Annotated in this window: 44 protein-coding genes (2 of these 44 cut by a window edge); 25 read left to right on the forward strand and 19 right to left on the reverse strand. The window is 55.9% G+C overall.

From position 1 onward, the window contains the following. Positions 1 to 540, reverse strand: the 5' portion of a protein-coding gene (locus tag WJU22_RS17945; RefSeq protein ID WP_341839546.1) for a DUF2306 domain-containing protein. Its footprint begins 108 nt before the window's first position; 540 of the gene's 648 nt are visible here — the first part of the coding sequence; its start codon is at positions 538 to 540; its stop codon lies beyond the left edge, outside the window. Between the two features lie 120 nt (positions 541 to 660). Here WJU22_RS17945 and WJU22_RS17950 point away from each other — a divergent pair, with 120 nt between their 5' ends. Beyond that, positions 661 to 1,026, forward strand: coding sequence for a helix-turn-helix domain-containing protein (locus WJU22_RS17950; RefSeq protein ID WP_341839547.1), 366 nt, complete (start codon positions 661 to 663; stop codon positions 1,024 to 1,026). 104 nt (positions 1,027 to 1,130) lie between these two features. On the opposite strand, the gene WJU22_RS17955 is transcribed toward WJU22_RS17950, so the two are convergent. From WJU22_RS17955 to WJU22_RS17970, 4 genes are all read right to left on the reverse strand, one after another. Beyond that, entirely contained in the window at positions 1,131 to 1,958 is an 828-nt protein-coding gene (locus tag WJU22_RS17955) for a hypothetical protein (protein WP_341839548.1), read from the reverse strand. Between the two features lie 117 nt (positions 1,959 to 2,075). After that, positions 2,076 to 2,867 carry a hypothetical protein gene (locus tag WJU22_RS17960; protein ID WP_341839549.1) on the reverse strand — a complete coding sequence of 264 codons (792 nt, stop codon included), beginning with the start codon at positions 2,865 to 2,867 and terminating at the stop codon, positions 2,076 to 2,078. Positions 2,868 to 3,056: 189 nt separating this feature from the next. Continuing rightward, on the reverse strand, positions 3,057 to 4,316 hold the full coding sequence (locus tag WJU22_RS17965) for a YeiH family protein (protein WP_341839550.1): 1,260 nt from the start codon (positions 4,314 to 4,316) through the stop codon (positions 3,057 to 3,059). Between the two features lie 29 nt (positions 4,317 to 4,345). Continuing rightward, positions 4,346 to 5,578, reverse strand: coding sequence for a nucleoside recognition domain-containing protein (locus WJU22_RS17970; RefSeq protein ID WP_341839551.1), 1,233 nt, complete (start codon positions 5,576 to 5,578; stop codon positions 4,346 to 4,348). Positions 5,579 to 5,736: 158 nt separating this feature from the next. On the opposite strand from WJU22_RS17970, the gene ychF reads away from it, so the two are divergent. Continuing rightward, a complete protein-coding gene (gene ychF / locus WJU22_RS17975) occupies positions 5,737 to 6,840 on the forward strand; it encodes a redox-regulated ATPase YchF (protein ID WP_423735354.1) in 1,104 nt (367 codons plus the stop codon). A gap of 90 nt (positions 6,841 to 6,930) precedes the next feature. Here ychF and WJU22_RS17980 read toward each other — a convergent pair whose 3' ends face one another. After that, on the reverse strand, positions 6,931 to 9,810 hold the full coding sequence (locus WJU22_RS17980) for a TonB-dependent receptor (protein WP_341839553.1): 2,880 nt from the start codon (positions 9,808 to 9,810) through the stop codon (positions 6,931 to 6,933). Positions 9,811 to 10,029: 219 nt separating this feature from the next. Then, on the reverse strand, positions 10,030 to 11,052 hold the full coding sequence (gene metX, locus WJU22_RS17985; RefSeq protein ID WP_341839554.1) for a homoserine O-acetyltransferase MetX: 1,023 nt from the start codon (positions 11,050 to 11,052) through the stop codon (positions 10,030 to 10,032). Positions 11,053 to 11,212: 160 nt separating this feature from the next. Between metX and WJU22_RS17990 the strand changes: the two genes are divergently transcribed. From WJU22_RS17990 to WJU22_RS18010, 5 genes are all read left to right on the forward strand, one after another. Continuing rightward, a complete protein-coding gene (locus WJU22_RS17990; RefSeq protein ID WP_341839555.1) occupies positions 11,213 to 11,632 on the forward strand; it encodes an OsmC family protein in 420 nt (139 codons plus the stop codon). Positions 11,633 to 11,645: 13 nt separating this feature from the next. Beyond that, positions 11,646 to 12,839 (forward strand): trans-sulfuration enzyme family protein, encoded by a 1,194-nt coding sequence (locus WJU22_RS17995; RefSeq protein ID WP_341839556.1) that lies wholly within the window; start codon positions 11,646 to 11,648, stop codon positions 12,837 to 12,839. A gap of 131 nt (positions 12,840 to 12,970) precedes the next feature. Then, complete coding sequence (locus WJU22_RS18000) at positions 12,971 to 13,327, forward strand: hypothetical protein (RefSeq protein ID WP_341839557.1); 357 nt, start codon at positions 12,971 to 12,973, stop codon at positions 13,325 to 13,327. A 79-nt stretch (positions 13,328 to 13,406) separates the two neighbouring features. After that, positions 13,407 to 15,902 carry a DUF5686 and carboxypeptidase regulatory-like domain-containing protein gene (locus WJU22_RS18005; RefSeq protein ID WP_341839558.1) on the forward strand — a complete coding sequence of 832 codons (2,496 nt, stop codon included), beginning with the start codon at positions 13,407 to 13,409 and terminating at the stop codon, positions 15,900 to 15,902. A gap of 546 nt (positions 15,903 to 16,448) precedes the next feature. Then, positions 16,449 to 17,489: a rhodanese-related sulfurtransferase gene (locus WJU22_RS18010; protein ID WP_341839559.1), complete on the forward strand. Its 1,041-nt coding sequence runs from the start codon at positions 16,449 to 16,451 to the stop codon at positions 17,487 to 17,489. On the opposite strand, the gene WJU22_RS18015 is transcribed toward WJU22_RS18010, so the two are convergent. The 9 genes from WJU22_RS18015 to WJU22_RS18055 form a co-directional block, all read right to left on the reverse strand. Next, positions 17,478 to 18,170 (reverse strand): LytTR family DNA-binding domain-containing protein, encoded by a 693-nt coding sequence (locus tag WJU22_RS18015; RefSeq protein ID WP_341839560.1) that lies wholly within the window; start codon positions 18,168 to 18,170, stop codon positions 17,478 to 17,480. The two genes, WJU22_RS18010 and WJU22_RS18015, sit on opposite strands and share 12 nt — an antisense overlap. After that, a complete protein-coding gene (locus WJU22_RS18020; protein ID WP_341839561.1) occupies positions 18,167 to 19,189 on the reverse strand; it encodes a sensor histidine kinase in 1,023 nt (340 codons plus the stop codon). The genes WJU22_RS18015 and WJU22_RS18020 overlap by 4 nt, the downstream gene beginning before the upstream one ends. A gap of 151 nt (positions 19,190 to 19,340) precedes the next feature. Continuing rightward, entirely contained in the window at positions 19,341 to 20,183 is an 843-nt protein-coding gene (locus tag WJU22_RS18025; protein ID WP_341839562.1) for a hypothetical protein, read from the reverse strand. A 78-nt stretch (positions 20,184 to 20,261) separates the two neighbouring features. Further along, the gene (locus WJU22_RS18030) at positions 20,262 to 21,662 is read right to left on the reverse strand and encodes a hypothetical protein (protein ID WP_341839563.1); all 1,401 of its coding nucleotides are present in this window, start codon (positions 21,660 to 21,662) and stop codon (positions 20,262 to 20,264) included. Positions 21,663 to 21,718: 56 nt separating this feature from the next. After that, positions 21,719 to 24,955 (reverse strand): TonB-dependent receptor, encoded by a 3,237-nt coding sequence (locus tag WJU22_RS18035; RefSeq protein WP_341839564.1) that lies wholly within the window; start codon positions 24,953 to 24,955, stop codon positions 21,719 to 21,721. A gap of 20 nt (positions 24,956 to 24,975) precedes the next feature. After that, positions 24,976 to 25,977 carry a FecR family protein gene (locus WJU22_RS18040; protein ID WP_341839565.1) on the reverse strand — a complete coding sequence of 334 codons (1,002 nt, stop codon included), beginning with the start codon at positions 25,975 to 25,977 and terminating at the stop codon, positions 24,976 to 24,978. Positions 25,978 to 26,021: 44 nt separating this feature from the next. Then, positions 26,022 to 26,576 carry an RNA polymerase sigma factor gene (locus tag WJU22_RS18045; RefSeq protein ID WP_341839566.1) on the reverse strand — a complete coding sequence of 185 codons (555 nt, stop codon included), beginning with the start codon at positions 26,574 to 26,576 and terminating at the stop codon, positions 26,022 to 26,024. 5 nt (positions 26,577 to 26,581) lie between these two features. Next, the gene (locus WJU22_RS18050) at positions 26,582 to 27,943 is read right to left on the reverse strand and encodes a S41 family peptidase (RefSeq protein ID WP_341839567.1); all 1,362 of its coding nucleotides are present in this window, start codon (positions 27,941 to 27,943) and stop codon (positions 26,582 to 26,584) included. Between the two features lie 174 nt (positions 27,944 to 28,117). Further along, positions 28,118 to 30,055, reverse strand: coding sequence for an ABC-F family ATP-binding cassette domain-containing protein (locus WJU22_RS18055; protein ID WP_341839568.1), 1,938 nt, complete (start codon positions 30,053 to 30,055; stop codon positions 28,118 to 28,120). 71 nt (positions 30,056 to 30,126) lie between these two features. On the opposite strand from WJU22_RS18055, the gene WJU22_RS18060 reads away from it, so the two are divergent. Beyond that, the gene (locus tag WJU22_RS18060) at positions 30,127 to 30,711 is read left to right on the forward strand and encodes a hypothetical protein (protein ID WP_341839569.1); all 585 of its coding nucleotides are present in this window, start codon (positions 30,127 to 30,129) and stop codon (positions 30,709 to 30,711) included. Between the two features lie 3 nt (positions 30,712 to 30,714). On the opposite strand, the gene WJU22_RS18065 is transcribed toward WJU22_RS18060, so the two are convergent. After that, positions 30,715 to 31,404 carry an SMUG2 DNA glycosylase family protein gene (locus tag WJU22_RS18065; RefSeq protein WP_341839570.1) on the reverse strand — a complete coding sequence of 230 codons (690 nt, stop codon included), beginning with the start codon at positions 31,402 to 31,404 and terminating at the stop codon, positions 30,715 to 30,717. 201 nt (positions 31,405 to 31,605) lie between these two features. Here WJU22_RS18065 and thrS point away from each other — a divergent pair, with 201 nt between their 5' ends. After that, the gene (gene thrS / locus WJU22_RS18070; protein WP_341839571.1) at positions 31,606 to 33,549 is read left to right on the forward strand and encodes a threonine--tRNA ligase; all 1,944 of its coding nucleotides are present in this window, start codon (positions 31,606 to 31,608) and stop codon (positions 33,547 to 33,549) included. Positions 33,550 to 33,648: 99 nt separating this feature from the next. Beyond that, positions 33,649 to 34,416: a translation initiation factor IF-3 gene (gene infC / locus WJU22_RS18075; protein ID WP_341839572.1), complete on the forward strand. Its 768-nt coding sequence runs from the start codon at positions 33,649 to 33,651 to the stop codon at positions 34,414 to 34,416. 51 nt (positions 34,417 to 34,467) lie between these two features. Here the strand turns inward: infC and WJU22_RS18080 are convergent, their stop codons facing one another. Continuing rightward, a complete protein-coding gene (locus tag WJU22_RS18080) occupies positions 34,468 to 35,004 on the reverse strand; it encodes a hypothetical protein (RefSeq protein WP_341839573.1) in 537 nt (178 codons plus the stop codon). A 73-nt stretch (positions 35,005 to 35,077) separates the two neighbouring features. Here WJU22_RS18080 and WJU22_RS18085 point away from each other — a divergent pair, with 73 nt between their 5' ends. From WJU22_RS18085 to WJU22_RS18150, 14 genes are all read left to right on the forward strand, one after another. Next, complete coding sequence (locus WJU22_RS18085) at positions 35,078 to 36,052, forward strand: cation diffusion facilitator family transporter (protein ID WP_341839574.1); 975 nt, start codon at positions 35,078 to 35,080, stop codon at positions 36,050 to 36,052. Positions 36,053 to 36,082: 30 nt separating this feature from the next. Then, positions 36,083 to 36,772 (forward strand): response regulator transcription factor, encoded by a 690-nt coding sequence (locus WJU22_RS18090; RefSeq protein ID WP_341839575.1) that lies wholly within the window; start codon positions 36,083 to 36,085, stop codon positions 36,770 to 36,772. Positions 36,773 to 36,778: 6 nt separating this feature from the next. Then, positions 36,779 to 38,155, forward strand: a complete 1,377-nt coding sequence (locus tag WJU22_RS18095; protein WP_341839576.1) for a HAMP domain-containing sensor histidine kinase — start codon at positions 36,779 to 36,781, stop codon at positions 38,153 to 38,155. 92 nt (positions 38,156 to 38,247) lie between these two features. Next, positions 38,248 to 39,489 carry a TolC family protein gene (locus tag WJU22_RS18100; RefSeq protein ID WP_341839577.1) on the forward strand — a complete coding sequence of 414 codons (1,242 nt, stop codon included), beginning with the start codon at positions 38,248 to 38,250 and terminating at the stop codon, positions 39,487 to 39,489. A 5-nt stretch (positions 39,490 to 39,494) separates the two neighbouring features. After that, the gene (locus WJU22_RS18105; RefSeq protein ID WP_341839578.1) at positions 39,495 to 40,580 is read left to right on the forward strand and encodes an efflux RND transporter periplasmic adaptor subunit; all 1,086 of its coding nucleotides are present in this window, start codon (positions 39,495 to 39,497) and stop codon (positions 40,578 to 40,580) included. A 4-nt stretch (positions 40,581 to 40,584) separates the two neighbouring features. Beyond that, positions 40,585 to 43,686: a CusA/CzcA family heavy metal efflux RND transporter gene (locus tag WJU22_RS18110; RefSeq protein WP_341839579.1), complete on the forward strand. Its 3,102-nt coding sequence runs from the start codon at positions 40,585 to 40,587 to the stop codon at positions 43,684 to 43,686. Positions 43,687 to 43,716: 30 nt separating this feature from the next. Continuing rightward, positions 43,717 to 43,914 carry a hypothetical protein gene (locus tag WJU22_RS18115; RefSeq protein ID WP_341839580.1) on the forward strand — a complete coding sequence of 66 codons (198 nt, stop codon included), beginning with the start codon at positions 43,717 to 43,719 and terminating at the stop codon, positions 43,912 to 43,914. Positions 43,915 to 44,124: 210 nt separating this feature from the next. Then, on the forward strand, positions 44,125 to 44,727 hold the full coding sequence (locus WJU22_RS18120) for an RNA polymerase sigma factor (protein ID WP_341839581.1): 603 nt from the start codon (positions 44,125 to 44,127) through the stop codon (positions 44,725 to 44,727). A 47-nt stretch (positions 44,728 to 44,774) separates the two neighbouring features. Beyond that, positions 44,775 to 45,917 carry a FecR family protein gene (locus WJU22_RS18125; RefSeq protein WP_341839582.1) on the forward strand — a complete coding sequence of 381 codons (1,143 nt, stop codon included), beginning with the start codon at positions 44,775 to 44,777 and terminating at the stop codon, positions 45,915 to 45,917. Positions 45,918 to 46,049: 132 nt separating this feature from the next. Beyond that, positions 46,050 to 49,463 carry a TonB-dependent receptor gene (locus WJU22_RS18130; protein ID WP_341839583.1) on the forward strand — a complete coding sequence of 1,138 codons (3,414 nt, stop codon included), beginning with the start codon at positions 46,050 to 46,052 and terminating at the stop codon, positions 49,461 to 49,463. Between the two features lie 22 nt (positions 49,464 to 49,485). Then, complete coding sequence (locus tag WJU22_RS18135) at positions 49,486 to 51,342, forward strand: RagB/SusD family nutrient uptake outer membrane protein (RefSeq protein ID WP_341839584.1); 1,857 nt, start codon at positions 49,486 to 49,488, stop codon at positions 51,340 to 51,342. Between the two features lie 20 nt (positions 51,343 to 51,362). After that, positions 51,363 to 52,523 (forward strand): DUF5000 domain-containing lipoprotein, encoded by a 1,161-nt coding sequence (locus WJU22_RS18140; protein ID WP_341839585.1) that lies wholly within the window; start codon positions 51,363 to 51,365, stop codon positions 52,521 to 52,523. A gap of 18 nt (positions 52,524 to 52,541) precedes the next feature. Next, entirely contained in the window at positions 52,542 to 53,735 is a 1,194-nt protein-coding gene (locus WJU22_RS18145) for a DUF4998 domain-containing protein (protein ID WP_341839586.1), read from the forward strand. A gap of 14 nt (positions 53,736 to 53,749) precedes the next feature. Next, positions 53,750 to 55,096 (forward strand): alpha-L-fucosidase, encoded by a 1,347-nt coding sequence (locus WJU22_RS18150; RefSeq protein ID WP_341839587.1) that lies wholly within the window; start codon positions 53,750 to 53,752, stop codon positions 55,094 to 55,096. Between the two features lie 117 nt (positions 55,097 to 55,213). Here the strand turns inward: WJU22_RS18150 and WJU22_RS18155 are convergent, their stop codons facing one another. After that, positions 55,214 to 56,398, reverse strand: a complete 1,185-nt coding sequence (locus tag WJU22_RS18155) for a serine hydrolase domain-containing protein (protein WP_341839588.1) — start codon at positions 56,396 to 56,398, stop codon at positions 55,214 to 55,216. Positions 56,399 to 56,666: 268 nt separating this feature from the next. Between WJU22_RS18155 and serA the strand changes: the two genes are divergently transcribed. Continuing rightward, a protein-coding gene (serA, locus tag WJU22_RS18160) for a phosphoglycerate dehydrogenase (RefSeq protein WP_341839589.1) crosses the window boundary here: on the forward strand, positions 56,667 to 57,671 show its 5' portion. Its footprint extends 234 nt past the window's final position; 1,005 of the gene's 1,239 nt are visible here — the first part of the coding sequence; its start codon is at positions 56,667 to 56,669; its stop codon lies off the right edge, out of view.

Consider the following 57,671-nt stretch of genomic DNA (forward strand, 5'->3'; position numbering starts at 1 on the left):
TTGCTGCACGTAAGGTATTTTCAGCGCAAACCCAGACACCAGGAACGCCACGGTCACTACGTAGCTTCTCATCATCCATTCCCTGTGCAGCTTGAATTGGCGGCGAAAGGCCGTCCACCAGGCGATGAAGGTAGCGCTGATCCATACGCTGGCCCAGATCTGGAGGGTAAATGAATATCCCCAGCTGATGCTGCGCGCCGTGGTGGAAGCCAATATGAGTGCCGACAGACTGCTGACGAGGACGGCGAGGAGATATAAATAGCCGATGACGCGGTGAAGTTTCCAGCTGAAGTTGCGCAACTTGGGCCAGAACTGGACGATCCCCGAAATGAGGGCGCCGCCGCCTGCGGTGATATGGGCGATGAGAAACCAGCGGTAATCGTAATATCTGCCCAGCGCGTCCGGCGTCATCCGGAGGTAATGTTCGGCCCCGTGCATGAAGAGCCAGGTCATAAAAAATACCCCGATCCAGATCATAAAGGGCAATACATCTTTGTAACTCACCGTAAAATGCGCACCTGCGCCGATTCCTTTTTCCATGTCGATAATTTTTCTACGGCACAAAGATCACGGGAAACAGGAGGGGAGTCAATAACCGATAAAAGATTCGGTATACCCGCGGCAACGGCGTTGCGAAGAATGGCGTAAATTTATAAGGCTATGTATACGAGAAAAATCGAAGAAGACCTCGACTGCGGCCTCTACCTGGCCATGAAAGTACTGGGCGGCAAATGGAAATGCTGCATCCTGGACGCCATCCACCGCGGCATGACCCGGCCGAGCCTCATCACCAAATACATCCGGGAAGCCTCGCAGCGCGTCATCGAAATGCAGTTGGCGGAATTGCTGCAGTTTGGTGTCGTGGAAAAAACCGTTGAAAATGAATTGGCCTATCCGAAAAAGTCTGAATACCGCCTCACCGCACTGGGCGAAAGTCTCCTGCCGATCCTCTCGCAGATCGACGGATGGGGGCTTCGCCATGCAGATATCATTAAGGAACGGTTATCTGAACCTGAAGTGAATTAACCCACTTTCCCCGGATATTACTGCAAAAAAGATGGCGCGATAGCCGAAGCGGGCCTTTTGCTCCGTTCGATATCGCGCCGGGAATTCCAATTTTCCGATCATATTTATTCGTATTCGTACACAGCCGTCGCAGAAACATCACCGGCATCTTTCTCTATGCCCGAAACCGGGTAGCCCTGCGCGTCGTATTTGTATTCATACACCGTAACGATTTCCGCATTAACCTGCTTGCTGCGCATGGCCATGGAAGTCATGTCGTTGGCGGATTGCAGGAAGAAAAGCGCGGTGGGGTGAAGTAGCGGCTGGCGCATCCCTGCAAAGGGGCTCGATTTCCTGCCGTACGTCAAACTTGTAACGCCCGCCGTATCTTTCCCGTTAGCCGCCATGGAAGCGATGTAGGTAAGGTTGTCGCCATCGTAACGGTACACCTGGTAGGAGTTTTCAGACGGGTCTTCCGTATTCGTTTTTCGGATGGAGGTCACTTTTCCGTTCTGCATGCCGATGGTCCACGTAGCGGTGCTTCCGGCTTCCGTTTCCCCTTCTTCGAAAACCTGTTCGGCCCCGGTGGCGCCGGTACCGGAATAGGTGTAGCTGATGACGTGGCGGCGGCCGTCGTGCCAGTATGTCAATTTCGTTAACCGGCCGTTGCCGTCGTACTCGAATTGCTGACCGCCTTGCTCGTCGCCCGCTTTGTTGACGGCCGTGAGGCGATGTGCGGCATCATAACTGAACGTGAGCACTTCGGGCTCATCACCGGCAAGGGTGCGGGTGTATTTCCTGAGATATTTGACGGGAGCGGAGGCAACAGGCGCTTCGGACGCGGTTTGCAGCGCGGTGGAGTCGCCATGGGAGGATGCGCCGCCGCTTTGCTGGCAGGAAAGGCAGAAAAGGCCGGATGCGGCCAGCGTTAACAGGAATGTCATGTTCTTCATTGCATGTTATTTAGATGGGATGATCACAAATTTGGTGAATTCCCGCCCCATGCACCAGCGCCTGTCAGCGAAAGGTCGGCGCCGGGCATCGGGATGCAGGATTTCCCTGTTGAATGGTCAGCGTCGATATTCGTAGTGTATGATGAGCGAATCGGTGGCACCCTCGTCTACCCGCGCTTCCCGCACAGGATAGCCTTCCTTGTCGTACAGGTAAACGTATTTCTCCCGGAAATCGTGACTGGTGGAAGGTATCCGGAATCGCATCGTCAGTGGCTCGTTCGCACTTTGGAACAGGGCCGCCGGGCCAACGGGCGTCACGTAATATTCCGTTTTGCAGCCGGTGAAGGGATTGCGCTTCGTGCCATATGTCCATTCGCTGAACACGATCGTATCCGTCATCGATGCCGGCGGCACCTGCAGCAGGGAAGTCAGGTTGCCTCCCTGGTAGCGCAGGTAAATGTCGGACGGCGAGGTTTGCCCGGCGGAATCCCGCATCCGGATGCGTACCACCCGGTCGTTTTCTACGGTATATCTGTAAAATTGTGTTTCCAGCAGACTGTTGTCGGCCCTCCGGAAATACCGTTCCACGGCCGTGTCGGGAACGCCGTTGACGTAATGGATGTAATTGCGGGAAAGCACGTCTTCCGTCCAGACTTCCGCCATTACGACGTTGCCGTTATTGTCGTACGCCAGCCGCATGCCGGTATCATCGTTGCCTTCCATGGAAATGAGCCGGTTTTGCGCATTGTAGGCGAGCGTCGAAGCCTCGCCGGCACCACCGCTGTTTTCGGTCATTTTCATGAGGTATTTGACGACGCCGGTATTTTCATCGGGCGGTTTTTCAGTGTTGTTCTTGGAACAGGCCGCCAGCAGCAAAATGCACGCGGCCCCGGAAATGAATGGCTTCATGTGTGGGGTGGATTTTGGGGTGAAGGCACCATGGTTTCTGCTGCGAAAATGCGGGAAGCCGTTACGACGATCAATAGTTACGGCATGAACGGGAGATCGGGGAGCGCGAGTGGTACGATTCCCGGTATGGAAAGAAAAAGCCCGCGCCCGGAGGGGCGCAGGCTTCCGCGAAATGTATCTTACATATCGTTAGCTGAAAAGATAACCGCCGAACACCAGGTACGCGATACCCAATGTCACCAGGACGTTGAATACCTGTGCGATGATAAACGCCATGGCAGGACGGCCGTTTTCCATCCTGAAAATATCGGTGAACTTCGTCTCCAGGCCGATGCAGGTGAACGCCAGCGCGAAGAAGCAGGTTTGCAGCTCCTTGATGGGCGCTTTGATCGACTTCACGGTTTCGGGGGAAAGGACGAACGAAAATACGAGCGACACGAGGATAAAGCCCAGCACGAACTTCGGGAAGCGGTCCCAGATCGTGCGGAGGCCGGGCCGGGGCTGATTTTCCGCTTTCTTGGAATATGCCCACCAGAAAGAAATGAGGAATGCCGCTATACCGAGGAGCACATTCTGCGAGAACTTGACGATCGTCGCGTATTTGAGGGCTTCTTCGCCGAGGAGCGTACCCGCCGCCACTACCGCGCCGGAAGTATCGATGGTGCCACCCAGCCAGGCGCCCGCCACCGCAGGCGGCATATTCATCCACTGCGCGAGGTACGGCATAAAGATCATCATCGGAATAGCGACGATCAGTACCAGCGAGATCACATGCGAAAGCTTCTTGTTGTCTCCCTCGATGGCGCCCGACGTGGCGATGGCCGCCGATACGCCGCAAATGCTCACGGCGCTGGAGATCATCATCCTGAATTCATCGTCCAAACCGAATTTCTTGCAAAGCCAGAACGTGAAATACCACACAGAGAAAACCACGACTACCGATTGCAGCACGCCCAATCCGCCGCCTTTCATCAATTCCTGAAAAATGATCCCCGAGCCGAGCAATACCAGGCCCGTTTTGATGAACAGTTCCGTTTGCAACGCCGGCTTGATCCATTCCGGCAAACCGATGACGTTGCTGATGAAAAGCCCCAGCAGCAGGCTGAACAGCACAATCTCGATCCCGAGGTCTTTGATGGCCGCGTTGCTGGTGATCACCTGCGCGAACATGGACACCGCGAAAATGGCGAGGGCGCCGGTAATCAAACCCGCCGGCACTTTCTTGCCGCCCAGGATGTAGGCGATGAGCAATGCACCGATCACCCAGGCGAACATGCCGAGCATTTTACCGTAGTTAGAAAGGTCGGTCAGCCGCGCGAGGAGGTCTTGCCCGCTGTTCCAGTCGAATTTCGGCATGGCGGGCCTGACGCCGAGGATAATGAGGAGGATGGCTGCAAAAGCCAGGATCACCGAGATCCAGTCTTCGTGAAGGGAGAATTTTTTCTGCATCAGATTGTTGTTGGTTCCGTTTTTAATGGTTAATGAAAGAAAATATAGCCGATGATAATAGATGCGATGATACCCACCGCATCCGCGATGAGCCCGCAGGTGAGGGCATAGCGTGTATTTTTGATATTGACCGATCCGAAGTAGAGTGCCAGTACGTAGAACGTCGTTTCCGTGGACCCCTGCATGATGCAGCCGAGCCTTCCTACGAAGGAATCCGGGCCGTAGGTGTCCATCAATTCGGCCATCACGCCGCGCGCGCCGCCGCCGCTGAAGATTTTCATGATGCCCACGGGCAGGGCGGGAACGAAGTCGGTGTTCAGCCCTGCGAGGGCTACCAGGTAAGAAATGCCGTTAATGATGACGTCCAGGCAGCCGGAGGCGCGGAACACGGCAATCCCCACGAGGATCGCTACGAGATAGGGGATGATCATCACCGCGGTGGTAAACCCTTCTTTGGCGCCGTCGATAAACGCATCGTAGACATTGATCTTCTTCTTCATGCCCATCAGCAAAAAGGAAACGATCACCGAAAAGATCACGATCCCCCCGATGATGGCCGTGTTGGTGGCGATCTGGTCGGAAGGCATATCGCGCATCCACCAGTAAAGCCCGCCCATCAGGCCGATGAACCCGCCGATGAAAACGAGTATGGGCAATTTGAACAGGTTGATCCGCTGGAAAATCGCCACGGCGATCATGCCGGAAATAAACGAAATGAAAGTGCCGATCATGGTCGGGATGAAGATATCCGCCGGGTTGGCGGCCTTCGCCGATAGCCGCAGGGCCATCACCGCCGTGGGGATCATGGTGATGCCGGCCGTGTTCAGGACCAGGAACATGATCTGCGCATTACTGGCGGTGTCTTTGTCGGGATTGATGTCTTGCAGTTCCTTCATGGCCTTGAGTCCCATGGGCGTGGCGGCATTGTCGAGCCCCAGTGCGTTGGCACTGAAGTTCATCACGATCGAGCCCATGGCAGGGTCGCCTTTGGGAATACCGGGGAAGAGCCTGCTGAAGAAAGGGTTCACGCCCCGCGCAAACACCGATATCATACCCGCCCGCTCACCGATCTTCATGATACCCAACCAGAATGCCATAACGCCCGTCAACCCCAACGCCAGTTCCGCACCGGTTTTACCGCTGTCGAACAGCGATTTGGTCATGGCCCCGAAGATCTCGGCGTCTCCCATGAAAATGAGGCGGAACAGTGCCACGGCGAAGGAAATCACGAAAAATGCGATCCAGACGTAGTTTAAGGCCATATAAAGTCCTGCGGTTTAGTGGTATAAGCGGCCAAAATACGCTTTTCATTCCATCCCGGCCATAATTTTGTGATATGTAACATGCAGGCTGTAACTCTTTCCCGGTTATCTCTGAAATACGGAATGGTTTTCATATCTTTGCGCAAATTTTTTGAAAAATGGCCTTGCAAGCAGGAATTGTCGGATTACCGAACGTAGGGAAGTCAACCTTGTTTAATGCTGTTTCCAACAGCGCAAAAGCTGAAGCGAGCAATTACCGCTTCTGCACCATCGAGCCCAATGTAGGATTGGTGGACGTGCCTGACGAGCGCATCGACAAGCTCGCCGAGCTCGTAAAACCGAACCGCACCGTGCCCACCACGATGGAGTTCGTGGACATCGCCGGCCTCGTAAAGGGCGCCAGCAAAGGGGACGGCCTCGGCAACAAGTTCCTCGCCAACATCCGTGAGGTAGACGCCATCGTGCACGTAATCCGCTGCTTCGAAGACGAGAATATCCTCCGCGACGAAGGGCCCATCAACCCCGTAGGCGATAAAGGCATCATCGATACCGAACTGCAGCTCAAAGACCTCGAAAGCGTGGAGAAAAAGATCGCCCGCACCGAGAAAATGGCGAAAACCGGCGGCGACGCCAAAGCCAAAGCCGAGTTCGAAATCCTCAAACGCTGCCAGGAATACCTCGAACAAGGCCGCAACATCCGCGAACTGGGCCTCAGCAAAGACGAAAAATCCGCTATCGCCGATCTTTTCCTGCTGACAGACAAGCCCGTACTCTACGTAGCTAACGTAGACGAGGCTTCCATCCTCACCGGCAACAAATTCTCCCAGGCGCTCCAGGAAGCCGTAAAGGCCGAAAACGCCGAGGTGATCATCATGAACAACTCCATCGAAGCGCAGATCAGCGAACTGGAAGACGCTACCGATAAAGAACTGTTCTTCTCCGAATACGGCCTCACCGAGCCCGGCCTCAACCGCCTCATCCGCTCCGCCTACAAACTGCTGAACCTCATCACGTACTTCACCGCCGGCGTACAGGAAGTGCGCGCCTGGACGATCCACCGCGGCTGGAAAGCCCCGCAGGCCGCCAGCGTGATCCACACCGATTTCGAGAAAGGGTTCATCAAAGCGGAAGTGATCGGTTATGAAGATTACGTGAAATTCGGCTCCGAAGCGTCTGCGCGCGACAATGGCCGCCTCCGCATCGAAGGAAAGGAATACATCGTTAGCGACGGAGATGTGATGCATTTCCGCTTTAACGTATAAAGATACTCTTGAGCAATCATGAGGGTTACAACAAAAGAAGGCCCCGGTGTAAAACCGGGGCCTTCGCTATTATGGCAATTCAGAAAATGACTACAGGTTGTAACCGATCGAAGCATACGCCTGCGTACCCACCGTGGGGTTGCCCCACGATTGGATGTATTGCTTGCCGGTGATGTTGGCACCGCCGATCTTCAGCGTAACTTTCGGTTTGGGGAACAGGTAAGACACCTGCGCGTCCAACGCCCCATAGGCGGGGATTTCGCCGAGGTTGTTCACGCGCACCAACGGCCCCACGAAGGAGGAAGACCATACGAAGGCTTCCTGCCAGCGCCACGAGATGTTAAACCCGAAATTGCTCTGGGAAACGTTGCGGTTGCCGAAATTGAGGTTGTAGCGGTAGCGCGGCGTGTTGTACATCGCCTGGAAACCGCCCAGCTCGTCTTCGTTGCGCAGTTTGTTGTAAGACACGTTGCCGCCCACGGTGAAGTTGGCGGGCAGGCGGTAATCCAGCCCCAGCGCCCAACCCCAGGATTTGAGGTCTTTTTCGTAGTTCACGGGGATGCTGTAAACTTCCTGACCGGTAGCCGTCACTTTTACAAGCACCTGGCTGCCATTGAAGTTTTTGAAAGTATTGGTATACGCGTAGGCGTCGATGAGCAGTTTACCGGAAATGAGCGCCTTGTACCCCAGTTCGAACGCTTCCACTTTTTCAGGCTTGAACTCCCGGAAAGTGTAAGGTTTGGGCGCCCCGGCCTGGATGGATTCCAGCGAGAACACGTTGGGGCCGTTCAGCCCGTACCGTTCGCGGAGGAAGGGGAGGCCGCCCAGCAGACGGGCCTGCGGCGTCAGCAGGTCGATGTATTGGTCCTGCGTATGCGGGATGCGGAAACCGGTCTGGAAAGACGCGCGGATGTTGTGCGTTTTCAGGAAAGTGTACACCGCGGAAAGCCGGGGACTGAATTGCCCCTCGAAATTCTCGTTCTTGTCGTACCGCAATGCCGCGCTCAGTTTGAGGTTCTCTTCCAGCAATCTTTTACCTACCTGCACGTAACCACCGTATTCGTGGATGCGGAATTCGTCGCCGTTATCATCTACCGCAAAAATGGTTTTTTCGGAATTGAGGGCATACACGCGGTAATTACCGCCCACCATCAGTTCCATGAAGCTGATCTGGTTCTTGAAGTTATACATGAACTCGCCCTGGTACAGGTTGGTCTTGTCCATGAACTTGGCGCCCACGCCGCTCGCGTCGCCCGGGATGGGCTTGTCCTTCACTTTGTTGGCCGCGTCTTCGAACCCTTTGGAGCCGGGCATGAGCCGTTCGCGGTCTGCATATTTGCGCGCAGCGTCGTGGAAGCCGGCGGCCCCGCCTTTAGCTGCGGCAGCCGCGGTGGCAAAGGCCTGCTGCGGATTCTGTCCCGATCCCAGCGCCTGTTGGAAAGCCGTCGAGAAAGTGGTCAACCCTTGCGTGGCATACGTCCCGAAATACTCCGGGAACCATTTTTCGCGGCTGGGGCTCCAGGCTTCGTTGATGCCCGCACCGAGCGTGCCCACGGCATAGGAATCGCCGGAGCGCTCCTGCGTGGTATAAGCGCGCACATAGAAATTATCCGCCCTCAACTCGATCTTGTACTGTCCCATCCTGAAATTCTTGATGGAATAACGGTCTGCACCGGTATACACGGTAGTGCCCGTTCCGTAGCTGCCCTGCGCAAGCAGCTCAAGGTTGGGATTGATCTTATAGTGCAGTGCCACGTTCGCTTTCAGGTTCTTGGTATCGTAATCGGCCAGGTCCCTTTCATTGTAACCCGTGCGGGACACGAAGGTTTTTGCGCTGTCGGGCATAAACGCGCCGTAGATCTGCTGCGGCGTGATCAGCCCGCCGGTAGCGGCAGACAGCGCCGCGATCCCGTTGCTCAGCGGATTGCCGGGCGTGAAAGCCGTCGGCTTCAGCGCCTGGAACATATTCACGTTGGTTTCGTCGCCATATAAATTGACGCCGTTATACCCGGGATTGGATCGGTTGCCTGTTTTGAGGTCGTACCCGTTCAGCAGGCTCTGGTCGCGGTCGTCGTACGCCTGCCAGTCGTCTGCTTTGATATATCCCAGGTTGACTTTGAAGGCAAATTTATCGTTGAAAGCTTTCGCATAGCGAACGGCCACGTCATAATAGCCCGTTGTGCCTTTGCTTCTGCCGGATTCGCTCAGGATGCCGGATTTCACGATGGCGCTGAGGCCCTGGTACTGGAAGGGGCTTTTGCTGTTCAGCAGCACGATCCCGTTCAGGGCATTTGGTCCATAGAGCGCGGATGCCGCACCGGGCAGCACTTCCACGTTGTCCATATCCAGTTCGGTAATGCCCACGATGTTGCCCACGGAGAAGTTGAGGCCGGGGGCCTGGTTGTCCATCCCGTCGATCAGCTGCAGCATACGGGTATTACCGTTGCTGTTGAAGCCGCGGGAGTTCACGGATTTGAAGGTGAGGCTCTGGGTGCTGAGCTCCACGCCTTTCATATTGGCCAATGCGTCGTAGAACGTAGGGGCCGGCATCGCCTTGATGGCGCGACTATCGATTTTTTCAATGGAAACCGGCGATTCCAGGGCGCTTTGAGTGGTCCTGTTGGCCGACACCACCACTTCCTGCCCGAGGATTTCAGTGGAACTGAGCTGCACGTTCACGGAAGTGGATGCGTCCGTCACCGTCTGTTCCTGCGGAGAATAGCCCACGAAGGAAAAAACGAGCGTCAGCGGCAGTTTATGGGTCGTGCGCACGGAGAATTCACCGTTCGCATTAGTGACAGCCCCCGCATTGGCGCCTTTGACGGACACGGTCACGCCCGGCAATGCCTGTCGGGTAGTAGCGTCCAGCACGGTACCATTGATGGTTTGCTGCTGTTGTGCGAAGGAAGTCTGGCAAAGGAAAACCAGCAAAGTGGCCAGCCAGCAAAAACTTTGTCTACATACTTTCATAAAGTCTGGATTTGGTGATCGGAAAGGGCGCAGGTTAGGAACTTGGTTAATGAAAATGAACAGGTTATTGTATTGTATCAGTTGATACAGAGAAGTTAAGCTATTTTTTGAAAACCAAAAATTTTTCTATTAGAAATATGGGTAATACAAGGATGACCGGCGCCATCAAAGTAGTTTGACGGGCCGCTGAAAACGGGGTGTTGGTTTCCGGTGGAAGGATTATCGCAGTTCGAGGAATTCGTGGAGGATCCGGCCGATTTTTTCGAATTCGATGAGGAATCCGTCGTGCCCGTACGGCGAATCGATTTCATGGTACACGCAGTTATGCATGTGACGCGCGAGGAGCATTTGTTCTTCCGGCGGACAAAGGATATCGCTGGTGATCCCGATCAGGAGGGTTTTGGATTCGATCTGGCGAAGGGTAGTGGCCACATCAGCATGCCGCCCGCGGGAAATATTGTGGCTGTCCATCGCTTTGGTCAGCAGCCAGTAGCATTGCGCGTTGAAGCGGCGGACGAGCTTATCGCCCTGGTACACGATATAGGAAGACGCTTTAAAATTATCGGTTTTCTCGTTGTCGGGGTCGGTTTGGGCCTTCATGAAGGTCTGATAGTTCCGGTAGGTGAGCATCCCGATGGCGCGGGCGGCTTTGAGCCCTTTGGCGCCCGCATCCCTGCGCGGTTCTTCCCAGCTCCCGTCTGCCTCGATGGCCAGGCGCTGGGAGGTGTGAACGGCGATGCCCCAGGCGCTTTCGGCCGCGCCGGTGCAGAGGAGGAACAGCCGCCCGATGCGCTCCGGCTCCATGAGCGCCCATTCCAGCACCTGGTAGCCGCCCATGCTGCCGCCCGCCAGCAACCCGATCCGGTCGATGCCGAGATGTTTGCGGAGGAGGATGTGCGCATGCACGATGTCGCGGATCGTTACCTGGGGGAACGTCCGGAACCAGGGCTCCCCGGTGGCCGGGTCGGTGCTCAGCGGCCCGGAACTGCCGTAGCAGGACCCTAAAATATTGGCGCACACGATGAAATGCCGCGCCGGGTCTATCACCTTGCCATCGCCCACCAGGCCCGTCCACCAGTCGGCCACATCCGAATTCGCGGTAAGGGCATGGCAGATCCAGACCACATTATCTCCCGTGGGGCTTTTGGTCCCGTAAGTATGATAGGCGATCTCGATCCCCGGCAATACCGCGCCGGATTCCAGCCTGAACGGCTGCTGGCTGTGAAAGGTCTGCAATGACAACGGTGTAAAAAATTTTGCGCAAACCTACAAAAGTCGACGCCCATTTACAAATCCGGGCTGACGAACCCCGTTTGTCATCCGTATGTTATTCATAGAGATATTTTATCTTTGAAGCGCAGCATATCTGCTAATTTTACATCAAACCGAACAAACAAGAGATATGAAGATCGCTTTACAACGCATTGACGACGGGTTTAACATGGAAGCCGTGGACGAGCAGGGCCACAAGGTATTAATGGACTCCTCCGTAGAAAACGGCGGTAAAAACAACGGCGTTCGCCCCATGCAGATGTTGCTCATGGGCCTCGGCGGCTGTTCCGCCATCGACGTGGTGATGATCCTCAAGAAACAGCGCCAGGAAATCACCGACTTCCGCATCGAGATCGATGCAGACCGGGAGAAGGGCAAAGAACCGTCTCTGTGGGAAAAAGCACATATCGTATTTCATATCGCAGGCAAGGTGGACGCCGACAAGGCCGCCCGCGCGGTGGAACTGTCCATGAACAAATACTGCTCCGTCGCCGAAACCCTCCGTCAGGGCAACACACAGCTGACCTGGGAAGTAAAACTGAATGCCTGACACCAACTGAACAATGAAAAAGAGAAAAATCAAACCGACCTACCGGCCCGAGACCCGGGCCATTCGCATACAACCCGGCAGAACGCCGAACATGGAACACAGCAGCCCGCTTTACCTGACTTCCAGCTTCTGTTATGAAGATTCGGAAGCCATGCGGGCCGCGTTCGCCGACGAAACGGACGCTTATATCTACTCCCGTTTCAGCAACCCGACCGTAGAAGAGTTTTCCCAGCGCATGAGCGCGCTGGAAGGAGCGGAGAGCGGTTTCGCCACCGCATCCGGCATGAGCGCCATTTTCGGCAGCTTCATGGCTTTCCTCAAAGCCGGCGATCACCTGCTGAGCAGCGCGTCCATCTTCGGCTCCACGCATACGGTCATCACGAAGTTCCTGCCCAAATGGAACATCCAGCATACGTATTTCGACGTCACCCGGCCCGAAACCATCGAAGCGCTCATCCAGCCCAATACGAAAATGATCTTCATCGAAACGCCCTCCAACCCGGGCCTCGACGTGATCGACCTGGAACTGGTATCGAAAATTGCGAAGAAGCACAATGTGCTCCTGAACGTCGATAACTGCTTCGCCACGCCCGCCATTCAACGGCCGCTGGAACTGGGCGCCGACCTGGTCACCCATTCGGCTACCAAGTGGCTCGACGGGCAGGGACGCGTGCTGGGCGGCATTGTGCTGGGTAAAAAGGAATTGGTGGACGAAGTGTACGCCTTTTGCAGAAGCACCGGCCCGTCGCTGAGCCCGTTCAACGCCTGGGTATTGGCCCGGAGCCTGGAAACGCTGCACGTTCGTATGGAGCGCCACGCGTCCACGGCGCTGTCGCTGGCGGAGGCGCTGGAAGGCAACGAGCATGTGGAATGGGTGAAATATCCCTTCCTGGCTTCCCACCCGCAATACGAGATCGCGAAGAAACAGATGTCTTCCGGCGGAGGGATCGTTTGCTTCGAGATCAAGGGCGGACTGGAACGCGGCCGCCGTTTCCTCGACCAGCTGGAGCTCCTGAGCCTCACGGCCAACCTGGGAGACAGCAGGAGCATCGCTTCACATCCCGCATCTACCACACACGCCAAGCTCAGTGAGGCGGAAAGGCTCAAAGTAGGCATCACGCCGGGCCTCATCCGCATTTCCTGCGGCCTGGAACATAAAGACGATATTATGGAAGACGTGCTGCAGGCGCTGGAAGCCAGCCGCTAACGCACGGAAGCATACGCTCACGTTCCCCACCTTCAGCCACAAACTCGCAGAAACCGTTTTTTTTGTGATTTTGTGGCTGAATTATGTAAATTCCTTTCCGATTACCTGAATTTTCTCATAAATCCACCCGCATGCGCTTTGTGCTCGCTATCCTTCTGACGGCCCTGCTGGGCTACATCCTCGGACTTTTCCTGCCCTGGTGGGCTATTGCCGTGGCGGCGTTCATCGTGGCGCTCGTTTGGCAACAGCGGCCCGGAAAGGCTTTCCTCAGCGGCTTTTTCGCCATTTTCCTCCTGTGGGGCGTATTGGCGCTGGTGGCGGATATCCGGAACGATCATATCCTGGGGAACCGGATGAGCGAGCTGATCGCCGGGAGCAAAATGCCCATGGTGCTCGTAGCGGTATCGGCGCTCATCGGCGGGCTGGTGGCGGGCATGGGCGCGCTTTCCGCGAGCGTGTTGCGCCCTGCGCCCAAAAAAGCGGCCTGATCTGCTCTTGTGTGTTAAAGTTTGTCTAAAAGCCCGGGAAAGGGTAGCCGCGTGTAGGGCCAACCGTTACATTTGACACATGATGAAAATTGTACTCCCGTTTTTGCTGATCCTGTTTGTGCTACCTGCCTCCGGCGTCCAGGTCCGCGGCGTCGTCACCAATCGCCAGGGCGAACCGCTCCCGTTCGCCACCGTCATGATCAAAGGCACCACCCTCGGCACCACCTCCAACGCCATGGGCGCTTATGTGCTGGATGTGCCATCCGGCAGCCATGTCATCGTGTGCCAATATATGGGCTACAAGAAGGAAGAGAAGCGCGTGGAAGCGGGCAACGAGCCCCGGGAACTGAATTTCTCGCTGGAACCGGTGAGCCTCCAGATGAAGGAAGTAGTCGTAAAATCGGGCGGGGAAGACCCTGCATACGCCATCATCCGGCAAGCCATCAAAAAAAGACCGTATTACCTCTCGCAAGTGAAGAACTTTACCTGCGAATCCTATATCAAAATGCTCGCCCGGATGCGGAACATGCCCAAACGGTTCTTCGGTACGAAAGTAAACCCGACGGACATTGGCGTGGATTCCTCCGGCAAAGGGATCGTGGCGCTCACCGAATCCCTCACCAAAATCGCCTGGCGCGATCCCGACATGAAGCTCGAAGTCATCTCCAGCAGGTCCAGCGGCGGTGGGCTCGGGTTCGACATCCCCACCGTCATCAATTTCTACAAAAACAACGTGGAAGCCATGCAGACGCAGGTAGGGCCGCGGGGATTCATTTCCCCCATTTCCGACAACGCGCTGTTTTATTATAAGTACCGGCTGGAAGGGACTTTCGTGGACGACGGCAAGCTGGTCAACAAGATCCTCGTCATCCCGCGCCGCAAATACGAACCGCTTTTCGCCGGGCATATTTATATCACGGAAGACGACTGGCGCATCCACAGCACCGACCTCATGCTCACCAAAGAGTACCAGCTGGAGCTGATAGACACGCTCGTGATCCGGCAAACCCATGTGCCCGTGGCGCCTGACGTCTGGCGCACGAAAGACCAGGTCGTGTACCTCGCCGCGAAACTTTTCGGGTTCGACATCACCGCCAATTCCGTGAACGTATATTCCAAATACGACCTCAATCCCGTGTTCCCGAAAGGTTACTTCAACAAAGTGATCATGAAATACGACAAGAACGCCGAATGGCGGGATAAGCCGTATTGGGACAGTGTTCGCCCGTTGCCGCTGGAAGCCGACGAGCAGCGGGATTTCCATGTGAAAGACAGCACCGCCCGCGCCCGCCGCGATTCTGCGAAGGGCCGTATGCAGCTGGATTCCCTGCGCGCCAGGCCCCAACCCGTGAAAGTGATGGACGTGGTGTGGGGAGGCGTGAACCATCGCTGGTGGTTCCAGGGAGATACTTCGGTGCAGTCGCACAGCCTGCACATTCCCGGACTGATAAAAGGCCTGAGTTACAACACCGTGGAAGGGGTGGCTTTGCAAATCAATCCCGGAGTTACATTCTCTTTGCCCCACCGGCGATACCTGACCTGGCTGTCCAACGTCCGGTACGGGTTCTCGAACACGCACCTGCAGGCCAGCACAGGCCTCACGCTCACGCGGGTGCCCGACGGCGGCATCGGGGCGAGGAATACATGGTCGGTCGGCGGCGGGAAACGCATCACCCAGTTCAACCGCGCCAACCCGATCGGGCCGGTGATGAATTCGCTCTACACTTTGTTGCTGAGCGAGAATTACATGAAATTGTACGAAAGCCGCTTCGCATCGTTGGGTTTCAGCAGGGTATACGAAAGTTCGTTCGCGTTCAGCCTGAGCGCGCTGTACGAAAACCGCAACGCCGTGGAGAACTCAACCGATTTCGCGCTCTTCAACCGCGACCGGAACTACTTCACGCCCAACCATCCTGATGATCTGGCGCACATTCCTTTCGGCAACGAAAAAGTGCTCACCATCGGCGGAAATGTCAGCTTCCAGCCGGGACAAAAATATATCGAGTACCCGCGGGGCAGGAGGGCCATCGGTTCCAAATACCCGACCCTGTCTGCCGGCTACCGCAAAGGCTTCATCGACGCGAATTTCGATAAATGGAACTTCGACGTGAAAGATGAAATGAATTTCAAGCTGTTGGGAGAATTGAAATATCATGTGGGATTAGGCGGTTTCCTCAATTCCCAATCCGTTTCCATCCCCGACATGCAGCATTTCAACGGCAACCAGACCTTCCTCAACATCCGCTACCTCAGCAGCTTCCAGCTGGCGGGGTATTACGAATACAGCACCACGGCCGATTTATTCGCCACGGCCAACGTGGAGCATCATTTCAACGGGCTGCTCACCAACCGCATCCCGCTGTTCAACCGGTTGAAGTGGCACCTGGTGGCGGGGAGCAATGCGTTTTACGTGAACAAGAACAATAACTACGTGGAGGTTTTTGCCGGACTGGAAAATATCTTCAAAGTGCTGCGGGTAGATGTGGTGGCCGGGTACCAAAGTCAGACGGACACGCGGATCGGCGTGCGGCTTGGGTTTGGAGGGATCCTCGGCGGAGCTTTCAAGGTGGAATAGCAACGACTTGTATAAAGACGAAGGCTGTCTGCCCGATTGCCGGGAGACAGCCTTTTCTTTTTTTAGCTTGCCAAAGGATATCGTTGGGAAGCGGTTAAGCGCGGACGCGGAGTGCTTTCCGCCGGCCGTTGCCTGCCGCTTTTTTAAGTTTTACTTCGCTGTGTGCATGATAAGCTGCAATGCGGTAAAGACAAAACAAAACAATGGCGCTGATGAGGTAAACTGCGTAAATACTCATATAGGTTACTGTTTAGGGTTAAGAAAAACGGGGCAGCACGGGATCATTCTCACATTCATATATCCCTTTTTCCAAAAGCGTGCCATAATTTAACTGCCACTTACCCGCATTCATCGGATACGAATAATGTATTTGACGAATGTGATTTGAAACACAGCTGATTGCTACCCCGTCGCCCGCCGGCGAAAAAAATTTCCGTACCTTTGCGCCGGCTGCAACCTGTCAGGTTAAACGGCAGGAAGCTCCAAATTGATAATCAATTATTTAAAGAATTTTGTTCGACCGGCGTTCGTCCTTAAAATTCTCTTATGGCACTACACAACAGAGTATCAGCCACCGAGTTAAAGCAACGGTTGGCCGCGGAAACCTTCCGCCGCGTTACGGTATCGTTTTACCAGTACGCCAAAATTTCCGATCCGCAGATTTTCCGGGATGACTTGTACCTGGCCCTGAACGAACTTGGGGTGTTTGGCCGTATTTACGTGGCCAGCGAAGGCATCAATGCGCAGATCAGCATCCCCGAGCACAACTACGAAGCTTTCCGCGATCATTTGTATTCCATCCCTTTCCTGAACGGCATCCGCCTCAACATCGCGGTAGACGATAACGGGAAATCTTTCTGGGTATTGAAGATCAAGGTGCGGGAAAAGATCGTGGCCGACGGGATCGACGATCCCACCTTCGATATGGACAACCGCGGCAAGTACCTCGACGCCCGCGCGTTCAACGAACTGGCAGACGACCCCGATACCGTGATCATCGACATGCGCAACCACTACGAATTCGAAGTAGGCCATTTCGACAAGGCGCTCGAAGTGCCGTCAGACACCTTCCGCGAACAGCTCCCCATGGCCGTGGATATGATGAAAGACAATAAAGACCGGAACATCATCATGTACTGCACCGGTGGCATCCGCTGCGAGAAAGCCTCCGCGTACATGCTTCATCATGGCTTCAGCAACGTCTTCCACCTCGAAGGCGGCATCATCGAATATTCCAACAAAGCCCGCGAACAAGGGCTGCCGAATAAATTCCGGGGCAAGAACTTCGTGTTCGACGACCGCCTCGGCGAGCGCATCTCCGACGAGATCATCTCCCAATGCCACCAGTGCGGCGAGCCCTGCGACGAGCACATCAACTGCGCCAACGAAGGCTGCCACCTCTTATTCATCCAATGCGAAAAATGCGCGGAAAAGTACAGCAAATGCTGCAGCGACGCCTGCGCCGAAGTGATCGCCCTGCCCGAAGAGCAGCAGGCTGAAATGCGCAAGGGGATCGATAAAGGCCTGATGCTTTTCAATAAACGCAGGAAGCGGCGCCTGCCTTCGGCCGGGGATTCAACGCTTTAGATAGCGGTTCTGCAGGATTTTTTCCATGACTTCGTCGCGCAGCGCGCGGCTCACGGGCACTTCGTGCGCGCCCACGGAAATCGTATTGCCTTCGATGCTGTCGATTTTCGAGGCGGCCACGATATAGGATTTGTGCACCTTGATGAACTGCTCCGCCGGCAGGTATTCTTCCACCGCCCTGAACGTGAGGTAAGTGATGTATTTCCGTTGCGTGGTATGCACGGCGATGTAGTTTTGCAACGCTTCCACGACAAGCACATCCGCCAACCGTATCTTCTCGATCCGGTGTTCGCACTTGATATAGAAATGGTCGGACGCCTCCGCTTTCAATTGCGCTTTAGCCTTGTTCGCCGCCTTGAGGAAACGCTCGAAGGAAACGGGCTTCAGCAGATAGTCGAGCACATCCAGCTCAAAGCCTTCCAGCGCATGATCGGGATAAGCGGTGGTGATGACGGTGAGGGGCTTTTGCGGCAGGGTGCGCAGGAATTCCAGTCCGCTGAGCCGTGGCAAACGGATGTCGAGGAAGAGGAGATCCACTGGCTGGCGGTGGAGGAAATCCGCCGCTTCGGGCGCGCTGCCGCATTCTCCCGCCCATTCCAGGAAACTGACGTCGGCGATATATTCGCGGAGGCCCTGTCGCGCCAGGGGTTCGTCGTCCACGACGAGGCATTGTAATTTCATACCTGCAAGGTTAAGGTGACCGCAAAATGCTGCGTGCCCGGCACGATGCTGAGCGCGTGTTTCCCGTTATACAAAAGTTCCAGCCGCCGCTTTACGTTGCTGAGCCCGATGCCGCCCGGAGCGCCCTGCGGCCGGGGCTCACAGGTATTTTCCACCGTGAACGTGAAGCGCCCGTTTTCCCTTTCCATCTGGATATGAACCGCATTCGACGCACGATGCGAAATGTGCTTGAAGGCGTTTTCCACGAAGGGCATGAGCAGAAGCGGAGCAATGTCGAAATCCTTCACCCCGTCGCCCTTCCCGAAATGAATCTCGTACTGCGCGCCATGGCGGAGCCTTTGCAGGGCGAGGTAATTCTCCAGGCAGGAAATCTCTTTCGCGATGTCGATCTTTTCGGTATTGCATTCATAGAGCTGGTAACGAAGCAGATCGGAAAACCGGAGGAGCGTTTCCCGCGCCAGCGTATTTTCTTTATGAATGAGAAAATAGATCGTGTTGAGGGAATTGAAGAGCGAATGCGGGTTGATCTGGGAACGGAGGAACTGCAATTCCTGTTCGGCCCCTGCGCGCAGGGCGCTCTGCAACCGGTGAACGGTCCGGATCTGATCGATGTAGAACTTGATCCCCGCCGCCGCGCCCACCATGAAAAACAGGGGGATGTACACGTCGTACAACTGGCTGTTCAAAGTAGCGTTCGGCCAATGTGTGATGGTGGAAGCATAAGGCCGCAGGATCATGTTCAGCACTTCGATCACCACAAACCCCGTAACGGCCACCAATGCAATGAAACTCGCGGCAAAGGCAACATAACGCTTCGTATAGAGGAACTTCGGGATCAATACGTAATTGGAGAAATACACCGCGCCCGCCAGCGACAGCACCTTGAGCAGCCCCGCAAGCACGGTAGGCGTGAGGTCGGGGTAATCGTCTATCCGCAATGTGATCCACACCACAAAGAACGCGACCCAGAAGAATACGTGATGCAGCCGCAGCCGGGTGATTGTTTTCAGGATATCCATATCGCCGTTAATATAAATGTACGCAATTTGACCGGGACCGGAATTACACGAAATGCGCGGTAAACCGGACGAAATGCATCATTCCCAACGGAAAAGGCGGCCCCCTGTCAAGGGCCGCCATGCCTGGAAATGGAAATCCAGGGGCAGGGTTTTACCAGGTAGTCTGGAACAAAGGCTGGTCGTGGTACTTGTCCCTTCTCGGAACAGGATCTTCCGGTCCGCCCATCTTCAGAATGGATGTAATGAATTTGTATACCGGCAGCCCGTCGGCCGTTGGCGGCCGGTTGGCGTAGATGGATTCGCTGTAGCCTTTCGTCCGCGTAAACGGCGTGGGGAAGATGACGATATCCTGTATAATGGCGTCGTTAGACGGATCGATCAGTTTGAACAGATAAGTGGTGTTCCGCCCATACACGGTCATGGGCAACTCCAGGTACGGGGAGAATTCCCCCCGCTTCAGGCGCAGTTCGCCAAACGGCGTTTCTTCCGCAGCGATGGGGCGCACGCCCAGGTTCACGCGGTAAAAGACCATTTTCACTTCTTCGGGCAATTGCGTATCGTAGTAATAATAACGGATCTTTCCGGCGGAAGGCTGCGAAGGGTCGGCCTCCGTTCCGGAACCGGCGCCCTGGTAAATCCGGGGCTTTTCGTCCGGACTGATCGCCAGCAACTGGTAGCTCGTTTTTCCATTGACCATCACCGAAGTGTCGAGCACGGTACTGTCTGTTCCGGTCACTTTCAGCACCAGGTGCTTCAATCCCTGGCTCGGCCCGGGGATGAGCTTGCTGGCGAAATTCTGTCCCTGGTTGAACAGCAGGCTATCGGTAACCACCGTTCCATCCACGATCACCTGGAACGCGGTTTCCGCGTGGGGGGTAAAGAACCAGGACAGCGTCAGCTGGTAGAACTCGGGCTGCGGTACCGCCTCGCCGTCTTTCTGACAGGCAGCCAGGCACAGGAAAGGCAGCAGCAGGAAAAGGATGTATTTTTTCATGTGTCGTATTGTCGGAATGGGAAAGAAAGGGCGGACGTGCATCCGCCCTTTCCGGTTATTCATCATGCGGATGATTTTTTAGAAACGGATCCAGGAATCTCCCAGCCAGTAATTACCGGAAGCGTCCAGGGCACCACCTTTATACGTGGTGGAATTGTAAGCGAAAGCGCAGTTCAGGGGCGACAGGCCACAGAAGTTCGTGCCGTTGCTCGTCGGTGCCCCGGCAGGCGCCAGCGAAGCCGTCAGCGCGTCGAAGTACTCGGCGAAGATGGCCGGGAACGCGTCTGTCAGGTTCAGGCCGGCCACGGTGTTGCTCGTGGTGGAAGCATGCGGCGTGAAAGTGGCGAATGCAGTTACACAGGCCTGTACGGCGTTGTTGAAGAAGTAGCTGGAATCGGTACGGGTACCGCACAGCACGCTGTTGTTGTAAGAGTTGATCGTCGGGGTAGATTCCAGGCGAACAGCGGTGGGGTAACCGTAAATGATGGAGTTGCGCATGGCGAACAGCGAGTTGTTGCGGAAACGGGCGCCGTTCAGCAGCTGGTTGGCGCTGGTTACGGTGCAGTTCGGAGCGCCTACGATCGTCATGTTGCTGATAACCGGACGGCTGTAGCAGCTGGAAACCTGGCCGCCGTCTGATTCGATACCGTTGGAGTTGTTGGCCGCATACTCTACGGAAGGCTTGATCACGGAAACGATAAACTGGAGGTTGCCTTTGTAACCGAAGTCGAAATCGAACTGATCGTCGTTGTTGGCCAGTGCCAGCAGGTATTTGCCGTTCACGTTGCCACCGAAGATCTCGAATCCGTCGTCGGCGCCATACATCACCTCTACGTGATCGAGCGTTGTACCGCAACCTACGCCGCCCAGGGTAAGGCCGTTCAGCTCATTACCTTCCTGGATAACGGCGCCGGCATACTCGATGCGGATGTAAGAAAGGGTACCGGAATTGTCGCTGGCGATATTGCCGCCATAGGTATAGTCGATACCTGCGGGAACGATCACGGGATTGATCCCTTCGATCTGTGCGGTACCGGTGGTGGTGCACACCAGCGCGTCGCCCAACACCACTACACCGCCCCAGTCGCCGGGGGCTTTGGTAGTTTCGTTGGAAGTGAACACGATGGGGCAATCTGCCGTACCGGCGGCGTTGATCGTAGCGCCACGGGTAACGATGAGCGCGGAAGCGTCGCTCGCAGTGGCTTTTTTCACGCCTTTAATTACCGTACCGGGCTGAATGGTGAGGGTACCATTCTTCACCCAGGTTTTGCCGTCCAGGATGTAGCAGGTATCTGCATACAGGGTACGGTTGCCGCTGATAACATCGGGGAGGTCTTTGGGAGCGGTTTGACAGGGTTCGCAAACGGCAGCGGCGGTACCGGCCAGCAGGGAACGGTCGTCCTGCGGCTTTTGACCGTCTTTTTTACATGCAGCAAATGCGGTAGCTGCCAGGGCCATCAATAAATAGTGCTTTTTCATGGTGCAATTTTGATGTCGTTAACTTGTCGGGTTTATCATGATGAATAACTGCGAAATCATAACCGGTAACTCACCGTCATCGACCAGTTGGTCCCCTTGCGCGTCCGCTTTAGCTTCCAGTCGGAATCGGGGTTGTATCCCATTCCCTTCGGATCGTCGGTATTGCTGTACTCGATATTCGGCGGGCTTTGCGGTGGACGGGCGTCCGGATATTTATTGAAATAATCGATATAGTATTGATTGAGGACATCGGCCACGTTCAGCCTGATTTCCATCCGCTGTTTCAACAGGCGGGCGTTCAGTTGCAGATCGAGCTGGTTGCGGGGATTTTCGTACGTGTCGTCATAATCGTCCAGCCCCGCGAAAATCACCCTTCTGCCGAACCGGTTGAACGTGACGTTTGCGCCGAAATACGTGCCCTGCCAGGAAAGCCCGGTGTTGATGATGTAGGGAGAAAGCCCCTGCAGCGGGCGTTTCCGCTCGTTCTTCGTGGAGTCGGTAGAAGGCTTCGGCGGATGCCCGGCCGCCACCAGCTGGATGTTCTCGTTGTCATAGGTCACCTTACTGTCCATCACCGTGAGGTTGGCGGTCAGGAACAGGTTTTTCCAGAAACCGGAGGTTTTGCTGATAAAGGAAAAGGAATGCCGGTAATCCAGTTCCAGCCCTTTATTGACGGCACTTTCCAGGTTGAAGTAGAAAACGCCGTAGCGGTTGTCTGCAGAAACGTAACTGACGGTTTCCACCGGTTTATCGTATTTCTTGTAGAATACGGTGAGCGCCAGTACTTCCACCGGGCTGGGATACCATTCGAACCGCAGGTCGGCGTTATGCGCCCGGCTGTATTCCAGCCCCTGGATGCCTTTCACGTCTTGCCGGAGCTTAAGGTCGTAATACATGAAGGACGCGCGTTCGCGGAAATCGGGGCGGGCGAGCGTTTTGCTGTAAGCGCCGCGGATATTGAGCTGGGGCGTTAACTGGTATACGATATTGACGGAAGGCAGCCAGTCGGTTTCGCGGTAGCTGATGGTGGTGTCTTTAGCCCTGACCGTGCTGCCCTGGACGATGCGCGTATAGGTATGCACGTCCATTTTACTGCTTTCCATCCTTACGCCGGCGATGACGCGCAGTTTCGGCAACGGTGTTACGTCGGCCATGAGGTATCCGGCATGCAGCGCCTGTTTTCCGTCGTAGTGGTCTGCCGCATCAAGACCGGAAGTGGTGGTGGGGAAATAGGTGAAATATCCCGCGCGGAAATTTTCCGGTTTGAACACTTCATAATCCGGCTTTCCATACCCCAGCGAGTCGGCGATCCGGATCCGGTCGGGGTTGTTCATCCCAACGGAAGTGGGCGCCAGCATCACCTGTGCGTATTCCGCATTCCGGAAAGTGCCCCAATACCCGGTTTTGATCTTCTGCGCCCGCCCCGCGAACTGGAAGGGGAAGGTGAGATCGCCACCGATGTTCCTTTTCTTTTCCTGTAGCCGGTTGGCATAAAGGCCGCCTTCCTTGATGGTGGATGTCTGCAGGCGGGAATATTGGTACATGAGCAGGGGGAGGCCTGTTTTTGGATCGATGCCCAGGCTGTCGCCCACGGAATACCGGGTGTCCGGCTGTTCCTTGTTCACGGTGGCATGGTCGGCGAACCAATTCAGTTTGAGGTGCTGCCCCAGTTTATGCTCGCCTTCGAGGCGCGTCTGGAAAAGGCGCCCCGCTTCCACGATGGAGATGTATTCGTGCGAGCGCCCGGCGCGACTTTTATCTTCCGCTACCTGCACGATGTTCTCATGGGTAAATCGGTTATTGTACACATTCCGCCACACTAGTTTGTGCTTCGGTGTCTGAAAAGCCAGGTTTCCCAATGCTCCCACGGCGGAGATAAAATTGAATTGGCGGCCGTTGTCGACGATAGTGGGGCTTTGCCGGAACCAGGCATCGAAGGTCTCGATGTTTTCTTCATGACGGTACGTGCCGGCCAGTACGAGCCCCAACGTCCTGTTCCCTGAAAAACGTTTGCTGCCGCCCATCGACAGCTGGTACTGCTGCATGGGCTTGGCGGTAAAACTGCGGAGGCCGTAGAAGTTGGGGATTTTTCCGTTCATGGCGTTCAGCCCTGCCTGGTCACTCTTTTCGGAAAGCTTCGCGAATTCCGTACTGCTCCATTGCCGGTCGAACCAAAGGCGCTCCTTGCCCGGCGCGCCCCAATAATCGCTTTGGAGGCGGCGCGTGCTGAGAAATTCCTTCCCCGTGCTTTGCGAATTGAAACCCGTACCGGCCAGCACCTGCAAAAAGGGCGACGCCGGAATGTCGAGCGTATTGACCTGTACGAGGCCGCCGGTGAACTCGCCGGGCAGATCGGGCGTGGCGGTTTTGTTGACCACCACATTGTCTATCAGATTGCTGGGAATGATGTCAAAAGAAAAATTGCGGCGGTTGGGCTCCGTACTGGGGAGGGAAGACCCGTTCAGCAACATGTTGTTATACCTTTCGCTCATCCCGCGGACGATAACGAATTTATTATCCTGCACGGTAAGCCCGCTGATGCGCTTGAGCACCTGGCCCACGTTGTTGTCGGGCGTCCGGCGGATCTGTTCCGCGCTGATCCCGTCGCTCACGGCGGCGTTATTTTTCTGCCTGGCGTATAGGGATGAAATAGATTCCTTATTGGCGGACGAAACCACTTCCACGCCGCGCAACGTGCCTTTGGCGGGCTGCAGCGTCAGGTTGAGGGTGCGCGTCTGGCCGGCGGCCACGTTCACGTCATTGATCTTCTTGGGTTGATAGCCGATGTAGCGGACCTGCAGCGCGTACGATCCTTCCGGCAATTCGAACAGGAACTTCCCGGCGATGTCGGTGACCTGGCCCGTGTTGCCCGCCATGATGGTGGCACCCGCCAGCGGATCGCCGGAACCGGCGTCTACCAGCACGCCAGACAACCTGCCGGTAGCTTGTTTCGCCGGCACGGCCTTCCTGGCGATGATTACCGACCGCCCGTCGATCTTGAACCCGTAAAGCGTGGGCGCCAGGGCTTCACGGAGCGTTTGCTGCAGGGTGGCCTGCCGGAGGTTGACGGTCACGGGGGCGCGGAGATCCACTTCATCCTGAAAGTAATTAAACGTGTACCCGGTCTTGCTTTCCAGGTAGTTGAACAAATCCTTCAGGGTGGATTTTTCCAGCTTCACATCGATTTTCTGCTCCGACTGCCAGGCGAATGCGAAAGCCGGCAGCAACGACAGGACCAGGGCAAGGAAACCCCTGTTCCCCGCACGGAGGAAAAATGGTACAAATGCATTCATGCGTAAATTCTGTTTTTAAATTATGGCAGGTGAGAAATGGCGGTGATGATGATAAGACTGTCTTGTTGCCGGTACCGGAAGCGCCCCATGCTGCCCAATACCCGGAGCATGTCGCCGTGCCGCTGGTCGCGGAACGAGGCTTTGACGGGGCGCATGAGCAGCCGTTTGTCTTTCGTGTAATATCGGTACCCGAAAGCGTGTTCCAGTTCGTCGAGGGCTTCGCCGAGCGTTTCCCCGTCGAAATGGAATTCCCGTTGCTTCCAGCTGCCGGGTTTGCCGGAGGGCTTGCCTGGCACGAGTTTCCCGTCGTGCTTCGACCAAATCCCCGTTTTACCGGGCGTCAGGATGAGGGAAATGCTTTTATGCCGCATGGCCACTTTTCCCGTGGCAACGGATACGCTGGCGCCGGGATCGTTATGGTAATTGCGCATGTTGAAGGAAGTGCCAAGCACATCCACTTTCACACTGTCCATTTCCGCGCGGAAAGGGCGGGAAGGATCGATACCCGCTTCCACGAAAATCTCACCTTCCAGCAGGCGCAGGGCGCGGTGGCGGGCATCGAAGGTTTCCGGGACTTCCAGCGTGGTGGCGCCGTTTATCCAGATCCGCGTTTTGTCGGACAGTGTCACGAGCCGGTGCTCACCCGCACCGGTGCTGAACTGCATCCAGCGTGTTTGTACGGCCACGGCCTGCTGGCTTTCTTCTATACTTTGCCACCAGGTCAGGGTGGCCAAAGTGCCCGCAACAACGAACAGCAGCGCGCAGGCGGCCCGTAACCAGGTCATGCGACGGACCCTGGCCCTGGGCCTTACCTGTGCCATAATGCTGCTGTACACTTCAATCTGCTCGCTTTCCGGAACGAAGGCAGGCACGGTTTCCGTCCATTCCCTTTCCGGGAAAATGAGGTCCAGCTCATCGTCTTCCAGCGCCTCCAGCCGCTCCAGCAAAGCCTTTCTCGCGGCTTCGCCGAGCGTTCCGCCGGATAGCGAGCGGAGATATATGCGGATCTGTTGTGCGTTCATGACAGTAATACGCTAATAGGGAAGGGTGACAGACATTTTCCGTGTTACCATAACGTTAAGTCGCCGGCAGACCGCAGCAGCACCAATACATACAATACCTGGACATCCAGCCGGGTGCGCAGCAGCTTACGGATTTCGTTGACATGGCGCTCCACGGTTTTGGCGGAGATGCCTTCCATTTCCGCGATCTGGCGGTAGGTGAGGCCATCGTCCCAATGCATGCGGAAACACCGCTGTTTGGCGGTATGGAACGTGCGCAGGGTGCTTTCGTAAATGGCGAGGTAATCTTTTTCCAGCAGGGAAGAAGCGGTGCTGTCGGCCGCGGAAGTTTCATCGTGCCTTTCGCCGAGCTCCTGCATGGGCAGCCGGCGCGCCCGGAAATGGGAGATCATCGTATTCCTGACGATCGTGAACAGCAGCGCATCCGGCGGCTCGGGCGTCGTGAGGCGGTCCCAGTGCTTCCATAGCTTGATGTACACTTCCTGCGCGATGTCGTCGGCATGCATATTCGCCCCGATCACAGTGGCCAGGTAGGCTTTTACGCGCGGATAGGTACGTTGGAAGTACTGTCGGAAAATGATGTCTTTCTCTGCAGGCATGCGTTTCAATCTTGGTGGATGATGGGGAAGGATGCACCGGCGGCTTGGATATGCGGGCTACTGTAAACCGCTTTCATGGAAGCGTTCCGCGCATCTGGCGGACTTCGGTAGCGGCCGGGATAAATGAGCGACAGCGCCTTCCCGGTCAGCGCGTCTTCCGCGGCAGCCATGGGCGCCAGCGGCAGGTGCTGTAATTCGTTCACTTTGTATGTTGGTAAAATCCCGTCATGGTACGCGCCTTCTCCGCGCGCATTGAATAACCGGTAAGCGATGAGTTGGATTTTCCAGGGCACCTGGCTGCTTGACAGGATGAACCCGGCCAGGTCTTTCCCGAAAGTGGTATCGCCGATGTGTATCACTTCCGTCCAGGGTTTGAGGTTATTGATGAGCAGTTCGGCGGAGGAAACGGTGGCGCGGGTGGTGAGGATGAAAACCCTCCTGAGCGGGAGCCTCGCAGCTTCCAGCGTTTCCATCGTGCTGCCGGCCGCCTGGCCGGATGTGCGCAGTATCTCAGCCAGCGTGCGCGAAAACCGCCCCGTCAGCCGGTTCCCTTCAAATTTGATATAGGTATCGCTGCCCCGGAGCGCGGGCGCCAGGAGGGCAGACAGCTTGGCGCAGGTGGCCACGGAGCCGCCGTCGTTGTACCGCAGGTCGAGAATGAGCTCCTGCGCGCCGGTGTTCCTTATTTTCCGGAAGGTTTCCAGGAGCGAAGGGTCGCCGTATTCCTGGAAGGAACGGTACGCAAGATAGATGGTGCGCACGCCATCATGCAGAAAAGTTACCGGCGACGACAGCAGCGCGCTGCCACCAGGCAAAGGCGCCAGTTGACGGGGCGTCATTTCCATTAGTACGCCGCCCTCCGCTTTCGCCGGGGTGATCGATACATCGCCGGATGAAGCCTGTAATACAGCCGCTTCACGACTGCGGATGGGCGAACCGTTCACTGCCAGGAAATAATCGCCGCGACTGAATCCCGCCCGTTCCGCCGCGCTGCCGCTGCTGACGTACAACATCACACCCGTCAGTCCTTTCGTCCAGCCAGGATGTTGTATCAGCGCAAAATGAATACCATAATGGTAAAAAGTGCCCTCGGGAACGGGGAGGCCCGGCTGCCGCACGATCCACGAAAAGGGATCGGATGGGTTTCGCAATGCATGGAAAAATGCAGGCGGCGCCAGTTGCATTTCCGGATTGGCGGGCAGCTGTTCCGACCATAAATAAAACCGGCGCATACTGTCCAGTATCCATTGGTTATAACGGTGAATGGAATCCCGTTCCGCCGGCGCAGGCAGATCGCCTTTGCGCCCGCAGCCGGTCCAGAGCAAGACCAGGATAACGAGGCAACGGATGGGAAGGGGCGGTTTCAATTTGCGGGTTCGTTTCTCCAAAAATTAAGAACTCCCGCAGCAATGCCAATTTTACGAGGTTAAGTTTTAATTAAGGTTGACGGTGGGAATCCCCGCTTACTGAAAGCCAATATTTTGCAAAAAAATCCTCCCCAGCCAAGGCGGGGAGGACCGTTATATTTTAAAAGCAGTGGGTTATCCCTGGATTTTATCTTCCAGCTCCATCGCCTTTTCGAAAGCCGTCTCATATTCGCCGGTTGCTTTCGCCAGCTCGGCAGCCGCCGATTTGTAACTGATTTCGGTGGATTTGAACTTCACTTTGTCTGCGTAAATGTCCGGGTTGGCCATGTCCGCTTCCAGTTTTTCTACTTTTGATTTCAGATCGCTCAGCTGCTTTTCCAGGTTCTGCACCTGGCGCTGCTGTTTCTGGAGCTCTTTCTTCAGGTTATTATCGACCGGTGCTTTGGGCTGAACCGGGGCGGGAGCGGGAGCGGCTTTCTTTTCCTTTTCAGCTTTCACGGGTTGCGCATTAGCGGCCATGCGTTTCTTCCATTCTTCCCATTCGCCGTACGTGCCGTCGAATTCCTTGATCTCGCCATCCACGATCTCCCAAATTTTATTCGCCGTTTTGCTGACGAAATAACGGTCGTGGCTCACCAGCACGAGGCTGCCTTCATACTTGCCCAGTGCATCGATGAGCATGTCTACCGAGTTCATGTCCAGGTGGTTCGTAGGTTCGTCGAGCAGCAGGAAATTCGCCTTGCTGATGATCACCTTGGCCAGCGCCACGCGCGCTTTTTCACCACCGGAAAGGATGCGGATCTTTTTGAAAACATCGTCGCCCTGGAACAGGAATGCCCCCAGCAGACCGCGGAGCTCCATTTCCGTGTTGCCGCTGGCGCAGCTTTTCAGCTCTTCCAGTATCTCGTTGTCCAGATGCAGGGATTCCAGCTGGTGCTGCGCGTAGAAGCTTGGTACCACGTTATGCCCGGGAATGCGTTCCCCGTCGAAGCTGTCCGTTCCCGCGATCACGCGCAGGAGGGTCGATTTACCTTTACCGTTGGCCCCGATCAGCGCGATCTTGTCGCCGCGGTTGATTTCGGCGCGGGCGTTCTGAAGGATGCGCAACGGGCCGTATGCTTTAGACACGCCGTTGAGTGTGCAGAGTATTTTGCCGGGGATTTTGTCTACGCTGAAGTTCATCCTGATTTTCGACGGACCGTTATCTACCTGCTCCACGCGCTCCAGTTTATCGAGGCGTTTCATGATCGATTGTGCCTGCGCGGCCTTGGAGGCTTTGGCCTTAAACCGTTCGATGAAGCGTTCCTGCTGGCGGATGTAATCCTGCTGGTTCTCGAATGCGCGCTGTTGCAGCTCGCGGCGGAGTGCCTTTTCTACTTCATAATCCTCGTAATTGCCGGCGTAGTGGTGCAGTTCCTGCTGGTACAGCTCCACGATCTTATTCACCATGCGGTCGAGGAAGAAACGGTCGTGCGATACGATGATCACGGCGCCGTCGTAATTGCTGAGATATCTTTCCAGCCATTCGATGGAGGGAAGGTCGAGGTGGTTCGTCGGTTCGTCGAGCATCAGCACGTCCGGCTGTTGCAGGATGAGTTTGGCCAGCAGCACGCGCATGCGCCATCCGCCGGAAAACTCGCTGTAGGGCCGCTCCAGGTCGGCGGTGGAAAAGCCGAGGCCTTCCAGTACGGTAGCGGTTTTGTGACGGATGTTGTAGCCGTCGAGGATATCGAATTCATGCAGTTTTTCGCTATACGCCATCAGGAGGGCTTCGTCTTCGGAATTTTCCAGTTGCCGGGTCATTTCCTCGAGCTCCTTTTCGACTTTCACCGCTTTTTCGAAGGCGGTCATGCCCACGTTCAGGATGGATTCGTCGGATTCGAAGCTGAGCAGGTCCTGGTTGAAGAACCCGATGGTCGTGTCTTTCCCTTTATTGAGACTGCCTTTTGAAATGGTGTATTCTCCGTTGATAATGCGCAGCAGCGTGGATTTGCCGGTCCCGTTGAGGCCGATGAGGCCGACCCGGTCGCCGGGTACGATGTGCCAGGTGCTGTCTTCTACGATGGTCCTTGCGCCGAATTCGAAAGTAATGTCCTGCAGTGCGATGAGCATGTTGAAATCGATATTAAACCCGCAAAGATAGTCAAATTATTCCATCTATATTTGTTGAAAACAAGGAATGTATGGGCAGCAAATTATGGTCGGGGGGATGGATGATACTGTTGGCCGCCGCGGCCTGCACGCAACCTGTGAAAGCGCCGGCCGGCGAAGGGGAGAACCCGGTCGTGGAATTCAGGGGGATCACCGTCCCTGCGGTGCTGAAAGACTCGCTGCGCGGGGTGATGGACGGGTACAAAGTTTTGTCAGACGCCCTGGCCAAAGAAGACACGCTGCTGGCCGACGCGGCGGCAAGGCTCATGCGCCAGCGGCTCGATAGCCTCCCTTTATACCGCTCCGGCCTGGATTCTGCACATGCCGGCGCCCTGGAACTGAATGCGGGCAGCATTTCGGCGGAGTTGACGGCCATGGTACTGGAAGATGGTGGACTGGAAGGCCGGCGGCAGTCGTTCTGGATGGCTTCCGAGCTGTTGTACGACCTGCTGCAGCAAACGGGGCCGGTCAATGGGGTGAAATATCATTACTGGTGCGGGGAGGCTTTCGGTGGAAAGGGGGCTTTCTGGCTGGGAGATTCCGCGGCGCTCGCCAATCCCTACGGCGGGAAGGCGGATTGCGCCGAGCCGAGGGATACGATCGGTCAATGGCGCTGATCATCAGATATCAAACGCTGTAAGATATTTATCAATATATTCCTGTTTGCTTTTCAGTTTGTATTGCATAACGAACCGGGGATGTTCCAGCGGGATGAGCTTTTTGAAGAACCCTTCCGCCGCGTTCACCTGTTGCACGAAAGCGGCATTTTTACCCGTCCCCAATACGTAGGCTACATCCCGGTTGAGCCCGAATTCCACCTGTTTCCGGAGGCTATCCACCATAAAACCGTACACCGCCGCGGTGAGGGCTTTGCTGTCATAATAATTGTAATTCACTTCCTTGCCGCCGGGTTGCCGGATGGTGAAGCCCAGCGGGCACATCGAGCCGATGTAAAAATCCCGGTAAAACGCCTCCGGCCCGCCATATGCGGCGATCACATCGTACACGAACACGGAAGAAACTTCATAGGATTTGAACCCGGGGTACGAAATGCCGCAGGGGTCTGCCAGGCGTTTGGAATCCGTGAAAGGCACGCCGGAAAGCGCGGCGCCGAAGCGGCCGGGGTTGATGCCGATGATCATCCGCCGCTGGTGGGTTTCCCCGTAAAACTTCCGGTAGAACGCTTCCATCACGGGGATGACGGAGGGGTTCTCGGCGAAGGGGTTCATGATCCGGATGCCCGGCGGCAACTTGCCATGATAGGAGAGATGCGTGTTGAAGTGAATGATCTTGTCGGCCATCGTTTTCATGCCGCAAAAATAGGGAAACGGGATTTGTTGGCCGGCAGCCGGGAAAAACGCCCGGGAACGGGGCGCCTGCAGGGTTATTTCAGCCCGATTATCGTAATTCGCATGCATTCATATCCCGCTGATTTAAATCAACTCATGCGGATTTTCAAATTCGTTGCGGATTTCGTAATTTCGCATGCATTTTATTTGAGAAAAGGATTTATGATCAACATTACATTCCCGGATGGCGCTGTAAGACAGTATGAGCAAGGCGTAACTGCACTGGACATCGCAAAATCCATCAGCGAAGGGCTGGCCCGGAAGGTGCTGGCGGCGAAGGTTAACGGTCAGGTGGTAGACGCCACCCGCCCCATTTCGAAGGACGGCACCCTGCAGTTGCTGACCTGGACGGATGCGGACGGCAAGGCTACCATGTGGCACTCCTCGGCGCACCTCATGGCGGAAGCGCTGGAAAGCATGTATCCGGGAGTGAAGTTCGGCTACGGCCCCCCGGTCGAGAACGGCGGCTTCTTCTACGATGTAGACCTGGACGGCCGGCAGATCTCCGACGAGGAGCTCCGCCAGCTGGAAGTCAAAATGAACGAACTGGCCAAACAGAACAACGCCTATATCCGTAAAGACGTGTCGAAAGCCGACGCGATCGCTTATTTCAAGGAGAAAGGCGATCCCTATAAGCTGGACCTCCTCGAGAAACTCGAAGACGGTTCCATCACCTTTTACACCCAGGGTGCGTTTACCGACCTCTGCCGCGGGCCGCACATCCCCAATACCGGCTTCATCAAAGCCGTAAAACTGACGAACATCGCCGGCGCCTACTGGCTGAGCAACGAGAAAAACAAGATGCTCACCCGCATCTACGGGATCACGTTCCCTTCACAGAAGGAGCTCGACGAATACCTGACCCTCATCGAGGAAGCCAAAAAACGCGACCACCGCAAGCTGGGCAAGGAGCTCGAGCTCTTCGCGTTCTCCGAGCGCGTAGGCCTGGGCCTGCCCCTGTGGCTGCCCAAGGGCGCCATGCTCCGGGAACGCCTGCAGTCATTCCTGCAACGCGCCCAGGTGGAAAGCGGGTACCTGCCCGTGGTAACGCCCCACATCGGCAGCAAACAACTCTACGTGACCTCCGGCCACTATGAGAAATACGGGAAAGACAGCTTCCAGCCCATCCATACGCCCGAAGAAGGCGAGGAGTTCCTGCTTAAACCTATGAACTGTCCGCACCACTGCGAAATTTATAAAGCGTCCCCGAAGTCATATAAAGACCTCCCGGTTCGCCTGGCGGAATTCGGCACCGTTTACCGGTACGAACAGCATGGCGAGCTGCACGGGCTTACCCGTGTGCGGGGCTTTACCCAGGACGATGCGCACCTTTTCTGCCGGCCAGACCAGGTGAAAGACGAGTTCATCAAGGTGATCGACCTCGTGCTGTACGTGTTCAAAAGCCTCAATTTTACCGATTATACGGCACAGATTTCCCTGCGCGACCAGGTAGACCGCAGCAAATACATCGGTTCGGACGAGAACTGGGAACGTGCGGAACAGGCCATCATCGAGGCGGCGGCCGAAAAAGAGCTGCGCACGGTGGTAGAATATGGCGAAGCCGCATTCTATGGCCCGAAACTTGATTTCATGGTGAAGGACGCCCTCGGCCGGAAATGGCAGCTGGGCACCATCCAGGTAGATTATAACCTGCCCGAGCGTTTCGAGCTGGAATATATCGGGCCAGACAACAAGCCGCACCGCCCGGTGATGATCCACCGCGCGCCCTTCGGCTCGCTGGAACGATTCATCGCCGTGCTGATCGAGCACTGCGCCGGTAAATTCCCGCTTTGGCTCACGCCGACGCAGGCTAAAATCCTGCCGATCAGCGACAAGTTCCTGCCTTATGCAGAAAAAGTCGCTGAATTGCTCAAAAAAGCCGAAATTCGCGCTGAAATTGACGACAGGAACGAAAAGATTGGGAAAAAGATCCGCGAAGCGGAACTGGCGAAAATCCCCTACATGCTGGTGATCGGCGAAAAAGAGGAAACCGAAGGTAAAGTGGCCGTGCGCCGCCAGTCGAAAGGAGACCTCGGCACCCTGGAAGTAGACGGGTTCATTAGCCTGGTACAGGATGAAGTGATTAATCGTAAACCATTTGAATAATCCTTTTGTTCTTAATAAAACAATTTTAACCAATGTGTGGTATGCCGGTTTTAAACAGTCCACCGTCAGCACCATTCTCTTTTAACAACAAACATTTTAATGCAACAAGGACCAAGACCAAATTTCAGGGGCAGAAACCCCAACTTCAGAAGAGAACAACAACAGGAACACCGTACCAACAGGATGATCCGCGTTCCGGAAGTAAGGCTGGTAGGCGACAATGTTGAGCCGGGTGTTTACAGCACGGAAGAGGCGCTTCGTATGGCGCAGGACCAGCAGCTCGACCTGGTGGAGATTTCCCCCAACGCCGCGCCTCCTGTTTGCCGGATCATCGACTATAATAAATTCCTCTACGAGAAAAAGAAGAAGGAAAAGGAAATGAAGGCCAACGCTCACAAGAGCGAGGTTAAGGAAATCCGCTTCACGCCCAATACCGACGATCACGACTTCGACTTCAAGGCCAAGCACGCCGAAAAATTCCTCAAGGAAGGCAACAAGGTTAAAACTTATGTGCAGTTCAAAGGCCGCGCCATCATGTTTAAGGAGCGCGGAGAACTGATCCTGCTGAAGTTTGCCGAGCGCCTCGCCGAAGTGGGCGCCCTCGAAGGCATGCCCCTCATGGAAGGCAAGCGCATGATCGCCATCTTTGCTCCCAAATCCAGCAAGAAGGCCACCAAAGCGCCCAAAGAGCCGAAAGAAGGCGGCGATCGCCCGGAGCGTCCCGAACGCCCTGAACGCCCCGAGCGTCATGACCGCGACCAGGCTCCGCAGCAACCGCAGCAGCCTCCCGTACGCCGGCCCATCGAGATCAAGTACGCCACTCCGGCCCCCAAGCCGAATACGGACACGAACAACAGCGGCAACTAATCATTGCCTGTAAGAGATATCTGGCTGACCGGAGCGCACCACGCATTCCGGTCAGCCTTTCTTTTTCTCCGGCTTCGATAAAGCCTGCAGGGTTTTCTTTGCCCGGCTCACAAAGCCCGGTGTTGCCCCTTCCCGCAGCTGGTCTTCGATCAGCAGCACAATCTCATTCTTTATATCAGGATAAGTAATCGCCAGATTGGCCAGCACCGTCATAGAAAACGCGCGTACGGCCACCGTTTCCTCCACGTCTTCCAGCAACCGGAAACAAACGTCCATCACCGGGCCGTGCAGGCGTTCGGGTACTTCCACATATTGCAGGATGCGCACCACATTTCGTTTAACCGATACCGGTATGCCGGCATCGTCCATCCGGCGGACCATCGCTTCCAAATGGGGCTCCACCAGCCTGGGGTATTTCTCCGCCACCAGGCGCAGGGGCCAGGCGGCGCGCTGGACCACACGGTATTCGTCGTGCAGGAAAAGCCCGATCAATTCGTTCAGCCGTGCCTCACTTTTACCGATGTACGCGGCAATGGCTTCCGTCTGAGCCCGGGAATGCGCTTCCAGCAGCATCGATCTGATTGTCATTTCACAAAGGTAATTACGCGGCAATTAACTCTTTTTCGTTTTCTTTGTTCTACCAACAACAAATCCGACCCAATTGATCAGGAAGGAACTACGGATCATTCTGCTTTCGCTGGGCGTGAGCCTGGTGCTGACCGTCGCCAAGTTTGCGGCGTATTTCCTCACGCACTCTGTTGCCATACTTTCCGATGCGCTGGAATCCATCATCAACGTGGTGGCCGGCGCTTTCGCGTGCTACAGCATATACCTGGCGGGCAAACCCAGAGACGAAAACCATCCATACGGCCATGGTAAAGTAGAATTCTTCTCGATCGGCTTCGAAGGCGCCATGATCTTCATCGCCGGCGTGCTCATCCTCTACAAGGCAATACAGTACTTTATTGCACAACCACAACTCGAGCAAATCGACAACGGATTGTGGATGATCGGCGGCACCGCGGCGGCGAACATGGCGATGGGGCTTTACCTCATCCGCTCCGGCAAAACCCTCGGCTCCATCACGCTTTCGGGGAACGGGCAGCATTTGCTGACAGACGCGTACAGCTCCCTGGCCCTCATCGCAGCCTTGCTGGTATTAAAGTTCACGGGTTTCATGTGGATAGACCCGCTCGTGTCGGTTGTGGTGGCGGGATTGATCCTGCGGAAAGGGTACCAGCTCATGCGGCAATCCATCAGCGGGCTGATGGACGAAACGGATATGAAGGTGGTAGACAAAGTGGCGGAAATCCTGAACCGGAACCGCCGTCCTGCCTGGATCGACGTGCATAATATGCGGGTACAGCAATACGGGAACAACTATCATATCGACTGCCACGTAACCCTGCCCTGGTACCTGGAGCTGAGCCAGGCGCACGAAGAGCTGAAACGCATGGAAGATTGCGTGAAGCGGGAAATGGACGCCCACGAAGTGGAATTCTTCATCCATGCAGACCCCTGCGTCCCGGAAAGCTGCCGCCACTGCGGGATTGAAGTATGCCCCGTCAGGAAACACCCTTCCGAAGGCCGCATCGAATGGAACCGCGCCAACGTACTCCCCAACCGGAAACATTAGTCATTCCCACTTTTTTCCTAGATTAGCACCATGCAAAGGATACTGATCGTTGAAGATGAAGTGAAAGTCGCCAACGCCGTGAGAATGGGGCTGGAGGAAAACGGATTCGAGGTGGAAGTGGCCTACGACGGGCGGATGGGCAAAAGTCTCGCCACCAGCGGCGATTACGACCTCGTCATTCTCGACCTTAACCTCCCTCACCATAACGGTTACGAAATCTGCGAACTGATCCGCCGGCGGAACAACAAGGTAGCCGTCATCATGCTGACCGCCTTCGGCGGGATGGACGACAAGATGCAGGCCTTTGAACTGGGGGCAGACGATTACCTCGTCAAACCCTTCGATTTCCGCGAGCTGCTGGCGCGCATCCGCGTGTTCCTCAAAAGGGCCGGAGCAGAAGTGCCCACCCATCGCAACGACAAAATCTCCATCGGCGACCTGGAAATCGACCGGGAGCGGAAAGAAGCCTGGCGCGCCGGTAAAAAAATCCCCCTCACCGCCAAAGAATACCAGCTGCTCGAGCTGCTGGCACTTCATAAAGGAAAAGTCATCTCCAAGATGACGATCGCCGAAAAAGTCTGGAACATCGATTTCGACACCGGCACCAACGTGATAGAGGTATACATCAACTTCCTCCGGAAAAAAATCGATAAGGATTTCGACGTTAAATTGCTGCACACCAAAACGGGGATGGGTTATTTCCTGTCCGACGAACCCTGACGCCGCTTGAAGATCAAATATAAAATAGCTATTTACTATACGCTGTCGGCCGCCTTCCTGCTGATCGCATTCGCCGTACTGGCATATTACTTCTCCGCCAAATCGCGGCGCGACGAGTACCTCGAGCGCCTGGAATACCGCGCGCGCTCCATCGGCAGCGTCATCATCGAAAACGACCAGGTACAGATCGGGCTGCTGCGCAAACTCGATAAAACGACTTTCCAGGACCTTTACCAGGAAACGATCCTCGTGTATAACGAGAACTACGACCTGCTCTATACGAACGTGAAAGATACGGCGGTGCGCATCCCTCGGGCGCTGCTGGACCAGGTCAAACAACAGGGCTCGCTGATCCGCAACCAACAGGAAGGGGAACTGGCCGGGTTGCATTACACCGAAGACAACATCAGCGTGCTGGTGCTCGTCTCTTCGTTCGACAAATACGGGTTCCAGAACCTCCAGAACCTGCGGCGCATCCTTATAATAGAGCTCATCGTGGGAGTGGTGCTGCTGGTGGGCGTGGGGTATTTCTTCGCAAGGAAGATGGTGCAGCCCATCGACCGGCTCGTGGAACAGGCGGATTCCATCAACGCCAATAACATGCAGGATTCGCGGGTGGAGATCAAGGGGAGCGACGAGATCGCGCAATTGGGCGCGAATTTCAATACCATGTTACAACGCTTAAGTCATTCGTTCGACCTCCAGAAAAGTTTCGTGAGCAATGCCAGTCATGAGCTACGGACCCCGTTGGCGGCGATCATCAGCCAGTTGCAGGTAACGCTCGCCAAGGAGCGTACCGGGCCGGAATACGAAGCCGTGCTGGAATCCGTGCTGGAAGATGCGGAGGGATTGAGCGAACTGACGAACGGGCTGCTGCAGCTGGCGCAGTCTGAAATGAACCGCCACGAGTTCGCGTTCACGCCCGTTCGGGTAGACGAGCTGTTGTGGGATACGGCGGATTTCGTACGGCGGAAATGGAAATCCGTCGGCAAGGTAGACATCCAGTTCCTCCGCGAGCCGGAGCAGGACGAGATGATCACCTGCAACGGGAACGAGGCGTTGTTGCGCATTTTGTTCATCAACCTGCTCGACAATGCTTGCAAGTTTTCCGAAGACGCCTCCGCCCGGGTGATCCTCGATTTTAACGAACGGTACATTTTAGTACATGTAAAGGACCACGGCCCCGGGATCCCTCCCGGCGAGCAGGAAAAAATATTCGAGCCCTTCTTCCGCGGCACCAATGCGGTACAGGCGCGGGGCCACGGGCTGGGCCTCTCTATCTGCCGGCGCATTACCGATCTGCACGACGGGCGGCTGACCGTGTTCTCCATCCCCGGAGAAGGCAGTACGTTTACCGTACAATTGCCACATATTATCGTTTAATGCTGTTTTTAATTCTTTTTTAATCCGCTTTAAAGGCCGGTTTAATTCCCGGTATGGAGCTTTGTGTCATGAAATGGCTCATAGTTCTCCCGATGATTTTTGTCCTGACCCTGAAAGGATTTTCCCAGGAGGCCCGCTCCCTTACACTGCAACAGGCCGAACAGGAATTCCTGCAGCGCAACTTCCGGCTACTGGCCGAACGGTACCGCGTCAATGCCGCGGAGGCGCTCGTGGACCAGGCGAAAAAATGGGATAACCCCACGCTTTCAGGGACCTTAGGCTTCGGATCCCTGGACAAGGTACAGCCTTTTCATATCGGCGGCGGTGGACAGCTCGAGGGCTCAGTGGAACAGATCATCCAGATGGCAGGCAAACGCAACAAACAGGTGCAACTGGCCCGTTGGAACGCAGCTACGTCTGCCGCCGCTTTCTCCGAGCTCATGCGGACGCTCCGCCTGGAGCTGCGCAGCAGTTTTTATCAATTGTATTTCCTGAAAGAGTCCGAAAAGACGCTGCGCAACCAGCTCAGCAATCTCCAGCGCATCCTGGAAGCTTATCGCAGCGCAGACGCCAGCGGGAGCGTGGCCCACGCCGACGTGATCCGCCTCCAAGCCCTCCAGGTAGGTATCGCCAACGACTATACGGATTTGCGCCAGCAGGAAATGGACGCCTCCCTGCGCCTGCAGCTCTTGTTGGGCAGTAAGGAGCCCGTGACGCCCGAGGCTGGCCCGGACGTGCTGCAACGCTATGTATTGGGCGGGTACGACCTCGCCACCCTGACAGATACCGCACTGGCCAACCGGCCCGACCTTCAGGTGGCGGACCGCAGGCTGGAAGCGGCCAAAATGAACAACCGCCTACAGAAAGCGCTGGCCGTTCCCGATCTGCACCTCGGCGCGGCTTACGACCGGCAGGGGAGTTACACCAATAATTTCATAGGGCTTACGGTAGGGGTAGACCTTCCGTTGTGGAACCGCAACCAGGGCAACATCCGCGCTTCGGCGCAGGAAGTGAAAGCTCAGGCCGCGGAGCTGGACGAGCAGAAACTGACCGTTTCCGCCGAAGTGGCGAACGCGCTGGAAAAAATCCAGTTCCTGGAAAAGGGGACGGAATGGCCCGACCTCAAATCGTTCAACGCCGAATATACCCGCCTCATTGAAGAAGTGGCGGCGAACTTCCGGAAAGGGAACATCTCGCTCCTGCAGTTCATCGATTACTTCAACAGTTACAGCGAACACATCCTGCACGCCAACAAATTCCTCAGCGACCGCGTGCTGGCGTACGAAGAGCTGAACTACACAACCGGCACGCAATTATTCAACAATCCGCAATGACTCGCATGAAAACATATACGATCCCCCTGTTGCTGGCCGCTGCCGCCGCTTTTGGCGGATGCAGGCACTCCCAGGCGGAAGACACCGAAAAAGCCACCTTCGCGCTCAGCGACACGATGCTGGCCACCATCAAGATCGACACCACGGCCGTAAAACCCGTGGAAAACGAACTGCGCCTCTCCGGCAAAGTGACGCCAGACCTCAGCAAAGTGCTCAAATTATACCCGATCGTGAGCGGCTATGTGAAAGACATTAAAGTGCAGCTGGGCGATTACGTGAAAAAAGGACAGGTACTCGCCGTGATCCAGAGCGGTGAGATTGCCGATTACGATAAACAGCTCGCCGATGCGTACTCCGACCTCGCCATCGCCGAAAAAAGCCTCAAAGTAGCGCAAGACCTCTACCAGAGCCAGCTTTCCACGCAAAAAGACGTGGTGAACGCCGAAGAAGAACGCAATAAAGCCCGCGCGGAAATCGGAAGGCTCAACGAGCTGATGAAACTCTACCGCAAAGGCAGTGGCTCCACCTCCATCGTAACAGCCCCCATCAGCGGATATATCATCGAAAAGAATATCAACAACGGGATGGAGCTCCGGGCAGACAACAGCGCGCATATGTTCACCATCTCCGAGCTGGACGAAGTCTGGATCATGGCCAACGTCTTCGAGACAGACATCGCCAGGGTACAGGAAGGATACCCGGCGGATGTGACCACCATCAGCTATCCCGACCAGACTTTCCACGGCAAGATCGATAAAGTGTACAACGTGCTCGATCCGGATACCAAAACCATGCAGGTCCGCATCCGGCTGAACAACGAAGGCATGCTCCTCAAACCGGAAATGTTCGCCACCGTGCTGCTCAAATACCGCGAAGGCGCCGAATTGCCCGCCATTCCCAGCTCGGCCGTCATTTTCGATAAGGGCAAGAATTTCGTGATGGTGTTCCGCGACCGGAACAATATCGATACCCGCGAGGTGAAAGTTGCCAAATCGCTCAATGATATCACTTACATCAGCCGCGGGCTGCAACCCGGCGACAAAGTGATTTCCCATAATCAACTGCTTATTTACGACGCCCTGAACGACTAACCGCATGAACAAATTCATTAGAAATATCGTAGGATTTTCGCTCAGGAACCGGTTTTTCGTGTTCTTCATGCTGGCGGTGCTCACCGTTGGCGGCGTTGTCGCCTATCTGCATACGCCCATCGAAGCTTTCCCGGACGTCACCAACACCCAGATCGTCATCGTATCGGAATGGAACGGCAGGAGCGCGGAAGAAGTGGAACGCTTCGTGACCACGCCCATCGAAATATCCATGAACGGCGTCCAGAAAAAGACGAGCGTCCGCTCCATCACCATGTTCGGCCTGTCTGTCATCAAGATCATTTTCGACGACGATGTGGAAGATTTCTTCGCCAGGCAGCAGGTCAATAATATGCTCCGGAACGTATCGCTCCCAGAAGGCGTGGAGCCCGAAGTGCAGCCGCCGTACGGCCCCACGGGCGAAGTGTTCAGGTATTGGCTGAAAAGCCCCCATCGCGATTCGCGCAGCCTGCTCACTTACCAGAACTGGGTGATCGACCGTCAGCTGCGGAGCGTGCCTGGCGTGGCCGATGTTGTTGCCTTCGGCGGACAGGAGAAGATTTACGAGATCACCGCCGATCCCATCAAGCTTGCCAAATACGACATTACGCCCCTGGAACTTTACCAGGCCGCGGCGCAAAGCAATATCAACGTGGGCGGCGACGTGATCGAGAAGAACGGCCAGGCGTATGTGGTGCGCGGCATCGGGCTGCTCGACAATATTCAGGACATCGAAAACATCATCATCGAAAACGTGGACGGAACGCCGATCCTCGTCAAAAACGTGGCGAACGTGCGCGAAGCGTCGCTCCCCCGCGTGGGCCAGGCCGGCCTGAACGAAATGGACGATATCGTGGAAGGGATCGTGGTGATGCGGAAAGGGGAGAACCCTTCCGAAGTGCTGGCGCGGATCAAGGATAAAGTACAGGAACTGAACGATAAGGTGCTGCCCGGCGACATTAAAATGGAAACCTTCTACGACCGCGACGTGCTCATGAAATATTGCACCGAAACGGTGATGCACAACCTGCTGGAAGGGATCATTTTCGTGACGGTGATCGTGTTCCTCTTCATGGCCGACTGGCGAACGACGCTCATCGTGGGGATCATCATCCCGCTGGCGCTCCTGTTCGCCTTCATCTGCCTGAAATTGAAAGGCATGAGCGCCAACCTGCTCAGCATGGGCGCTATCGACTTCGGGATCATTATTGACGGGGCCGTGGTGATGGTGGAAGGGATATTCGTGATGCTCGACCATCGGGCCAAGCAGTTCGGGATGGAGAAATTCAACCGGATGGCCAAGCTGGGATGGATCAAAAAGACCGGCGGAGAACTGGGCAAGGCCGTTTTCTTCTCCAAACTCATCATCATCATTTCCCTGCTGCCCATTTTCTCTTTCCAGAAAGTGGAAGGGAAGATGTTCTCTCCCCTGGCCTGGACGCTGGGATTTGCGCTGCTCGGTGCGCTGCTGTTTACGCTGACGCTCGTGCCGGTGCTCACGTCCATCCTTTTGAACAAGAACGTCCGCGAGAAGCACAACCCCGTGGTGAACTTCTTCAACCGCATCGTGATGGGCGGTTTCAACTGGACGTATTCCCATAAGAAATTGTCGCTGCTACTGGCGGTATTGTTCATGGGGGCCAGCTTCGGTTCCGCGAAATTCCTTGGCTCAGAGTTTCTTCCGCAGCTCAATGAAGGGGCGCTGTGGGTGGAAGCGAAGCTCCCCATGAGCATGTCGCTCAATGAAACCGTGCAGTTCGTCCATAAATTCAGGAAAGAGCTGGGCAGCTTCCCGGAAGTGAACGGGGTGCTGTCGCAAACGGGCCGTTCCAACGACGGTACCGACCCCAGCGGGTTTTATTACGTGCAATGCCAGGTGAATCTGAAACCCAAGAAGGAGTGGGGCCGCAAGATCACGATGGACCAGCTCGTCGAGGAAATGGACAAGCGCCTCCGGCAATACCAGGGCGTGGTGTACAACTACTCGCAGCCCATTATCGACAACGTGGCCGAAGCCGTGGCCGGCATCAATGCCAGCAACGCGGTGAAGATTTACGGGGACGATCTCAATGAGCTCGACCGGATCGCCAACCAGGTGATCACGCAGATCCAGGATGTGCGGGGGATCAAGGACGTGGGGATTCTGCGGAACATCGGCCAGCCAGAAATGAGCGTCCGCCTCAGCGACACCAAAATGGCGCTCTACGGTGTGAAAACGGCAGACGCGCAGGCCGTGATCGAAATGGCCATCGGCGGTAAAACGGCGACGCAGCTGTACGAAGGCGAGCGCAAGTTCGACGTGCGCGTGCGGTACGACGCCGATTACCGGAAAGACGAGGTAGACCTGCAGAACCTCATGGTGCCCGCCATGAACGGGAAGAAGATACCCTTGAAAGAGATCGCTACCATTTATACGCAAACCGGTCCGGCGTTCATTTACCGCGACAATACCAAGCGGTTCATCGGGGTGAAGTTCTCCGTCCGCGACCGCGACCTGGGCAGTACCATCGCCGAGGCGCAGGCCAGGGTGAACAAGGGCATCCAGTTGCCGAAAGGGTATTCTATCGGGTGGACGGGCGAGTTCGAGAACCAGGTGCGGGCTACGAAGACCCTGGGGCAGGTGGTGCCCGTCAGCCTCATCGCCATCTTTATCATCCTGTTCATTATGATGGGCAGTGTGAAAGACGCGGGGCTCATTCTCATGAACGTGCCGTTCGCGCTCATCGGCGGGATCCTGGCGCTGCATGTATCCGGCATCAACTTCGGGATTTCGGCGGGGGTTGGTTTCATTGCGCTGTTCGGGATATGTATCCAGAACGGGGTGATCCTCATCTCGGTGTTCCACAAGAACCTCCAGGCCAGGATGCCCCTGAACGATGCGATACGCCACGGCGTGGAAGAGCGCATCCGGCCGGTGGTGATGACCGCCCTCATGGCCGCGATCGGGCTCATCCCGGCGGCGGTGAGCAGCGGCATCGGGTCGGAAACCCAGAAACCGCTGGCCGTAGTGGTGATAGGAGGGCTAATCACGGCTACCGTGCTCACGCTCCTCATCTTCCCCCTCATTTTCTACTCCGCTTACCGGAGGAGATACGCAAAAACGCTTTGATTATTTATTTCACCATAAAAAACAAACACAATGAAAAAGATCATGTTTCTGATGGCCGCCGCGATGATCGTTACTGGTGGCATGACAGCAGCTTTCGCACAGGAAAAACCCGCCGCTAAAACAGAGCAGTCGGCCAAACACGCCGCGAAAGCAGAAAAAATGGAACACAAGAAAACCGCGAAACACCATCACGCGGAAAAAAAGCAGACAGTTAAGAAAGCTGGTTGATAGGCCAGTCATAGGTTTTAGTTCGCATAAATAGGTTGATAGCATTCACCGGTGGAAGTTTTTCCACCGGTATCAACATCCTCTCCGCCCTGCCTGATCAATAGCCAACGCAGGGCGGATTTTTCATTTGTGAAAATACTATCACTTAAAGAGAAGATACGGTTCACTCATTTACGTGGTTGTCACTACTTTAGTTAAGCATCCCAAGTGATGAACACGTCAACCACACACGAACAGGAATTACTGATACGGTTATCGGAGGGAGACGGCGCCGCCTTCGCCGAACTATTCCACGAATACAGGGACCGTATTTACGCTACGGCCGTCAGGCTGATGGGCAGCCACTCCCATGCGGAAGAGATCGTACAGGAAGTATTCATGAAAATCTGGCTCAACCGGAGCGCCCTTCCCCAGGTCACCTTTTTCCGCGCCTATCTTTTCACCACCGCACGCAATCATATATTCAACAGCCTTAAACAGCTGGCCCGCGAACGCACGGCCGACATCCTCCATGCCGAGCCCGCATGTAAAGGCACCGAAGAACGGGTGCTGGGCCGCGACTTCGAGCGGGTGCTCCAGAACGCCGTTCGCCAGCTGCCGCCCCAACAGGAGCGGGTATACCATCTCAGCAAGGTAGAAGGGCGCCCCCGGCATGAAGTGGCACACCTGCTGCAACTGTCTCCCGAAACCGTGAAAGTGCACCTGGCCCGCGCCATGCGCTCCATCCGCGAATATTGCACCGCCCGGATGGACATTCCCGGCCTCATCCTCTCCTCGGCTTTCGCTTCGGAATTATTTTTTATGGTCGTGTAACCCATCCTTATTTTCCTATTGTCTCATTACTACACAAGCAAGCATTCATGAAAGCTTCGAGATTCGCGCATTTGTTCCATAAGTATCGGTCTGGGCAGGCTACGCCGGAAGAGGAAAAGGAATTCCTCGATATGGTGGCGGCTTCCGGCCACGACGACGAGCTGAAGGAAGCGATCGGCGGGATGCTCGAAAACGGGCTGGACGAAGATGCCGCCATGCCGGAAGAAAGCGCGGATAAAGTATTGGGCGAAATCCTCCGGGACGAAGCGCCCCGCCGCAAGACGCGCATTTTCACCTGGGCCGCCGTGGCCGCGGGGCTGCTGATGCTCCTGGGCATCGGGTTCCTCCTGAAAACGCAGCGCAACGGTCAGTCGGGCGCCGGGGCCGCGCACGTCCAGATTTCGCCGGGGAAAGACCGCGCCACCCTGGTGCTGGACGATGGCCGGGAGATCGACCTGGAGCGCGCCGGCAACGACACCATCGGCGTGCAGCAGGGGCTTTTGGCACAGGTGAACGGGAACGCACTCCATTATGATACTACCACCGCCGAGCCGCCTACCATCAATACCATCCGCACCCCGCGGGGCGGCCAGTTCAGGGTGGTTTTGCCCGACGGGTCGAGGGTATGGCTCAACGCCGCCTCGTCTATCCGATTCCCGACGGTGTTCAACGCCGGCGAAAGGAGGGTGGAAGTGGAAGGGGAAGTGTATTTCGAAGTGGCGAAACGGCCGCAGCAGCCTTTCATCGTGCAGGCAGACGGGATGGACGTTCAGGTGACCGGTACGCATTTCAACGTCATGGCCTATTCCGACGAATCCAACATCGAGACCACGCTGCTCGAAGGCGGTGTAAAGGTATTCGGCGGCGGATCGGAAGCCACGCTGGTACCGGGGCTCCAGGCCGTGATGAACAGGAAGGAAAACGACATCAAAGTAAGAAAAGCAGATACCGACCGGGTAATTGCCTGGAAGGAAGGAAGATTCGAATTCAGGGGTAATATTCGTGGCATCATGCGGCAAATTGCACGATGGTACGACGTAGACATTATTTACAAAGGAAATACCGATGGCAAGAATTTCGGCGGCGCCATATCAAGGACGGAAAAAATTGAAGACGTCCTGAAAATGCTGGAATTGACCGGTAGCATACAATTTGAGATCAACAATAATACCGTAACAGTAATTCCTTGATCACCTAACATGAGTACGTAAGAGAATTTCACACAACAAAAGTAACCGACGGAGATACTGGAAAACCGCCACCCGGACACCGGGCAGGGTTCCTGTTGCCTCCTCATTCCGAGCAACCAAAATTAATCCTTTATGCAACGACTACGCTTCGTTCAGAAGACGTTGCTGTGGCTGTGCTTTGCCCTTTCCCTCCAGTTCCAGGCCAGGGCATACGCACAACAGGTAACGATCCACGTTAAGAATTCATCGCTGGAAGATGTGATGAAACAAATCCGCCAGCAAACCGGCTTCCTCTTCGTTTATGACCTCGACATGCTGGGAGACGCCCGCAACGTGACGGCAGACGTATCTGCCGCACCGCTGGAAAAAGCCCTGAGCGCGGTGTTCGACGGACAGCCCTTTTCCTTCGCGATCGTCGATAAGACGGTGGTGCTGAAGAAAAAAACGGCCGCGACACCCACCGCCGCCAGAACCGCCCGGTTCATGAAGCTCCGCGGCATGGTGTCTGACGAAAGCGGACAGGTGCTCCCCGGCGTCACCGTCCACAACAGGCAAAACAAAGCCAATGCGTTGACAGACGCGCTCGGCACTTTCACCATCGATGCGGAGAAAGGCGACTCCCTGATCTTTACCATGATCGGGATGCAGCCGTTTACCGAAGTGGTGCGCGAAGAAAAGCTCCTGAAGATCACGCTCAAACAGAAAGTTTCGGACGTGGGCGAAGTAGTGGTAGTGGCTTACGGAACGCAGAAGAAAAGCAGCATGGTGAGCGCGGTGACCTCTATCAACCCCAAAGAGCTGAAAGGCCCTACCAGCAACCTCACCACCATGCTCGCAGGCCGGTTGAGCGGCGTGATCTCGTACCAGCGGAGCGGGGAGCCCGGGCAGGATAATGCCAGCTTCTTCATCCGCGGCATCACCACCTTCGGTACCGGTAAAGTAGACCCGCTCATCCTCATCGACGGCATGGAATCGACCACCACCGACCTGGCGCGCCTCCAGCCCGACGATATCTCCGGATTCTCCATCCTCAAAGACGCTACGGCTTCCAGCCTTTACGGCGCCCGCGGGGCCAACGGCGTAGTGCTCGTGAGCACCAAAAGCGGCGCGGAAGGGAAAACCCGGTTCCTCGTGCGTTTGGAAAACTCTTTGTCGACCAACACCCGCAACTTCAAATTCGCCGACAATATCACTTATATGAAACTGGCGAACGAAGCCGTGCTCACCCGCGACCCCCTGGGCGATCTGCCGTATACCCAGGAAAAGATCGAGCGCACGGCGGCGGGAGACGATCCGCTGCTGTACCCGAACAATAACTGGATCAAGCAGCTCATCAAACCGTCTACCAACAACCAACGCCTCAACTTCTCCATGAACGGGGGCGGAAAGGTAGCACAGTATTACATCGCCGGTACCTACAACATCGATAACGGTGTACTGAAGGTAGACAAGCTGAACAATTTCAACAGCAACATCAAACTGCGCAACTATTCCATCCGTTCCAACATCAATATCAACCTGACGCCCACCACGGTCGGCATCGTTCGTACCTACGGGCAGTTCGACGACTATAACGGCCCCATCGGCGGCGGCGCCACGCGGTTCTCGCAGGCGGTTTGGGCCAACCCGGTTGATTTCCCGGCCGTGTACCCCAAAGAATACGCGCCCCAGCTCAACCACCCGCTCTTCGGCAGCGCCGTGATGCGCGGCTACGGCAGCACGCCCGGCGACGGTGGCAACCTGTTCTTTAATCCCTATGCCCTTTCCGTTTCCGGTTACCAGGAATCCAACACCTCCAACCTGCTCGCCCAGCTGGAAATCCGCCAAGACCTCAAGTTCGTAACGCCCGGCCTGCAGGCACGCGTCATGGCCTATACCGAGCGATACGCCTCCTTCCAGGTGCAGCGCGGCTATACACCGTTCTACTACAAACTGCAGCCCGGCATCGACGGCGACGCCCCGCGGCTGCAGCCCCTCAACACCAATGGCACCGAGTACCTGAGCTATTCCCCAAGCGATAAAGTCACCGGCACAACATCCTACCTGGAAGCAGCCGTGAATTACAACAGGAACATCAACAAGCACACCTTTTCCGGGATGCTGATCACCATTTTCCGCGGGTACCTCACGGGCAACGGGCGCACGCTGCAAACCTCGCTGCCATACCGGAACCAGGGCGTGAGCGGGCGTTTCACGTACGACTACGACGACCGTTACATGCTGGAGGCCAACTTCGGGTACAATGGCTCCGAACGTTTCGCGGCGAGCCACCGGTACGGGTTCTTCCCATCGGTAGGCGCAGCCTGGAACGTATACCAGGAAAAGTTCTTCGAACCGTATGTGCACCTGGTAGACAAACTGAAGATCCGCGGTACCTATGGCCTCGTGGGCAACGACCAGATCGGTGGCGAGCTGGACCGGTTCTTCTACCTGTCTGACGTAAACATGAACGACGGCAGCCGCGGCGCCACTTTCGGCGAGCGGTACGGGGTATTCAAACCCGGCGTTTCCGTTCGGCGGTACGAAAACAAATTCATCAGCTGGGAGAAATCGCAGAAAGCCAATATCGGGATCGAGCTGGGCTTGTTCAACGCCCTGAACCTGCAGGCAGATATCTTCCGTGAGCACCGTTCCAACATCCTCATGCAGCGGAATACGCTGCCCTCTACGCTCGGCCTCAATGCTCCCATAAGCGCCAACGTGGGTGAGGCGGAAGGGAAGGGGATCGACCTTTCGCTCGATTACAATTTCAAATTCAAACGCAACGCCTGGCTCCAGGTGCGCGGTACGTTCACTTTCGCGCAGAGCAAACTGCTGGTGAACGAAGAGCCCAAGTATAAGGATAACGAAGCGTACCGCTCGCAGGTGGGCCAGCCGCTCAGCCAGCGTTGGGGCTATATCGCGGAAAGATTGTTCGTAGACGATCAGGAAGTGCTGAACTCTCCCCAGCAGAATTTCGGGCAGCGGGTGTATGGCGGTGATATCAAGTACCGCGACGTAAACCGCGACGGCGTCATCAACTCCGCAGACGCAGTGCCCATCGGCCTCCCGCAGACGCCGGAGATCACTTACGGTTTCGGTTCTTCCATGGGCTGGAAAACGTTCGACTTCAGCTTCTTCTTCCAGGGATCGGCACGCTCATCTTTCTGGATCGATTCCTACATCACTACGCCTTTCGTACAGAACGGCGGCGGCCAGCACGGTTTGCTGAAAGTGATCGCGGAAGACCACTGGAGCGAAAGCAACCGCAATCTTTACGCTTTCTGGCCCCGCCTCAGCAATTACTTCGTGCAGAATAACTACCAGTCTTCTACCTGGTGGATGCGCAGCGGCGATTTCCTGCGGCTGAAATCCGTGGAGCTCGGCTTTACGCTGCCCGACCGGATGCAGAAGCGCCTGAAGATGACCAACACCCGTATCTACGCCAACGCCATGAACCTGTTCGCCATCAGCAAATTCAAACTGTGGGATGTGGAAATGGGCGGCAACGGACTGGGTTACCCGGTTCAGCGCGTCGTAAATGCCGGCATCAGCCTCGGATTCTAACGTGGACAAAAACTGAAATGTCATGAAGAAACTCATATATATCGCCGGTTGCCTGCTCATGCTGTCTGCCTCCGGTTGCAAAAATTTCCTGGACGTAGTGCCCGACAACGTGCCTACGATCGACAATGCCTTTACCATCCGGCAGGAGGCCATGAAATATCTCTTCACCTGCTACAGCTACCTGCCCCGCAGCAGCGATCCCAGCTCCAACCCCGGCATCTCCGGCGGCGACGAATTCTGGATGATCAGGCCGTATGCGATAGACGACCGGGCTTTCCAGCTGGCGATGGGGTACATGTCGCCCTCGGCGGTATACCTTAGCGGCTGGGGCACCAATTACCGCGCCCTGCGCGACTGCAACATTTTCCTGGAAAACATCGGGAAAGTGGTAGACATGCCCGATTACGAGCGCATGCGCTGGATCGCGGAAGTGAAGTTCCTGAAAGCATACTATCACTGGCTGTTGTTCCGCCAGTACGGCCCCATTGCGCTGGTAGACAAAAACCTGCCCACATCCGCCACGCACGAGGAATATAAAGTGCGCCGCACGCCGGTGGATTCCGTTATCAGCTACATCTCCAACCAGATGCTGGAAGCGGCGCAAAACCTGCCCCCGGAAATCGCGGACCGGTCGTCGGAACTGGGGCGCATCACGCAGCCCGCCGCACTGGCCCTCCGTGCCCGTGTGCTGTTGACGGCCGCCAGTCCGCTTTTCAACGGCAATCCCGACCACGTGCTGCCCGGAAAGGAAAACGAACAGCTCTTCTCCACCACGTACGACGCCACCAAATGGGAGCGTGCCGCCGAGGCCTGCAAGATCGCCATCGAAAATGCGCACAGGAACAAACACAAACTCTATACTTTCAGCGATATCGGCACCACGCTTTCCGATACGATGACCTCCCAGATGAGCATCCGCAACGCAGTGTGCGAAGACTGGAACCCCGAAATCATCTGGGGCAATTCGAACTCCTCTTCCTGGAACATCCAGCGCATCTGCATGCCGCGCCTCGATCCCGACAGGCTGGCCAACGAACAGGTGCTGGGCTCCTATGCGCCGACCCTCAAAATCGCGGAGCAATTCTATACCGATCACGGCGTGCCCATCAATGAAGACAAAAACTGGGACTACGCGGGCCGGTACAAGCTGCGCAAAGCCACCGCGGCCGAAAAGGAACTGATCCAGGAAGGATATACCACCGCCAGCCTGCACTACAACCGCGAATTGCGGTTCTATGCTTCCCTGGGCTTCGACGGCGGGGTTTGGTATATGAAAAACAAAACCTTCCATATCGAGAATAAACTCGGTCAATGGCAAAGCCGGAAGAACATCTATGACTACAACGTAACCGGTTATTACGCCAAGAAGCTCATCCACTGGAAAAACGAGATCCAGGCCGAGCAGAGCGTGCATATCGAACAGTACGCCTGGCCGGAAATGCGGTTGTCTGACCTCTACCTCATGTATGCCGAAGCGCTCAATGAATCGAAAGGCCCCGTTGCCGAGGCGCTCGAATACGTCAACCGCGTTCGCGCCCGCGCGAAGCTGCCGACCGTTCAGGACGCCTGGACCAACTGGTCCCGCAATCCCACAAAATACACGACCAAAGAAGGCCTCCGCGCCATCATCCACCAGGAAAGGCTCATCGAGCTCGCGTTCGAAGGCGCCCGGTTCTGGGACCTCCGCCGCTGGAAAACCGCTACCGAAGAACTGAACAAACCCGTCATGGGATGGGACATGCTCCAGGAGAAAGCGGAATTCTATTACCGCCCGCGCCTCATCTGGCGCCAGGCTTTCCAGATGCGCGATTACCTCTGGCCGATCTATGAAAATGACCTCCTCATGAACGAAAACCTGGTGCAGAACCCGGGATGGTAAAACCTTCAAACCGCATGATCATGAAAATGACATATATCCTGCTGACAGCGGCCTTCCTGGCCGCAGCCTGCGGAAAAGAAACCCACGAGCCCGTGAACCCCAAAGGTGGCAGCCCGGCCACCATCAGCAACGTGCAGGTCGAAAACCTCAACGGTTCGGCTAAAATCACCTACAGCCTGCCCGATGACAACGACGTGCTCTACGTAAAGGCGACCTACGAAATGCGCCCGGGCAAAACACGCGAAGTGAAAAGCAGCTACTACAACAACTTCCTGTTGGTAGACGGTTTCGGCGACACGCTCAAACACCAGATCAAACTCACCGTCGTAACCCGCAGCTCCGTGGAATCGGCGCCGGTAAACGTGGAAGTGGAGCCCAAACTCCCGCCGGTACTCATGATCAGGAGAACGTTCAAGGTCCGTGAAGACTTCGGCGGCGTGAACCTCACCTTCACCAACGATACCCGCGCCGAAATCGCCATCGTGGCCATGACAAAGGATTCCACCGGAAAGATGAAGGAATTCAACACCTTTTACACGAAATCTGTCGGCACGAATTACTCGCTCCGCGGATTCGAAGACACCAAACGCGAATTCCGCTTCTTCGTCCGCGACCAATACGGCAATTACAGCGACACGCTCACGGGCGACTGGGTGCCGATGTACGAAAAGCAGCTCGACCGCAGCAAGTTCCGTGAAGTCATCCTCCCGGGAGACATCCCAGACGGATGGCAATTCTATCCCATCCCCAACCTCTGGGCCGGCACCATGTGGCATAGCGCCGACAAGCTCGACGGCATGCCGATGTGGATCACGTTCGACCTCGGCGTAGTGGCGCAACTGAGCCGTATCGGCCTGTGGCAGCGGCCCAACGAATGGTTGTACATGCAAAACAACGTCCGCCAGATCGAGATCTGGGGCATGGCCACCACGCCGCCGGCAGACGGCAGCTGGAACGGCTGGACGCGGCTCCTGGAACACACGCTCATCAAACCCTCCGGCCTGCCTGTTGGCCAGCTTTCGCAGGAAGACAGGGACAAAGGCGCCGCCGGCGAACAAATGAACGTGCCGCTCACCATGCCCAAAGTGCGATACATCCGCGTGAAAATCCTCCGTACCTGGACAGATGGCGGATACGCCGCCAACATCCAGGAAATGCGCTTCTGGGGAAATGACAAGTAATCCGTAAAACCGAACAACATGCGAAATCCAATCATCATCATACTGCTCGCAGCGGCCGTTTTCACCGCCTGCCGGAAACAGGACGATTACAAGAAATACCTGGAAGGAGGGGAGATCCTCTACACCGGGAAAGCCGATTCGATGCGCGTCCACGCAGGCCGGAACCGCGTCCAGGTATCGTGGCTGCTCATCGCCGACCCGAAAATCGCTTTCAGCAAATTATACTGGAACAACCGGAGAGACTCCGCCACCGTGCCCGTCAACCGCACGAAAGGGATCGACACCATCCGGTTTGTGGTAGACAAGCTCGACGAGCGCACCTACGAATTCGAAGTCGTGAATTACGACAAAGCCGGCAACCCGTCTGTCACCAGCCGCGCCTCCGGCGTATCTTACGGCAACATGTACGAAACCGCCCTGCTGAACCGCGCGTTCGCTGAAATGGAAGCGCTGTCCGACAAAGTGATCATCCACTGGAACGATGTAGACACGCTCGACGGGATCCATTCCATCCAGATCCGATACACGCATCAGAACGGTACCGTGCGCGACACTATCGTCCGCAGCTGGACCAAGGAAATGGTGACCGTACTGCCGAAAGTGGCGCCCAACTCCGAGTTCAGTTATCGCACCCGTTATCTGCCCGATTCCCTGGCCATCGATACCTTCCTCACCGTTTTCGACAAGCGTACCATCGGCGAGCTCGATGTTACCGCCGATTACATTAAAAATCCCGGTAAGCCATTCCTCCGCAACGATGCAGGCAGTAGCCGGTTCTCCGTGCTGGCAGACTGGCAATCGAACGACGAAGCGACGAAGAACGGGAATGCCGATGAGATCGATGGGGCGGCCAAACGTTACCTGACGCTCTGGATCTGGGGGAACGGGCCGATCATCAACGGAAAGATCTGGCAGGCGGTACAATTGCCGAAAGGGACCTTCCGGCTCGAAGCCTTCCAGCAGAACATCGACGGCACCCTGGAAGCCACGTATTTCACCGTTGCGGCCGGTAGCGGCGGATTGCCGAACGTGGAACAGATCAACACGGCCATCACGTCCAAAAAACTGAGCGATAACAGCGACAAACACCACGTCCTGACCTTTACGCTCAACCAGCCCGCCACCGTCAGCCTCGGGTTCGTGGGCACTTATATCAATCCCGCGGAGCAGACGCTCCGTGTCGAACAGATCAAATTATACCAGACCAAATAATCAATCCGGGAACAATGTTTCAGCAATTCAGAAACGCGGCCCTGTGCCTCCTGCTACTGGCGGGAGGCGCACAGGCGCAGCAACAGCAGATCGGCAGGGAAACGCCGGCACAGAAAGAGAAACGCATGGAATGGTGGACGAACGACCGCTTCGGGATGTTCATCCACTGGGGGCTGTACGCCATGCCCGCCAGGCATGAATGGGTGCGCCATTACGAATGGATCCAGGACGGCGATTACCGTAAGTATTTCGAACTGTTCAACCCAGACCTGTTCGACCCGAAGCTTTGGGCGAAACAGGCAAAGGCAGCGGGGATGAAGTACGCCGTGCTCACCACCAAGCACCACGAAGGCTTCTGCATGTTCGATTCCAGGTTCACCGATTATAAAGTCACCAACACGCCCGCGCGCCGCGACCTCGTTCGCCAGTTCGTGGATGCATACCGGGCAGAAGGCCTGAAAGTCGGGTTTTATTATTCGCTGATCGACTGGCACCATCCGCAATTCACCATCGACGGTATGCATCCGCACCGCCCGCGCGATGGTTCCGATTCCGTGTACGCCGTGCTGAACAAAAACCGCGACATGGCCACGTACCGCCAGTACATGCGCGACCAGATCACCGAACTGCTGACGCAATACGGAAAGATCGACGTGCTGTGGCTCGACTTTTCCTATCCCGGCAAGCACGGCAAAGGGAAAGACGACTGGGGAAGCGTGGAGCTCCTGAAGCTCATCCGCAAGCTGCAACCCGGCATCATCGTCGATAACCGCCTCGATCTTGGAATGTATTCCGACGGACAGGATTTCGAAACACCCGAGCAGGTAAGCGTGGAAGAACTGGCCAAGTACCACGGCAAAGCCTGGGAAACCTGCCAGACCTTTTCCGGCTCCTGGGGTTACCACCGCGACGAGAACACCTGGAAAAGTACCCGCGAGCTCCTGCGCCTGCTGATCGGCTCCGTGTCTAACGGCGGCAACCTGTTACTGAACGTAGGCCCCACCGCCCGCGGCGAATTCGACGAGCGCGCGCAGGACGCCCTTGCCAACATGGGCAAATGGATGCGCAGCAACAACAAGGCCATCTATAACTGCACCTTCGCACCGGAAGGCTTCAAAACGCCTGCAGGCACCATGCTCACGTACAATCCGAAAACGAAGCGGATGTACGTCCACATCATGGAATACGGCAAAACCCTCGTGCTGCCCGCGTATAAAGGCAAAGTGAAGTACGCCCAGTTCCTGCACGATAATTCGGAAGTCCGTTTCGACAAATCCGATAACGACGATGTGGTGCTCGCGCTCCCGGAACGCAAGCCCAACCAGGAAATCCCGGTGGTGGAGCTGGTGCTCAACAACTGATCTTACATCCGTTTTTCGATAACCAACAAATGCCTAAGTAGGGTATTTCCATGCCAGACACGAAAACGCCCCCAGGTGAGAACCTTGGGGGCGTTTCTATTTTGAATTACTGGAGGCTTACTCTTCGCCGGCTTCTTCACCGTCGCCATGGCCCAGCACCTGCCGCAGCGGGCGAACGGCCTGGTAAATGCCGCGGTTATAACGGTTGCCGAGGATCACGAGGGTAGTGCTGTCCTGCACAAAACGGTAGAACACGGTATTGTTGCCATGCCACCATCCGTTGTGGTACACGATCTTGCGGGCACTGTCGGGATACGTCATGAGGCGCCAGCCGAGGCCGTAGTTGCGCACGCCGGGCTTTTCGTTGGAATACGGCTTGTAGGCTTCCGCGAGCGTTTCAGGCTTGAAAAGCTTCCCGGAATAGATGGCCTGGTCCCACTTCAGCATATCACGGACGGTGGAGTAGATGCCTTTGTCGCCCGTAACGCCGTCGAAACTATTATCCGCTTCCGGACGCCAGTTGGAAAGGTGGGAAACGGTTTGGCCGGTCCGCGGCGCGAGGGTAGGGTTTGCCACGAAAGTGTGCGTCATTTCGAGGGGGCCGAAGAACGTCTGCTGGAGGTAATCCGCATATTTCTGGCCACTCACTTTTTCGATGATGGCAGACAGGATGAGATAATTGGTGTTGCAATAGCTGAAATGCCGGTCGGGCTGGTATTGCGACGCCGGTTTGTGGACGATCATGAGGTTGATGACTTCCTCGTTGGTAAGGAAATGCGTTTTGTCTTTATTCAGGCTGTCGCAGAAGTAAAGATAATTGGGAAGCCCGCTCCGGTGGTTGAGCAGGGTGCGGACGGTGACGCCGAGGTACGGAAAATCCGGCCACCATTTGGTGACGGGGTCTTCGAGCGACAATTTCCCTCTTTCCACGAGCGACAGTACGGCCATACCGGTGAAGGTTTTGGAGACGGACGCGAGTTGGAAGGAGGAGGAGTCGGATACCGGGATTTTGGTGGCGTGGCTTTCGAGGCCCTGGTAGTGTTCGTAGAGCACTACGCCTTTTTTGGCGACGAGCACGGCGCCGCTGAAAGAGGAGGCTGGCAGGCGATGTCTGATCAGGTCTTCCACTTCCCGGCTGATCCGCTTGTTGCGGGGATCGGCGAGAATGGCTTGTACCGCTTCTTCGGAGAGCCCGAGGGTGTATTCAGACGTTTTGGCCGGAGCCTTCTTTTCATCTTTCCGGCTGGCGGAGCTGCTGCTGCAACCGGAATATATAAATAAGCCAGATATGGCTAATAACACAATTGCCTTCGACCCGTTCATTTCAATGCTGCTGGTATATGTTGATTGATATCGATTTCTTAACAATTTTCATGCCCGAACAGGCATAATCCGCGAAAATAATTTAAAAAATACGAATTGAGGGGGGCTTTTTTTGCGTAATGTCGAATTCCGGAGGGCCTTTATTTGATTTCTACTCAAACTAGGCTAAGTTTGTGCCACTTTTTGATGACAAATCCATCACCGGAAATGTCATCGCATTGTAATCAGCAGATATATATCCAACACCATGAGCCAAAAGAAATTAACGAGTTACCCAAAAGAGAAGATCAATATCCTTTTGCTGGAAAACATCAGTGACGCCGCGGTGGCAGAGTTCAAGGAGGCGGGGTATGTGAATACCCGGAAAGTCACGGGAGCCCTCAGCGAGGAAGACCTGATCCGCGAAGTGAAAGACGTTCATCTGCTGGGCATCCGCTCCAAGACCCAGGTCACCGCCAAAGTGCTCGAGGCCGCCAAGAAGCTCCAGGGCATCGGCTGCTTCTGTATCGGCACCAACCAGGTAGACCTGAAAAGCGCCACCGAGCATGGTGTGGCCGTTTTCAACGCTCCGTATTCCAACACCCGCTCCGTAGCGGAACTGGTGATCGGCCTGTCGATCCTGCTCATCCGCCGCATCCCCGACAAAAACGCCGCCGCCCACAAAGGCATCTGGATGAAAGAAGCCACCGGCAGCTATGAGCTCCGCGGCAAAACCATCGGTATCGTCGGCTACGGCAACATCGGCAGCCAGGTGAGCGTGCTCGCGGAAGCACTGGGCATGAACGTCCTCTATTACGACGTGGAAACCAAACTGCCCCTGGGCAACGCCACACAGATCCGCACCATCAAAGACCTGTTCTCACAGTCAGACATCATTTCCCTGCACGTACCGTCTAACCGCAGCACGGCAGATATGATCAATAAAGAAACCCTCAAGCACGTCAAAAAAGGCGCGATCTTCCTCAACTACGCACGCGGCGAAGTAGTGGTGCTCGAAGACCTCCGCGATGCGCTCGAAAAAGGGCAGCTGTCCGGCGCAGCGGTAGACGTGTTCCCGGTAGAGCCGGAAAAGAACGGCGCCGCCTTCACAACGCCGCTCCAGGGCCTGGCCAACGTGATCCTCACCCCGCACATCGGCGGCAGCACCGAGGAAGCGCAGCACAACATCGGGCTGGACGTGTCCTCCAAAATGCTGAATTACCTCGAAAAAGGCGCCAGCTTCGGTTCGCATACCGTGCCGGCACTGAGCGTT

The sequence above is a fragment of the Chitinophaga caseinilytica genome (assembly GCF_038396765.1).
GTDB lineage: Bacteria > Bacteroidota > Bacteroidia > Chitinophagales > Chitinophagaceae > Chitinophaga > Chitinophaga caseinilytica.

Bases quoted from the DNA above. Each gene is read 5' to 3' on its own strand.
- WJU22_RS18140 (WP_341839585.1), top strand. From the start codon at position 51,363: ATGAAAATGACATATATCCTGCTGACAGCGGCCTTCCTGGCCGCAGCC.
- WJU22_RS18030 (WP_341839563.1), bottom strand. From the start codon at position 21,662: ATGAAAAAGCACTATTTATTGATGGCCCTGGCAGCTACCGCATTTGCT.
- WJU22_RS18025 (WP_341839562.1), bottom strand. From the start codon at position 20,183: ATGAAAAAATACATCCTTTTCCTGCTGCTGCCTTTCCTGTGCCTGGCT.
- WJU22_RS18120 (WP_341839581.1), top strand. From the start codon at position 44,125: ATGAACACGTCAACCACACACGAACAGGAATTACTGATACGGTTATCG.
- WJU22_RS18020 (WP_341839561.1), bottom strand. From the start codon at position 19,189: ATGGATATCCTGAAAACAATCACCCGGCTGCGGCTGCATCACGTATTC.
- WJU22_RS18145 (WP_341839586.1), top strand. From the start codon at position 52,542: ATGCGAAATCCAATCATCATCATACTGCTCGCAGCGGCCGTTTTCACC.
- WJU22_RS17990 (WP_341839555.1), top strand. From the start codon at position 11,213: ATGAAGATCGCTTTACAACGCATTGACGACGGGTTTAACATGGAAGCC.
- WJU22_RS18045 (WP_341839566.1), bottom strand. From the start codon at position 26,576: ATGCCTGCAGAGAAAGACATCATTTTCCGACAGTACTTCCAACGTACC.
- infC (WP_341839572.1), top strand. From the start codon at position 33,649: ATGCAACAAGGACCAAGACCAAATTTCAGGGGCAGAAACCCCAACTTC.
- thrS (WP_341839571.1), top strand. From the start codon at position 31,606: ATGATCAACATTACATTCCCGGATGGCGCTGTAAGACAGTATGAGCAA.
- WJU22_RS17955 (WP_341839548.1), bottom strand. From the start codon at position 1,958: ATGAAGAACATGACATTCCTGTTAACGCTGGCCGCATCCGGCCTTTTC.
- WJU22_RS18125 (WP_341839582.1), top strand. From the start codon at position 44,775: ATGAAAGCTTCGAGATTCGCGCATTTGTTCCATAAGTATCGGTCTGGG.
- WJU22_RS18130 (WP_341839583.1), top strand. From the start codon at position 46,050: ATGCAACGACTACGCTTCGTTCAGAAGACGTTGCTGTGGCTGTGCTTT.
- WJU22_RS17965 (WP_341839550.1), bottom strand. From the start codon at position 4,316: ATGCAGAAAAAATTCTCCCTTCACGAAGACTGGATCTCGGTGATCCTG.
- WJU22_RS18060 (WP_341839569.1), top strand. From the start codon at position 30,127: ATGGGCAGCAAATTATGGTCGGGGGGATGGATGATACTGTTGGCCGCC.
- WJU22_RS18100 (WP_341839577.1), top strand. From the start codon at position 38,248: ATGATTTTTGTCCTGACCCTGAAAGGATTTTCCCAGGAGGCCCGCTCC.
- WJU22_RS18055 (WP_341839568.1), bottom strand. From the start codon at position 30,055: ATGCTCATCGCACTGCAGGACATTACTTTCGAATTCGGCGCAAGGACC.
- WJU22_RS18110 (WP_341839579.1), top strand. From the start codon at position 40,585: ATGAACAAATTCATTAGAAATATCGTAGGATTTTCGCTCAGGAACCGG.
- WJU22_RS18040 (WP_341839565.1), bottom strand. From the start codon at position 25,977: ATGAACGCACAACAGATCCGCATATATCTCCGCTCGCTATCCGGCGGA.
- WJU22_RS17970 (WP_341839551.1), bottom strand. From the start codon at position 5,578: ATGGCCTTAAACTACGTCTGGATCGCATTTTTCGTGATTTCCTTCGCC.
- WJU22_RS18105 (WP_341839578.1), top strand. From the start codon at position 39,495: ATGAAAACATATACGATCCCCCTGTTGCTGGCCGCTGCCGCCGCTTTT.
- ychF (WP_423735354.1), top strand. From the start codon at position 5,737: ATGGCCTTGCAAGCAGGAATTGTCGGATTACCGAACGTAGGGAAGTCA.
- WJU22_RS18035 (WP_341839564.1), bottom strand. From the start codon at position 24,955: ATGAATGCATTTGTACCATTTTTCCTCCGTGCGGGGAACAGGGGTTTC.
- WJU22_RS18090 (WP_341839575.1), top strand. From the start codon at position 36,083: ATGCAAAGGATACTGATCGTTGAAGATGAAGTGAAAGTCGCCAACGCC.
- WJU22_RS17980 (WP_341839553.1), bottom strand. From the start codon at position 9,810: ATGAAAGTATGTAGACAAAGTTTTTGCTGGCTGGCCACTTTGCTGGTT.
- WJU22_RS18135 (WP_341839584.1), top strand. From the start codon at position 49,486: ATGAAGAAACTCATATATATCGCCGGTTGCCTGCTCATGCTGTCTGCC.
- WJU22_RS18010 (WP_341839559.1), top strand. From the start codon at position 16,449: ATGGCACTACACAACAGAGTATCAGCCACCGAGTTAAAGCAACGGTTG.
- WJU22_RS18115 (WP_341839580.1), top strand. From the start codon at position 43,717: ATGAAAAAGATCATGTTTCTGATGGCCGCCGCGATGATCGTTACTGGT.
- WJU22_RS18005 (WP_341839558.1), top strand. From the start codon at position 13,407: ATGATGAAAATTGTACTCCCGTTTTTGCTGATCCTGTTTGTGCTACCT.
- WJU22_RS18065 (WP_341839570.1), bottom strand. From the start codon at position 31,404: ATGAAAACGATGGCCGACAAGATCATTCACTTCAACACGCATCTCTCC.
- WJU22_RS17950 (WP_341839547.1), top strand. From the start codon at position 661: ATGTATACGAGAAAAATCGAAGAAGACCTCGACTGCGGCCTCTACCTG.
- WJU22_RS18000 (WP_341839557.1), top strand. From the start codon at position 12,971: ATGCGCTTTGTGCTCGCTATCCTTCTGACGGCCCTGCTGGGCTACATC.
- WJU22_RS18150 (WP_341839587.1), top strand. From the start codon at position 53,750: ATGTTTCAGCAATTCAGAAACGCGGCCCTGTGCCTCCTGCTACTGGCG.
- WJU22_RS17995 (WP_341839556.1), top strand. From the start codon at position 11,646: ATGAAAAAGAGAAAAATCAAACCGACCTACCGGCCCGAGACCCGGGCC.
- WJU22_RS18080 (WP_341839573.1), bottom strand. From the start codon at position 35,004: ATGACAATCAGATCGATGCTGCTGGAAGCGCATTCCCGGGCTCAGACG.
- WJU22_RS17960 (WP_341839549.1), bottom strand. From the start codon at position 2,867: ATGAAGCCATTCATTTCCGGGGCCGCGTGCATTTTGCTGCTGGCGGCC.
- WJU22_RS18015 (WP_341839560.1), bottom strand. From the start codon at position 18,170: ATGAAATTACAATGCCTCGTCGTGGACGACGAACCCCTGGCGCGACAG.